51 protein-coding genes (2 of these 51 cut by a window edge) are annotated in these 57,319 nt (G+C 68.1%); 26 read left to right on the forward strand and 25 right to left on the reverse strand.

All coding sequences use genetic code 11. The annotated features are described in order from the left end of the window. The 4 genes in view from ACFY0P_RS03725 to ACFY0P_RS03740 are tightly spaced (at most 48 nt apart) and all read right to left on the reverse strand, a layout consistent with a single transcriptional unit that may run on beyond the window. On the reverse strand, positions 1-557 hold the 5' portion of the coding sequence (locus ACFY0P_RS03725) for a succinate dehydrogenase/fumarate reductase iron-sulfur subunit (protein ID WP_388906911.1). It extends 220 nt beyond the left edge of the window; 557 of the gene's 777 nt are visible here — the first part of the coding sequence; its start codon is at positions 555-557; its stop codon lies off the left edge, out of view. After that, positions 554-2,485 carry a fumarate reductase/succinate dehydrogenase flavoprotein subunit gene (locus ACFY0P_RS03730; RefSeq protein WP_388906913.1) on the reverse strand — a complete coding sequence of 644 codons (1,932 nt, stop codon included), beginning with the start codon at positions 2,483-2,485 and terminating at the stop codon, positions 554-556. The genes ACFY0P_RS03725 and ACFY0P_RS03730 overlap by 4 nt, the downstream gene beginning before the upstream one ends. Before the next feature lie 14 nt (positions 2,486-2,499). Continuing rightward, on the reverse strand, positions 2,500-3,321 hold the full coding sequence (locus ACFY0P_RS03735) for a hypothetical protein (RefSeq protein ID WP_388906916.1): 822 nt from the start codon (positions 3,319-3,321) through the stop codon (positions 2,500-2,502). 48 nt (positions 3,322-3,369) lie between these two features. Then, positions 3,370-3,660 (reverse strand): hypothetical protein, encoded by a 291-nt coding sequence (locus ACFY0P_RS03740; RefSeq protein ID WP_189267731.1) that lies wholly within the window; start codon positions 3,658-3,660, stop codon positions 3,370-3,372. 342 nt (positions 3,661-4,002) lie between these two features. Here ACFY0P_RS03740 and ACFY0P_RS03745 point away from each other — a divergent pair, with 342 nt between their 5' ends. The 7 genes from ACFY0P_RS03745 (at position 4,003) to ACFY0P_RS03775 (ending at position 15,294) form a co-directional block, all read left to right on the forward strand. Further along, on the forward strand, positions 4,003-6,261 hold the full coding sequence (locus tag ACFY0P_RS03745; RefSeq protein WP_388906919.1) for an ABC transporter family substrate-binding protein: 2,259 nt from the start codon (positions 4,003-4,005) through the stop codon (positions 6,259-6,261). Between the two features lie 246 nt (positions 6,262-6,507). Next, entirely contained in the window at positions 6,508-8,415 is a 1,908-nt protein-coding gene (gene typA / locus ACFY0P_RS03750; protein ID WP_388906922.1) for a translational GTPase TypA, read from the forward strand. Between the two features lie 645 nt (positions 8,416-9,060). Then, positions 9,061-10,101, forward strand: a complete 1,041-nt coding sequence (locus ACFY0P_RS03755) for an ABC transporter permease (RefSeq protein WP_388906924.1) — start codon at positions 9,061-9,063, stop codon at positions 10,099-10,101. Positions 10,102-10,202: 101 nt separating this feature from the next. After that, positions 10,203-12,005, forward strand: a complete 1,803-nt coding sequence (locus ACFY0P_RS03760; protein ID WP_388906926.1) for an ABC transporter substrate-binding protein — start codon at positions 10,203-10,205, stop codon at positions 12,003-12,005. 106 nt (positions 12,006-12,111) lie between these two features. Continuing rightward, positions 12,112-13,089: an ABC transporter permease gene (locus tag ACFY0P_RS03765; protein ID WP_388906929.1), complete on the forward strand. Its 978-nt coding sequence runs from the start codon at positions 12,112-12,114 to the stop codon at positions 13,087-13,089. 20 nt (positions 13,090-13,109) lie between these two features. Continuing rightward, positions 13,110-14,171, forward strand: a complete 1,062-nt coding sequence (locus ACFY0P_RS03770) for an ABC transporter ATP-binding protein (RefSeq protein ID WP_388906931.1) — start codon at positions 13,110-13,112, stop codon at positions 14,169-14,171. Positions 14,172-14,184: 13 nt separating this feature from the next. After that, positions 14,185-15,294: an ABC transporter ATP-binding protein gene (locus ACFY0P_RS03775; RefSeq protein ID WP_388906934.1), complete on the forward strand. Its 1,110-nt coding sequence runs from the start codon at positions 14,185-14,187 to the stop codon at positions 15,292-15,294. Positions 15,295-15,321: 27 nt separating this feature from the next. On the opposite strand, the gene ACFY0P_RS03780 is transcribed toward ACFY0P_RS03775, so the two are convergent. Then, the gene (locus ACFY0P_RS03780) at positions 15,322-16,062 is read right to left on the reverse strand and encodes a class I SAM-dependent methyltransferase (protein WP_388906936.1); all 741 of its coding nucleotides are present in this window, start codon (positions 16,060-16,062) and stop codon (positions 15,322-15,324) included. An 84-nt stretch (positions 16,063-16,146) separates the two neighbouring features. Between ACFY0P_RS03780 and ACFY0P_RS03785 the strand changes: the two genes are divergently transcribed. Continuing rightward, a complete protein-coding gene (locus tag ACFY0P_RS03785; protein ID WP_388906939.1) occupies positions 16,147-16,536 on the forward strand; it encodes a VOC family protein in 390 nt (129 codons plus the stop codon). Here the strand turns inward: ACFY0P_RS03785 and ACFY0P_RS03790 are convergent. Next, complete coding sequence (locus tag ACFY0P_RS03790) at positions 16,527-16,727, reverse strand: DUF397 domain-containing protein (RefSeq protein ID WP_388906941.1); 201 nt, start codon at positions 16,725-16,727, stop codon at positions 16,527-16,529. The two genes, ACFY0P_RS03785 and ACFY0P_RS03790, sit on opposite strands and share 10 nt — an antisense overlap. After that, entirely contained in the window at positions 16,724-17,575 is an 852-nt protein-coding gene (locus ACFY0P_RS03795) for a helix-turn-helix domain-containing protein (protein ID WP_388906943.1), read from the reverse strand. Before ACFY0P_RS03795 ends, ACFY0P_RS03790 begins: the two co-directional genes overlap by 4 nt. Before the next feature lie 198 nt (positions 17,576-17,773). On the opposite strand from ACFY0P_RS03795, the gene ACFY0P_RS03800 reads away from it, so the two are divergent. The 3 genes from ACFY0P_RS03800 (at position 17,774) to ACFY0P_RS03810 (ending at position 20,439) form a co-directional block, all read left to right on the forward strand. Beyond that, a complete protein-coding gene (locus tag ACFY0P_RS03800; RefSeq protein WP_388906946.1) occupies positions 17,774-18,181 on the forward strand; it encodes an ATP-binding protein in 408 nt (135 codons plus the stop codon). Next, positions 18,181-19,077, forward strand: a complete 897-nt coding sequence (locus ACFY0P_RS03805) for a hypothetical protein (protein ID WP_388906949.1) — start codon at positions 18,181-18,183, stop codon at positions 19,075-19,077. Before ACFY0P_RS03800 ends, ACFY0P_RS03805 begins: the two co-directional genes overlap by 1 nt. Positions 19,078-19,188: 111 nt before the next feature. Continuing rightward, on the forward strand, positions 19,189-20,439 hold the full coding sequence (locus ACFY0P_RS03810) for an MFS transporter (RefSeq protein ID WP_388906951.1): 1,251 nt from the start codon (positions 19,189-19,191) through the stop codon (positions 20,437-20,439). Positions 20,440-20,665: 226 nt separating this feature from the next. On the opposite strand, the gene ACFY0P_RS03815 is transcribed toward ACFY0P_RS03810, so the two are convergent. The 10 genes from ACFY0P_RS03815 to ACFY0P_RS03860 all read right to left on the reverse strand — a co-directional run bounded on the left by ACFY0P_RS03815 (position 20,666) and on the right by ACFY0P_RS03860 (position 31,156). Beyond that, positions 20,666-22,450 carry an ABC transporter ATP-binding protein gene (locus ACFY0P_RS03815; RefSeq protein ID WP_388906954.1) on the reverse strand — a complete coding sequence of 595 codons (1,785 nt, stop codon included), beginning with the start codon at positions 22,448-22,450 and terminating at the stop codon, positions 20,666-20,668. Between the two features lie 32 nt (positions 22,451-22,482). Further along, on the reverse strand, positions 22,483-23,439 hold the full coding sequence (locus tag ACFY0P_RS03820) for a JmjC domain-containing protein (protein WP_388906956.1): 957 nt from the start codon (positions 23,437-23,439) through the stop codon (positions 22,483-22,485). 4 nt (positions 23,440-23,443) lie between these two features. Next, a complete protein-coding gene (locus ACFY0P_RS03825; RefSeq protein ID WP_388906958.1) occupies positions 23,444-24,082 on the reverse strand; it encodes a 2OG-Fe(II) oxygenase in 639 nt (212 codons plus the stop codon). Between the two features lie 51 nt (positions 24,083-24,133). Next, complete coding sequence (locus ACFY0P_RS03830) at positions 24,134-25,117, reverse strand: JmjC domain-containing protein (protein ID WP_388907308.1); 984 nt, start codon at positions 25,115-25,117, stop codon at positions 24,134-24,136. Between the two features lie 142 nt (positions 25,118-25,259). Beyond that, positions 25,260-25,910, reverse strand: coding sequence for a nitroreductase family protein (locus ACFY0P_RS03835; RefSeq protein WP_388906961.1), 651 nt, complete (start codon positions 25,908-25,910; stop codon positions 25,260-25,262). Then, positions 25,901-27,508, reverse strand: a complete 1,608-nt coding sequence (locus tag ACFY0P_RS03840) for a hypothetical protein (RefSeq protein ID WP_388906964.1) — start codon at positions 27,506-27,508, stop codon at positions 25,901-25,903. The genes ACFY0P_RS03835 and ACFY0P_RS03840 overlap by 10 nt, the downstream gene beginning before the upstream one ends. A gap of 82 nt (positions 27,509-27,590) precedes the next feature. Beyond that, a complete protein-coding gene (locus ACFY0P_RS03845) occupies positions 27,591-28,238 on the reverse strand; it encodes a TOMM precursor leader peptide-binding protein (protein WP_388906966.1) in 648 nt (215 codons plus the stop codon). Beyond that, positions 28,217-29,578: a YcaO-like family protein gene (locus ACFY0P_RS03850; protein ID WP_388906969.1), complete on the reverse strand. Its 1,362-nt coding sequence runs from the start codon at positions 29,576-29,578 to the stop codon at positions 28,217-28,219. The genes ACFY0P_RS03845 and ACFY0P_RS03850 overlap by 22 nt, the downstream gene beginning before the upstream one ends. 20 nt (positions 29,579-29,598) lie before the next feature. Then, complete coding sequence (locus ACFY0P_RS03855; protein WP_388906971.1) at positions 29,599-29,757, reverse strand: hypothetical protein; 159 nt, start codon at positions 29,755-29,757, stop codon at positions 29,599-29,601. 160 nt (positions 29,758-29,917) lie between these two features. Continuing rightward, positions 29,918-31,156 carry a glycosyltransferase gene (locus ACFY0P_RS03860; RefSeq protein WP_388906973.1) on the reverse strand — a complete coding sequence of 413 codons (1,239 nt, stop codon included), beginning with the start codon at positions 31,154-31,156 and terminating at the stop codon, positions 29,918-29,920. A gap of 418 nt (positions 31,157-31,574) precedes the next feature. Here ACFY0P_RS03860 and ACFY0P_RS03865 point away from each other — a divergent pair, with 418 nt between their 5' ends. Continuing rightward, positions 31,575-31,793, forward strand: coding sequence for a hypothetical protein (locus ACFY0P_RS03865; RefSeq protein WP_388906975.1), 219 nt, complete (start codon positions 31,575-31,577; stop codon positions 31,791-31,793). A 77-nt stretch (positions 31,794-31,870) separates the two neighbouring features. Next, positions 31,871-33,115 carry an FxsB family cyclophane-forming radical SAM/SPASM peptide maturase gene (locus tag ACFY0P_RS03870; RefSeq protein WP_388906977.1) on the forward strand — a complete coding sequence of 415 codons (1,245 nt, stop codon included), beginning with the start codon at positions 31,871-31,873 and terminating at the stop codon, positions 33,113-33,115. A gap of 149 nt (positions 33,116-33,264) precedes the next feature. Here the strand turns inward: ACFY0P_RS03870 and ACFY0P_RS03875 are convergent, their stop codons facing one another. From ACFY0P_RS03875 to ACFY0P_RS03895, 5 genes are all read right to left on the reverse strand, one after another. After that, positions 33,265-34,308, reverse strand: coding sequence for an ABC transporter ATP-binding protein (locus ACFY0P_RS03875; RefSeq protein ID WP_388906980.1), 1,044 nt, complete (start codon positions 34,306-34,308; stop codon positions 33,265-33,267). Between the two features lie 26 nt (positions 34,309-34,334). Beyond that, positions 34,335-35,375: an ABC transporter ATP-binding protein gene (locus ACFY0P_RS03880; protein WP_388906982.1), complete on the reverse strand. Its 1,041-nt coding sequence runs from the start codon at positions 35,373-35,375 to the stop codon at positions 34,335-34,337. Between the two features lie 48 nt (positions 35,376-35,423). Beyond that, a complete protein-coding gene (locus tag ACFY0P_RS03885; RefSeq protein ID WP_388906985.1) occupies positions 35,424-36,404 on the reverse strand; it encodes an ABC transporter permease in 981 nt (326 codons plus the stop codon). A gap of 108 nt (positions 36,405-36,512) precedes the next feature. Then, positions 36,513-38,243, reverse strand: coding sequence for an ABC transporter substrate-binding protein (locus ACFY0P_RS03890; protein ID WP_388906987.1), 1,731 nt, complete (start codon positions 38,241-38,243; stop codon positions 36,513-36,515). Between the two features lie 95 nt (positions 38,244-38,338). Beyond that, complete coding sequence (locus ACFY0P_RS03895) at positions 38,339-39,364, reverse strand: ABC transporter permease (RefSeq protein WP_388906989.1); 1,026 nt, start codon at positions 39,362-39,364, stop codon at positions 38,339-38,341. Between the two features lie 516 nt (positions 39,365-39,880). On the opposite strand from ACFY0P_RS03895, the gene ACFY0P_RS03900 reads away from it, so the two are divergent. Genes ACFY0P_RS03900 through ACFY0P_RS03920 form a run of 5 tightly spaced genes read left to right on the forward strand, consistent with a single transcriptional unit; the run spans position 39,881 to position 45,476 of the window. Then, a complete protein-coding gene (locus ACFY0P_RS03900) occupies positions 39,881-41,512 on the forward strand; it encodes an ABC transporter substrate-binding protein (RefSeq protein WP_388906992.1) in 1,632 nt (543 codons plus the stop codon). A 6-nt stretch (positions 41,513-41,518) separates the two neighbouring features. Next, complete coding sequence (locus ACFY0P_RS03905) at positions 41,519-42,442, forward strand: ABC transporter permease (protein ID WP_388906995.1); 924 nt, start codon at positions 41,519-41,521, stop codon at positions 42,440-42,442. Next, complete coding sequence (locus tag ACFY0P_RS03910) at positions 42,435-43,415, forward strand: ABC transporter permease (RefSeq protein WP_388906997.1); 981 nt, start codon at positions 42,435-42,437, stop codon at positions 43,413-43,415. The genes ACFY0P_RS03905 and ACFY0P_RS03910 overlap by 8 nt, the downstream gene beginning before the upstream one ends. 8 nt (positions 43,416-43,423) lie before the next feature. Then, positions 43,424-44,398: an ABC transporter ATP-binding protein gene (locus tag ACFY0P_RS03915; RefSeq protein ID WP_388906999.1), complete on the forward strand. Its 975-nt coding sequence runs from the start codon at positions 43,424-43,426 to the stop codon at positions 44,396-44,398. A 4-nt stretch (positions 44,399-44,402) separates the two neighbouring features. Next, positions 44,403-45,476 (forward strand): ABC transporter ATP-binding protein, encoded by a 1,074-nt coding sequence (locus ACFY0P_RS03920; protein WP_388907001.1) that lies wholly within the window; start codon positions 44,403-44,405, stop codon positions 45,474-45,476. A gap of 245 nt (positions 45,477-45,721) precedes the next feature. Here ACFY0P_RS03920 and ACFY0P_RS03925 read toward each other — a convergent pair whose 3' ends face one another. Continuing rightward, complete coding sequence (locus ACFY0P_RS03925; RefSeq protein WP_388907003.1) at positions 45,722-47,842, reverse strand: prolyl oligopeptidase family serine peptidase; 2,121 nt, start codon at positions 47,840-47,842, stop codon at positions 45,722-45,724. 201 nt (positions 47,843-48,043) lie between these two features. Between ACFY0P_RS03925 and ACFY0P_RS03930 the strand changes: the two genes are divergently transcribed. The 8 genes from ACFY0P_RS03930 (at position 48,044) to ACFY0P_RS03965 (ending at position 55,704) form a co-directional block, all read left to right on the forward strand. Further along, positions 48,044-48,238 (forward strand): hypothetical protein, encoded by a 195-nt coding sequence (locus tag ACFY0P_RS03930; RefSeq protein ID WP_351711165.1) that lies wholly within the window; start codon positions 48,044-48,046, stop codon positions 48,236-48,238. 70 nt (positions 48,239-48,308) lie between these two features. Next, positions 48,309-49,175: an N-acetyl-1-D-myo-inositol-2-amino-2-deoxy-alpha-D-glucopyranoside deacetylase gene (mshB, locus tag ACFY0P_RS03935; protein WP_388907006.1), complete on the forward strand. Its 867-nt coding sequence runs from the start codon at positions 48,309-48,311 to the stop codon at positions 49,173-49,175. Next, a complete protein-coding gene (locus tag ACFY0P_RS03940) occupies positions 49,172-49,588 on the forward strand; it encodes a DUF6113 family protein (RefSeq protein ID WP_388907009.1) in 417 nt (138 codons plus the stop codon). Before mshB ends, ACFY0P_RS03940 begins: the two co-directional genes overlap by 4 nt. A gap of 156 nt (positions 49,589-49,744) precedes the next feature. Then, the gene (locus ACFY0P_RS03945; protein ID WP_388907012.1) at positions 49,745-52,045 is read left to right on the forward strand and encodes a peptidoglycan binding domain-containing protein; all 2,301 of its coding nucleotides are present in this window, start codon (positions 49,745-49,747) and stop codon (positions 52,043-52,045) included. Positions 52,046-52,182: 137 nt separating this feature from the next. Further along, entirely contained in the window at positions 52,183-53,151 is a 969-nt protein-coding gene (locus ACFY0P_RS03950; protein ID WP_388907014.1) for an ABC transporter ATP-binding protein, read from the forward strand. Next, positions 53,148-53,888 (forward strand): ABC transporter permease, encoded by a 741-nt coding sequence (locus tag ACFY0P_RS03955; protein ID WP_351957986.1) that lies wholly within the window; start codon positions 53,148-53,150, stop codon positions 53,886-53,888. Before ACFY0P_RS03950 ends, ACFY0P_RS03955 begins: the two co-directional genes overlap by 4 nt. 5 nt (positions 53,889-53,893) lie before the next feature. After that, positions 53,894-55,093, forward strand: coding sequence for a sensor histidine kinase (locus tag ACFY0P_RS03960; protein ID WP_388907311.1), 1,200 nt, complete (start codon positions 53,894-53,896; stop codon positions 55,091-55,093). Further along, a complete protein-coding gene (locus ACFY0P_RS03965; protein WP_388907017.1) occupies positions 55,090-55,704 on the forward strand; it encodes a DNA-binding response regulator in 615 nt (204 codons plus the stop codon). Before ACFY0P_RS03960 ends, ACFY0P_RS03965 begins: the two co-directional genes overlap by 4 nt. A gap of 222 nt (positions 55,705-55,926) precedes the next feature. On the opposite strand, the gene ACFY0P_RS03970 is transcribed toward ACFY0P_RS03965, so the two are convergent. Further along, the gene (locus tag ACFY0P_RS03970; RefSeq protein WP_388907019.1) at positions 55,927-56,790 is read right to left on the reverse strand and encodes a transglutaminase-like domain-containing protein; all 864 of its coding nucleotides are present in this window, start codon (positions 56,788-56,790) and stop codon (positions 55,927-55,929) included. A 50-nt stretch (positions 56,791-56,840) separates the two neighbouring features. After that, positions 56,841-57,319, reverse strand: the 3' end of a protein-coding gene (locus tag ACFY0P_RS03975) for a GNAT family N-acetyltransferase (RefSeq protein ID WP_388907021.1). 586 nt of this gene lie beyond the right edge of the window; 479 of the gene's 1,065 nt are visible here — the last part of the coding sequence; the start codon falls outside the window, past its right edge; the stop codon is at positions 56,841-56,843.

The raw sequence follows: 57,319 nt of genomic DNA on the forward strand, positions 1-57,319 counted from the left end.
TCCAGCGGGTGCATGTCCAGTTCGGCGACGCGCATGAGGAAACGCGGGCCCGCGAAGGCCGTCTTGTTCTCCTCGTGGTCGCGTACGACGTGACAGGTGTCCTGACACAGGAAGCACTCGATGCACTTGCGGAACTCCTGGGAGCGGTCCACGTCCTCCTGGAACATCCGGTACTCGCCGGGGCCGACCCCGGCGGGCGGTACGAAGGCCGGGACCTCCCTGGCCTTCTGGTAGTTGAAGCCGACGTCGGTGACCAGGTCGCGGATCACCGGGAAGGCGCGCAGCGGGGTGACCGTGACGGTCTCGTCCTGCTCGAAGACCGACATCCGGGTCATGCACATCAGGCGCGGGCGGCCGTTGATCTCCGCCGAGCACGAACCGCACTTGCCCGCCTTGCAGTTCCAGCGGACGGCCAGGTCGGCGGCCTGGGTGGCCTGGATGCGGTGGATGATGTCGAGGACCACCTCGCCCTCGTTCACCTCGACCTTGAAGTCCTCCAGGCCGCCGCCCTCGACGTCGCCCCGCCACACCCGGAAGTGGGCCGTGTAGCCGCTCATTCGTACAGCTCCTCTTCGGCGAGGTACTTGACCAGCTCCTCCTTCTCGAAGAGGGCGAGCAGGTCGGCTCGGATGGGGTCGGTGGTCTCGCGGGTGAGGTCGATCTGGCCGCGCTCCGGGTCGGCGGCGGCCAGGCCGCCGGTGGGGTCGGCCAGCCGGCACAGCAGGTTGACCGGGCGCCAGCGGCGGTCCATCACCGGATGGTCCTCGCGGGTGTGCCCGCCGCGCGACTCGGTGCGCTCAAGCGCCGCCCGGGCCACGCACTCGCTGACCAGCAGCATGTTCCTGAGGTCCAGGGCGAGGTGCCAGCCGGGGTTGAACTGGCGGTGCCCCTCCACCCCGGCCCGGCGCGCCCGCACCCGCAGCCCGGCGAGCTTCTCCAGGGCCTGCTCCATCTCGCCCTCCCGGCGGATGATGCCGACCAGGTCGTTCATGGACTGCTGGAGCTCCTGGTGGAGGGTGTACGGGTTCTCCGGCGGGCCGGAGTCCGGTTCCTGGCCCTCGGCGGAGAAGGGCCGCAGCGCCTCGGCCGCCGCCGCGTCGATCTGTTCGTCGTCCACCGTCGGGCGCTCGTCGAGGTCGGCCGCGTGATCGGCCGCGTGCCAGCCCGCCCGGCGCCCGAACACCAGCAGGTCGGAGAGCGAGTTGCCGCCGAGCCGGTTGGAGCCGTGCATCCCGCCGGCCACCTCACCGGCCGCGAACAGCCCCGGCACCCCGCGGGCGGCGGCGGTGTCGGAGTCCACCGCGACCCCGCCCATCACGTAGTGGCAGGTCGGCCCGACCTCCATCGCCTCCGCCGTGATGTCGACGTCCGCCAGCTCCTTGAACTGGTGGTACATGGACGGCAGCCGGCGCCGGATGACCTCCGCGGGCATCCGCGTCGACACGTCGAGGAAGACCCCGCCGTGCGGGGAGCCGCGGCCCGCCTTCACCTCGGAGTTGATCGCGCGGGCCACCTCGTCGCGGGGGAGCAGCTCCGGGGGACGCCGGTTGTGGTCCGGGTCCTCGTACCAGCGGTCGCCCTCCTCCTCGGACTCGGCGTACTTCTCCTTGAAGACGTCCGGGATGTAGTCGAACATGAACCGCTTGCCCTCGGAGTTGCGGAGCACCCCGCCGTCGCCGCGCACCGACTCGGTGACCAGGATCCCCTTCACCGACGGCGGCCAGACCATGCCGGTCGGGTGGAACTGCACGAACTCCATGTTGAGCAGCGGCGCCCCGGCCAGCAGGGCGAGGGCGTGGCCGTCGCCGGTGTACTCCCACGAGTTCGACGTCACCTTGAAGGACTTGCCGATGCCCCCGGTCGCGACGACGACGGAGGGCGCTTCGAGGACGAAGAAACGGCCGGTCTCCCGCTCGTAGGCGAAGACGCCCGACACCCGGCTGCCGTCCTTGAGGATCCTGGTGACCGTGCACTCCTGGAAGACCTTGAGCCGGGACTCGTAGTCGCCGGTCTCCTTGTGGTCCTCCTGCTGGAGCGAGACGATCTTCTGCTGCAGGGTCCGGATCAGCTCGAGACCCGTACGGTCGCCGACGTGCGCGAGGCGCGGGTACTCGTGGCCGCCGAAGTTGCGCTGGGAGATCTTCCCGTCCTTCGTGCGGTCGAAGAGGGCGCCCCAGGTCTCCAGCTCCCAGACCCGGTCCGGGGCCTCCTTGGCGTGCAGCTCGGCCATCCGCCACTGGTTGAGGAACTTGCCGCCGCGCAGGGTGTCGCGGAAGTGGACCTGCCAGTTGTCGTGCTCGTTGACGTTGGCCATCGCCGCCGCGATGCCGCCCTCGGCCATCACCGTGTGCGCCTTCCCGAACAGCGACTTGCAGATCACCGCCGTACGGGCGCCCCGCTCGCGCGCCTCGATCGCGGCCCGCAGTCCGGCGCCGCCGGCGCCGACGACCACGACGTCCCACTGCTGCCGTTCCACCGCTGACATCAGAAGCCCCTGTCCTAGAAGAATCGCGGATCGTCGAAGACACCGGACGCGAGCAGGTAGACGTAGAAGTCGGCGAGCGCCACGCTCACCAAGGACGCCCAGGCGAGCAGCATGTGCCGGGCGTTGAGCCGGCCGACCAACTGCCATGCCTTGTAGCGCACGGGGTGTTTGGAGAAGTGCTTGAGCTTGCCGCCGACGATGTGCCGGCAGGAGTGGCAGGACAGCGTGTACGCCCAGATCAGCACGATGTTGACCAGGAAGACGAGGGTGCCCAGGCCCATGTGGCCCCAGTGCTCGTCCGTGTCCCGGAAGGAGAGCACCGTGTCGTAGGTCAGCACGCAGGCGACCAGCAGGGCGAAGTAGAAGAAGTACCGGTGGACGTTCTGCAGGATCAGCGGGAAGCGGGTCTCACCGGTGTACTTCGCGTGTGGCTCGGCCACCGCGCAGGCGGGCGGGGACGCCCAGAAGCTGCGGTAGTACGCCTTGCGGTAGTAGTAGCAGGTCAGGCGGAAGCCCAGCGGGAAGATCAGGATGATGATCGCCGGGGAGATCGCCCACCAGCTGCCGAAGAGGTCGGCGTTCGGGCCGGACGGCATGGTCTTGCAGTTCTCGGCCAGACACGGCGAGTAGAACGGCGAGACGTACGGCGCCGAGTAGTAGTGCGCGTTCGAGAAGGCCCGCCACGTCGAGTAGACGACGAACGCGAACAGACCGGCCGCGGTGACGGCGGGCGCCAGCCACCAGCGGTCGGTCCGCAGGTGCGGGGCGGAGATCGCGGCGCGCGTACCGGTGCGTACGCCGCCGCTGTTCGGATGTGGTTCCGTACCAGTGGCCAAGGGGATGACTCCGGTCGGTTCGGGGGTCGGGCCTGCGGGCGGGCGCTCCTAGGGGGCGTGCCGGTCGCGGGCGCCGAGACCCTCGTCGTCGGTGTCCGTCCACAGGTTGATGTCGTACGGGTCGTCGGAGATGGTCACGAGTTCGGGGCGTTTGCCCGGGGTGCCGGTGTTGGCCGCCTCCCGTAGCAGTGCCACGCTCTCGCGCAGGTGATCGGCGTCGGATCGGACGCGGCGCATCTCCAGTCCGCCGCTCCCGAGCTGCTGCTCCAGGCGGCCGACGGACCGGTTCAGGTCTTCTAGGCAACGCTGGACTGACGTCAGGTCGTCGTGCACGGACATGACGTGACCTCACTTCCGCGGACTTCGTGGTCCAAGGCGGCAACGTTCATGCGCCTGCGAGTGTTGCGCGTCACACCTGCCGATGTGAAGCCATGTGCAGCGATTGGCGGATTGCGCGCCTCCGTCGCACGCCCGCACGCGCTCTGTGTGCGCCGGGAAGAGCACGACATTGAGCCGCACGGGTGGCGTTTGACGGCCCCCGCCGCCGTGTCGTCCCGGGCCGACGGACCCCGTCCATTTCAGTGGGGTCCGTACTTCTGACGTACATGTGATCAACTCCAAAATACCCCCAAATGTGAACAGAACGCACCCGTGGTACCGGGCCACACGGAGGTAGCAGAGATGTCTCACCGCGGAGTCGGCGCCGGGCAGCGCCCCGAAGGGGCGCGGGGCGTTATTGAATGTGCGGCTACCGCCGCGTGGGCGCGACCAGCCACGACGGCGCCGCAGCCGAACGACGGCGGCACCTCCCGGCGCTACCGGCGAAGCCTCGCCTTCCTCGCCGCAGGCGCCCTCGCCGTCCCCCTCCTCGCCGGCTGCGGCTCCGACGACGAGGGGAGCAAGCCGCTGGCCGGGCAGGACATCGTGCCGGTCGCCCGGGACGCGGTCGCCGAGGGCGGCACCCTGAAGATGGCCGTGGACGCCGTACCGGAGACCCTCAACACCTTCCAGGCCGACGCCGACGCGGGCACCACCCGGGTCGCCCAGGCCGTCCTGCCGTCGATGTTCACCATCGACGCCACCGGGAAGCCGGTCCGCAATCCGGACTACCTGGAGTCCGCGAAGGTCATCGAGACCGAGCCCCGGCAGGTGGTCCTCTACAAGCTCAACCAGCAGGCCGTCTGGAGCGACGGCCGGGAGATCGGCGCCGCCGACTTCGCCGCCCAGTGGCGCGCCCTGTCCGGCAAGGACTCCGCCTACTGGACCGCCCGCAACGCCGGCTACGACCGCATCGCCCAGATCGAGCGCGGCGCCAACGACCTCGAGGTCCGGGTCACCTTCGACCGGCCGTACGCCGACTGGAGGTCGCTGTTCTCGCCGCTGTACCCGAAGGACGTCATGGGCACCCCGGACGCCTTCAACGACGGCGCCCGCCGCAAGCTGACCGTCACCGCGGGCCCCTTCCGGGTCGACAAGGTCGACACCGCCAAGAAGGACGTGATCCTCACCCGCAACCCGCGCTGGTGGGGACGTCCGGCCAAGCTCGACGAGATCGACCTGCACGCCGTGGACCGTGCGAAGCGGGCGTCCGCGCTCGCCGCCGGCACGGTCGACGTCGCCGACATCGACGCCTCCGAGGCCGAGCGGATCACCCTCGCCGGCCGGGAGAAGGGCACCGGCCTGCCGTTGCAGGGCTCCGGCAAGACCTCCGCCAAGAAGCTGCGGTCCTGGGCGCTGACCCTCGGCATGGACGAGGAGAAGCTGCCGAAGGGGCCGAAGAAGCTTCGCAGGAGCATCGCCAAGTGGCTGGAGCAGCAGCACGAGCTGCGCGACTTCGCCGTCCGCAAGTCGCTGGAGCCCGCCTACACCCAGCTCGCCCTCAACGGCTCCGAGGGTCCGCTCGCCGACGAGCGGGTGCGCCGGGCCGTCGCCCGCGCCCTCGACCGCCAGGCGCTCGCCAAGCTGGTGCTCACCCCGCTGGGGCTGCCCGCGGTGCCGGTCGGCAGCCACGTCGCCCTGTCCGGGCAGGCCGCCTACACCGACGGCAGCGGCGCGATCGGCGGCCTCGACACCCACGAGGCGCAGGCCCTGCTCGCCGACGCGGGCTGGGTGGCCGGCGGCCCGGTCAAGAACCCGGGGAAGGCCGCCGGCGCGGAGGACGAGAAGAAGGGCGACAAGAAGAAGGACGACGGCGAGCAGGGCGACGAGTCGGACGGCGGGCACGACGGGCAGTACATCGTCGGCGAGGACGACAAGGGCACGGACGACAGGGACACCCGCGACCACCAGAAGGACCACGCCCACGGGGCGCCCGGGGCGTACGCGCCGAAGGGCACGGCGGCACCCAGGGGCGCGGGCGCTCCGGCCGGGCCGCTGGCCAAGGACGGGAAGGCGCTCTCGCTGCGGTTCGTGCTGCCGTCGGGGCCGGGCTCGGAGACGCTCCAGACGGTCGCCGGCCAGATCTCGCAGATGCTGGACAGGGTGGGCATCGCGACCGAGATCCAGAAGGTCTCCGACGACAGCTACTTCAAGGACCACATCGCGGCCGGGCAGTACGACCTCGCCCTGTACTCGTGGCCGTCGTCCGCGTTCCCGGCGACGGACGCGCGGCCGATCTACGCGAAGCCGGTGGTGGCGGCCGACGGGTCGCTGAACGTCGAGCAGAACTACACGCGGGTCGGCACCGACCAGGTCGACCAGCTCTTCGACCAGGCGCTGGGCACGCTGGACGAGGGCGAGGCGGACGGGCTGCTGCGCAAGGCGGACTCCAGGATCTGGGCGTCGGCCGGCTCGCTGCCGCTGTACCAGCGGCCGCAGCTCGTGGGCGTCCGGAAGGACCTGGTGAACGTGGGCGCCTTCGGCTTCCAGACGCCGGTGTACCAGGACATGGGCTTCCTGAAGAAGGGGGCGAAGGTGTCGCCGAGCCCCAGCAAGGGGTAGGGCGGTCCGGTCCGTCGTCGGGTGCGGGTGTGCGGGGGCTGGTCGCGCAGTTCCCCGCGCCCCTTGGTTTCACCGCTGTTCGCCCCTTGATAAGTGCCCTGAGCTGCATATTCGTATCCCCGCGAGCCGCCGGTCGATCGGCCCCGTACCATGGGGTGAGGCCGTGGCGTGTTCAGCCCGGCAGGGTCCGCGTAACACCGACGTACGCGCAGGCCCCTTCCTCACACTCCGGGAGTACGCCGCACTATGGCCACGCGCCACGACATCCGCAATGTCGCCATCGTCGCTCACGTCGACCACGGCAAGACGACCATCGTCGACGGCATGCTGAAGCAGGCCGGCGCGTTCGCAGCGCACCAGCTCGAAGGCGTCGACGACCGCATGATGGACTCCAACGACCTGGAGCGTGAGAAGGGCATCACGATCCTGGCGAAGAACACGGCGGTGAAGTACCACCCCAAGGACGGGGGGGACGTCATCACGATCAACATCATCGACACCCCCGGCCACGCCGACTTCGGCGGCGAGGTGGAGCGCGGTCTGTCGATGGTCGACGGTGTCGTGCTGCTCGTCGACGCCTCCGAGGGCCCGCTGCCGCAGACCCGGTTCGTGCTGCGCAAGGCGCTCCAGCAGCGCCTGCCCGTCATCCTGTGCATCAACAAGACGGACCGGCCCGACTCCCGCATCGACGAGGTCGTCAACGAGACGTACGACCTCTTCCTCGACCTGGACGCGGACGAGGAGCAGATCGAGTTCCCGATCGTGTACGCCTGTGGCCGCGACGGCATCGCCTCGCTGACCAAGCCGGAGAACGGCACCGTCCCGGCCGACTCCACCAGCCTGGAGCCGTTCTTCTCCACGATCCTGGAGCACATCCCGGCCCCGACCTACGACGAGGCCGCCCCGCTCCAGGCGCACGTCACCAACCTGGACGCGGACAACTTCCTCGGCCGAATCGCGCTGCTCCGGGTCGAGCAGGGCGAGCTCCGGAAGGGCCAGACCGTCACGTGGATCAAGCGCGACGGCACGATGTCCAACGTGCGCATCACCGAGCTGCTGATGACCGAGGCGCTGACCCGCAAGCCCGCGGAGAAGGCCGGTCCCGGTGACATCTGCGCCGTCGCCGGTATCCCGGACATCATGATCGGTGAGACCCTCGCGGACACCGAGAACCCGATCCCGCTGCCGCTGATCACGGTGGACGAGCCCGCGATCTCCATGACCATCGGCACCAACACCTCGCCGCTGGTCGGCCGTGGCGGCACCGGCAAGGGCGCCGACAACAAGGCGGCCGTCAAGGACCGCAAGGTCACCGCCCGCCAGGTCAAGGACCGCCTCGACCGCGAACTGATCGGTAACGTCAGCCTCCGGGTCCTGGACACCGAGCGCCCCGACGCCTGGGAGGTGCAGGGCCGCGGTGAGCTGGCGCTGGCCATCCTGGTCGAGCAGATGCGCCGTGAGGGCTTCGAGCTGACCATCGGCAAGCCTCAGGTGGTCACCAAGGACGTCGACGGCAAGACGTACGAGCCCGTCGAGCGCATGACGATCGACGTGCCCGAGGAGCACATGGGCGCGGTCACCCAGCTCATGGGCGTCCGCAAGGGCCGTATGGACAACATGTCGAACCACGGGTCCGGCTGGGTCCGCATGGAGTTCGTGGTGCCGTCGCGCGGTCTGATCGGCTTCCGGACCGAGTTCCTGACCCAGACCCGTGGCACCGGCATCGGTCACTCGATCCACGAGGGCTTCGAGCCCTGGTTCGGCACCCTGCAGACCCGTAACAACGGCTCGCTGGTCGCCGACCGCGCCGGAGCCGTCACCGCCTTCGCGATGACGAACCTCCAGGAGCGCGGCGTGCTGTTCACGGACCCCGGCACCGAGGTGTACGAGGGCATGATCGTCGGTGAGAACTCCCGCTCCGACGACATGGACGTCAACATCACCAAGGAGAAGAAGCTCACCAACATGCGGTCTTCGTCGGCCGACTCGTTCGAGGCGATCGTGCCGCCGCGCAAGCTGTCGCTGGAGCAGTCGCTGGAGTTCTGCCGTGACGACGAGTGCGTCGAGGTGACCCCGGAGGCCGTTCGCATCCGCAAGGTGAACCTGGACGCCCGCGAGCGGGCCCGTGCCGCCAGCCGCGCCAAGCACGGCTGATCGCGCCTGATCGCAGGACGCCTGAGCCCGGGTGCCCCCATGATGGGGGTGCCCGGGTTTTTTGCAACCCGTTTTCGAGTGGGCGGGACTCGGCCAATCTCCGACCTGTGTCCGAAATGCGGAGATCCTCGCCCGATAGCCATGTAACAAGTCCGTTTCGCGGCCTTCTCCCGGCGAACGCTTTGTCCATTTTTCGGAAGAACTACGCGTCAGCTGTGACTGAATTGAGATTTAAAGACAGTGGTCGGCACCTGACTCATGGCAGATAGTTAGCCGCGTAGCGCTCGGGTCAATGGGTCTCGCGCTGTGGGGACAGCGCCCGACTCACGAGCATCAGGGGGTGTCTGACCCTCCGTCAGGGGTGTCGGAGGGTATGGACGGAAACCTCCTGTTGGTGAACACGTGAAGTCATGAGGAGGAACTCCCATGCGTGGTGTCGCGAACACCAGGTGGGTCGCACTCGCGCCATCAGGTCATTCCTGCGTCAACAACTGTTCGTCCGGCGACCGATTCTGAGGATCAGTCCGGCCCTAAAGCGCGGCCGTACGACTACGCGCGTCCGACTGCGGTTTCCCGCTGCTTCGCCGTGCGCTCCTTGGGCTACCCGGAAGCCCCCCACACCCACACCTGTGAAACGGACGAACAGTGACCAGTCCTATCGACATCGAGGACGGCGGAACTTCGCCCTTCGTCGAGGGCGAACCGGTGCCCCCGGCGAAGCCCGGAGCGGACACGCTCGAAGGCCGGTCCCCCGGCCAGCTGATGTGGATTCGCTTCAAGCGCGACCGCACGGGCGTCGTCTGCGCGATCATCGTGATCGCCTACTTCGTGATCTCCCTGGCGGCCCCGCTCCTGACGAAGCTCTCCGGCACCAACCCGTACACGCTGTACGGCCAGGATCCCACCTATGCGGACAAGCCGGTCCTGGACGAATTCGGGCTTCCGCTCGGCTACTTGGGCGGTGTCTCGGGCGACCACTGGTTCGGCGTCGAGCCGCAGTACGGCCGTGACCTGTACGCCATGCTGCTGTACGGCATGCGGACCTCGCTTTTCATGGCGCTCGGCATCACCGTCCTGGTCATGGTCACGGGCATCGTCATCGGCCTGGTCGGCGGTTACTTCGGCGGCCGTACGGACTACTGGCTCGGCCGCGTCACGGACTTCTTCCTGTCCTTCCCGCAGCAGCTGTTCTTCATCGCCTTCATGCCGGTGGTGACCTCGTTCTTCGTCGATCCCCGCGAGGAGACGCCCACCTACTTCCGGGCCCTGGCCATCCTCATCGTGCTGTGGCTGCTGGGCTGGATGGGCATGGCGCGCATCGTCCGCTCCACCGTACTGTCCCTGCGGGAACGGGAGTTCGTCGAGGCGGCCCGGGTCTCCGGGGCCTCGCCCTGGCGGATCGTCAGCAAGGAGATCCTGCCGAACGTCGTGACGCCGATCCTCGTGCAGTTCACGTACCAGCTCCCCAGCACCATCCTCAGCATCGCCTTCCTCTCGTTCGCCGGTGTTGGGTTCGTCGAGCCCACCCCGGACTGGGGACGCCTCTTCGCGGCCGGCGCCCAATACGCCGAGCAGGACCCCGCGTTCATGTTCTTCCCTGGCGTCGCACTGGTGATCTTCGTCCTGAGCTTCAACCTCCTCGGAGACTCCGTTCGGGACGCGTTCGACCCCAAGTCCGGGCGATAGGACGTCCCTTGGGTGGGGGTGGCTGCCGCCCCCCGTCGGTCTCACGGCCGGCGCCCGGCAGCACTCAGGGATCACAACCGATAAATAGGTGGATTCGCCACATGATGTCTCATCGCTCACTGCTGTCCCGCAGAGCGCGCACCCTGGTGGTCGCCGTCGCGGCCGGCTCCCTCGCGCTCACCGCCTGCTCCAAGAACGAGGGCGGGAAGTCCGGCACCGACTCCAAGAAGGACCAGAAGGAGGCCTCCGTCCAGTCCAAGGCGGTCACCTACCTCGGCGCGGCCGACTCCACCGGCCCCGCCAAGGACGTGACCGGGGCCAAGAGCGGCGGCACGATCCAGATCTACCAGGAGACGCCGCTGACCCACCTGGACCCCGGCCAGATCTACGTCTCCGACGCCGGCCAGATCGCCAACCTGCTCTTCCGTCGGCTGACCCAGTTCCAGGAGGACGACAAGGGCAACGTCTCGGTCGTCGGCGACCTCGCCACCGACTCCGGGAAGTCCTCCGACGGTGGTAAGACCTGGACCTACACCCTGAAGGACGGGGTCAAGGACCAGAACGGCAACGTGATCACCTCCGCCGACGTCCGGCACAGCGTCGAGCGGCTGTACGCGAAGTTCATCTTCGACGGTCCGACCTATCTGCAGACCTGGCTGAGCGGCGCCGACTACCGCAAGGCGCTGCCCGACGGTGGCTTCGGCTCCAAGCACCTGCCGGCCTCGGTTCTGGACACCCCAGACGACAAGACGGTCGTCTTCCACTTCGACACCCCGCGCCCCGACCTGCCGCAGACCCTCGCCATGGCGGGCTACGGCATCGTGCCGACCAAGACCGACACCAAGGCCAACTACGACAAGGCTCCGGTGTCCACCGGCCCGTACAAGATCGCCTCGTCGAAGTCCGGCAAGTCCCTCGTCCTGGTCAAGAATACCAACTGGGACCCGAAGACCGACTCCGTGCGCCACCAGTACGTGGACGGCTTCAACTTCGCCTTCGGCATCACCGAGTCCACCCAGACCAAGCGGCTCATCGCCGACCAGGGCGACTCCAAGGACGCCATCCAGTTCACCGGCAGCGTCGACGCCACCCAGATCCAGGACGTCGTCAAGAACACCGAGACGTACAAGCGGACCATCAAGGGCTACCAGCCGTACGTCATGACCCTCACCTTCAACCTGGACCGGGTCAAGGACAAGAAGGTCCGCGACGCCATCACCTACGCGGTCAACTCCAAGTCCCTGATCGCCGGCGAGGGCGGTGCATACGGCGGTGACGTCGCCCCCAACCTGTTCGCGCCGACCCTGCCCGGCTACGAGGCGACGTACGACCCCTACGGCCGTCTGAAGACCCCGCAGGGCAACATCGCCAAGGCCGAGGAGATCCTCAAGAGCGTCCCCGCCTCCGAGAAGAAGGTCGTCTTCGCCTACGCCAACACCGAGGCGGGCCAGCGCCGCAAGGTCGCCATCGAGGATGCCCTCACCAAGGTCGGCTTCGACGTCGTCTCCAAAGAGGTCGACGGGGCCAGCTACTACGAGCAGATCGGCAAGCTCGACAACCCGTACGACATGTACATCACCGGCTGGGGCCAGGACTGGCCGTCGCCGGGCACGGTCGTCACGCCGATCTACGACGGTGACCAGGTCGCCGACGGCTCCTCGAACTACTCGCACATCAACGACCCCAAGGTCCAGGAGCTGATCAAGAAGGCCCTCACCGAGCAGCCGACCGAGGCCGCGAAGACCTGGCGCGAGGCGCACCACTACATCCTGGAGAAGGTCAACCCGTCCGCCCCGCTCTGGTACACCAAGCAGCTCCAGCTGTTCGGCTCCAACATCGGCGGCGCCCGCTACAGCACCGTCTCCAGCTACATCGACGTCACCCGGCTCTACCTGAAGTCGTAGGCAACGGCTTCGGTGCCGCGGAGGCGCACCCCCCGGTGTGCCTCCGCGGCCCTGCGCGAACCCTCCAACCGTCCTTGCCGTCCTTGCAGAGAGCAGCCAGGCCGTCATGATCCAGTTCATCGTCCGGCGCACGGTGGGCGCCGCCGTCACCCTGTTCCTCATCGGCGCGGCCACGTTCTTCCTCTTCGTGGCCGCCCCCTCCGACTACGCCTCCCTCGCCTGCGGCAAGGACTGCACACCGGCCCGCCTGGCGGACATCCGCGAGGCGCTGGGCCTCAACCTGCCGCTGGCCCAGCAGTTCTGGGACTTCATGTCCGGCATCGTGATGGGCCGGGACTTCCCGACCGGCCACTGCTCGGCCCCGTGCCTGGGCGTGTCGTTCTACTCGGGCGACATGGTCTGGAGCACCATCATGGACCGCTTCCCGCTCACCCTGACGCTGACCGTCGGCGGCGCGGTCGTCTTCCTGATCGTGGGCGTCGGCGCGGGCATGATCGCTGCCTATCGCCGGGGCACGTACATCGACAAGTTCGCCACCGGCGCCTCGATGGTGCTCAGCTCCTTCCAGATCTACTTCCTCGGCCCGATCGTCCTGACCGTCCTCGTCTACAGCACCGGCTGGATGGAGGACCCCAAGTACGTTCCGATCACCCAGGATCCGGTCGGCTGGTTCGTCGGCATGTCGATCCCGGTGTGCGTGATGGCGACCATCTTCACCGCCCAGTACACCCGTATGGCCCGCTCCTCGATGATCGAGCAGCTCGCCGAGGACAGCATCCGCACTGCCAAGGCCAAGGGCATGTCCCGCAGCTACGTCTTCTTCCGCTACGCCTGGCGGGGTTCGCTCATCCCGATCGTCACCGTCTTCAGCATCGACCTCAGCGCCCTGCTCGGCGGTGCCGTCGTCACCGAACTGACCTTTTCCCTCCAGGGGATCGGCCGGCTCGCGGTGGACGGTGCGGTCAACAAGGACCTGCCGCTGACGATGGGCGTGATGCTCTTCGGCGCCTTCTTCATCCTGATCATCAACATCTTCACCGACATCACGTACGCGTGGATCGACCCGCGCATCCGCCTCTCTTAGGACCCTTAGGAAGCGACACCGTGACCACAGTGACCAAACCAGAGGGCGCACCGGCGGCGAACGCGCCGGACGGCTTCCTCTCGGTCCGCGATCTCCAGGTGACGTTCTCCACGGAGGACGGTCCCGTGACGGCGGTCGACGGGCTCTCCTTCGACCTGATGCGCGGCAGGACCCTCGGTATCGTCGGCGAGTCCGGCTCCGGCAAGTCCGTCACCAACCTGACGATCCTCGGCCTGCACAACCCGCAGTTCACGAAGATCGACGGCGAGATCGTGCTCGACGGCAAGGAGTTGATCACCGCCACCGAGAACGAGATGGAGCAGTTGCGCGGCAACCGTGCCGCGATGATCTTCCAGGATCCGCTGACCGCATTGTCCCCGTTCTACACGGTGGGCCGGCAGATCGCCGAGCCCTATATGAAGCACAAGCGGGTCTCGAAACGGGCGGCGTGGGAGCGTGCGGTCGAGATGCTGGCGAAGGTCGGCATCCCCAACCCCAGGGAACGGGCGAAGGACTACCCCCACCAGTTCTCCGGAGGCATGCGTCAGCGCGCCATGATCGCGATGGCACTGATCTGCGACCCTGACCTGCTGATCGCCGACGAACCGACGACGGCCCTTGACGTGACGGTCCAGGCGCAGATCCTGGATCTGCTGAAAGACCTGCAACAGGAGTTCGGCTCCGGCATCATTTTCATCACCCATGACTTGGGGGTGATCGCTGACATAGCCGACGACATCATGGTGATGTACGCGGGGAGCGCGGTGGAGCGCGGCACGGTCCAGGAGGTTATGCGCACACCGCAGCACCCGTACACCTGGGGCCTGCTGAACTCGATGCCGAGACTGGACTCCGACCTCTCGACTCCCCTGAACCCGATCCCGGGCACGCCGCCGTCGCTCCTGCACCCTCCCTCCGGCTGCCGTTTCCATCCCCGCTGCACCTTCCAGGACCGGGTCGGCGGCACCCGCTGCGTCACCGAACGCCCGCTGCTGGGCCTCGACCGCGCCTCGGCCTGCCATCTCACGGCGGACCAGAAGCAGACCATCTTCATCGAAGAGATCAAGCCCCGACTGGGCTAGGAGACGACACGCCATGACCCAGGACACGATCCTTCCCGCCCCGCGCGAGGTCGCCGTCGGAGAACCGCTGCTGGAAGTCTCCGGACTGACCAAGTACTTCCCGGTCAAGGGCGGCTTTCCGATCCGGAGGACGGTCGGGCACGTCCAGGCCGTGGACGGCATCGACCTGACCGTGCGGGTGGGGGAGAGCTTTGGACTGGTCGGCGAGTCGGGCTGCGGCAAGTCGACCACGGGCCGCCTCATTACCCGCCTCCTGGAGCCGACCAGCGGTTCGATTGCGTACCGCGGCAAGGACATCAGCCGTGCCTCGCGAAGGCAACTGGCGCCGATCCGCTCCGAGATCCAGATGATCTTCCAGGACCCGTACTCGTCGCTGAACCCCCGCCAGACGGTCGGCAAGATCATCTCGGGTCCCATGGAGATCAACGGGATAGAACCGGAGGGCGGCCGCGAGAAGCGCGTACGGGAACTGCTGGAGATCGTCGGCCTGAACCCGGAGCACTTCAACCGCTTCCCGCACGAGTTCTCCGGCGGCCAGCGCCAGCGCATCGGCGTGGCCCGCGCCTTGGCCCTGGAACCGAAGCTGATCGTCGCCGACGAACCGGTCTCAGCCCTGGACGTCTCCATCCAGGCCCAGGTGGTCAACCTCCTGCAGCAGGTCCAGAAGGAACTGGGCATCGCCTTCCTCTTCATCGCCCATGACCTCGCGATCGTGCGGCACTTCTCGCAGCGGGTCGCGGTCATGTACCTCGGCAAGATCATCGAGGTGGGCGACCGGGACGCGATCTACAGCCGCCCCCGTCACCCGTACACCCACGCTCTGCTCTCGGCGGTACCGGAGGTCAACCTCACGGACGACCCGGACGCGGTCGGCCGCGAGCGCATCCGCCTGGCCGGCGACGTCCCGTCCCCGATCAACCCGCCCTCCGGCTGCCGCTTCCGCACGCGCTGCTGGAAGGCCCAGGACAAGTGCGCGACGGAGGAACCCCCGCTGGTCCGGATCTCCGGCAACCGCGAGGGCCACCTCACGGCCTGCCACTTCCCGGAGGACCCGACGACGGAGGCCCGGGACGAGGACATCGTGCTGGATCCGGCGCTGGCGGCGCTGGAGGAGGAGGGATAGGACGGCGCCTGCGCGAAGAGGAGCGGCTCAGGCGCGCCGGGCGACCGTGATGATCTCGGGGCTGCCGGGGGAGAGCGGCCCGCGCGTCCAGTCGCCGTACTGCTCGACGACCTCCAGGCCGGCGTCGGCGAGGAAGACGGAGAGGGCGCCCCGGCCGAGGAAGCGCAGGGTGGACCGGCACACCTGGGGCTGGGGCCAGGGCGCGCCCTCGTACGTCTCCGTGAAGGTCACCCGCTCCCCGACCGGGGCACCGTCGACCTCGTGCCAGACGCGGACCTCACCGCCGTCCGGGTCGGTGGCGTGGTGCACGCGGTCCGGCGTCCAGGTCTCCCAGGCGCGTGCCGTGGGGTTACGGGTCTCGAAGACGAACCGGCCGGTGAGGGAGAGGGCGGCGCGCACGGCGGTCAGCGCGGCCCGCAGGTCGTCGTCGCCGAGCAGCTCCTGGAAAGCGTGACCTGTCATCACGACGAGCTCGAAGTCGTGGCCCTCCCATCGGCGGGCCCGCAGATCACCGAGCACCCACTCCACGCCGGGTTCGGCCCGACGCGCCTGTACGAGCATCGCCGCGGCCGGCTCGAGCCCCGTCAGCGACCCACCGTGCCCCGCGGCCCGCGCCTCGCGCAGCAACCGTCCAGTCCCGCAGCCGACATCGAGCACCGACCCGGCGGACATCACCAGGTCCAGGTAGAAGTCGTCACCCGGCCCCCACGGGTTGAGGCTGTCGTAGAGCGCGGCGAGCGAGAGATCCGCGTACGAATGATCGACCACCGCGGCAGTGTGCCACATGATGTTGAACGCAGGGTCAGGAACGGCTCTCTTCTTGAGCTTCTATCAACTTCCGTTGGACTGAGGATGCTTCATCACGTAGAGCTGTGGGTGCCGGACCTGGACCGGGCGACGGGGTCCTGGGGCTGGCTGCTGGGAAGCCTGGGCTGGACGCCGTACCAGAACTGGCCCGACGGGCGGAGCTGGCGGCTGGGGGAGACGTACGTCGTGGTCGAGCGATCCCCCGCGATGCGGCGCGGCGACGCCGGGCACGACCGTATGCGGCCGGGCCTCAACCACCTGGCGTTCTACGCACCGGACCGGGCGACGGCCGACGCGCTCACGGAAGCGGCTCCGGCACACGGGTGGACGCTGCTGTTCCCGGACCGCCATCCGTACGCCGGGGGCCCGGACCACTACGCGGCGTACCTGGAGAACGAGGACGGCTTCGAGGCGGAGCTGGTGGCTCAGGAATGAGGGTCCTGCAGGGCACTGACGAAGGCGGCGAAGCTGTGGGGGCGGAAGGTGAGGGTGGCTCTGGTGGGGGCTTTGGAGTCGCGGACGGATATGCGGGTGCGGCGGGGGGCTACCTCGACGCAGTTGTTGCCGTCGCCGCTTCCCGAGTAGGACGACCTGCGCCATTTGTCAGGGGCCACGGTGTGCCTCACAGCTCTTTCGTCATTTTGTGGATGAAGTCGCGCGACCGCTCGGGGCCGAGGGACGCCGACTCCACCTTACGGAAGAGCGTTCGAAACGCACCGAGTTGGGCCTCGGAGTCGATGAACCCCGCGCCCTGTGGTGCATCGCGCACCGCTGTGTCCAGCTTGGGCACGGCACCGCCCGCGTACATCATGGCGTTCGTCGCTCCGGCGAAGCCGTCCAGGTCGAACGGGATGACCCGTACGGTGATGTGCTCCTCCTCGGAGAACTCCAGGAGACGGTCGAGCTGAGCGCGTGTGGCGGCGCGGTCGCAGACCCTGATGCGCAGGGCCGCCTCGTGGACCACAGCCTCGTAGGGAACGCGGGCCGGCTCCTCCAAGACCGCCTTGCGTTCCATGCGGTGGCGGACGCGGAGCTCAAGATCGCTCGTCGGGAGTTCGGGCACCCGGTAGGAGAAGATGGCGCGGGCGTAGTCCTCCGTCTGGAACAGGCCGGGGATGTGCAGGAACTCCACGTCGAGCCGATACGAGGAGTGGTACTCCAACTCGGCGAGGTCCAGGAACGACGTCGGCAGTAGACCCCGGTACTCCTCCCACCACCCTCGGGTCCGGTCCGTCGCCACTGCTACCAGCGCCTCGATCAACCCCGTGTCCGTGCAGGAGTAATGGGCGGCGAGTCGCCGTACGCGCTCCTCGCTCACGCCTGCTGTACCGAACTCGATCTGGCTGATCTGGGCAGAGTCCGTCCCGAGCAGCGCGGCGGCCTCCAGTCCTTTGAGCCCTGCGGCCTCGCGAAGTTTGCGCAGTTCGGAACCCAGGCGCGCCTGGCGTGCAGTGGGTTGTTTCCTGCGCGTCATGTCTTCCTCCTCGCCAGGAACTGCCGTGAGGCAGAACCTCGTTCGAGGGGAAGATTACGGCAGCGACTTGCGCCGTCCCAAATTGTGACTCTACCGTCGGTGACACAACGGACACGCTGTGGAAGTGCACCGCATCTTTGTCGTGCGGCGATGCCACCGTGCGTGAAATCCCCTTCAGCTGACCGGAGTTGCTGACGCATGCCCGAGACCTGGGACTACACGCTCTACGTTCCCAACGATCCCAGAGCGGTGACGATCTCCCGCCGCACCCTGCGCCTGATCTTGACCATGCACGGACTGATCGGCCTGGTGGACACGGCGGAACTGCTCGCCGCGGAGCTGGTCTCCAATGCCGTACGGCACACGAAGGGGCCGGCGGCGTTGAGGGTGCGGCGTTCCCCGGAGGGCGTCGTGTGGATCGGGGCGTGGGATGCGGATCCCGTGCCTCCGGAGCCGCCGGGGTCGTTGGAGGCGGTGACGGAGCTTGAAGAGGCGGGTCGCGGGTTGGGGCTGGTGGTGGCGTGTGCCGACTGCTGGGGCTGGCAGCCGTCCGCCCGGTTCGGGGAGCGGGGCAAGTACGTGTGGTGTGAGTTGGGGGTGGTGTGATGGTGGGGTCGTCGCATGAGGCGTTGCACCGGATCTTCCAGAAGGATCCGGGGTTGCTGACACATGCGTTGCAGCGGGTGCTGGGGGTGCCGTTTCCGGAGACGCGGGAGTTCGCCGCGATGAACGTGGACCTGACGGAGATCGAGCCGGTCGAGCGTCGGGTGGACACGTTGCTCCGGGCGGAGACGGACGAGGGGACGTATCTCCTGGTCGTCGAGTCGCAGGGGGAGGTGGACGGCCGCAAGCGAGGGAGCTGGCCGTACTACCTGTCGTATCTGTATGAGAAGTACCGGTGTGAGCCGGTGCTCATCGTGATCACGCAGAACAGCGCGACCGCGCGGTGGGCGGCGCAGCCGATCCGGCTCGGCTTGCGGGGGTGGGAGTCGCTGACGGTGCGGCCGCTGGTGCTGGGGCCGGAGAACGTGCCGGTGATCGCGGATGAGCGGGAGGCGGTGCGGGACGTACCCCTTGCGGTGCTTTCGGCCATGACGCACGGGCGGGGCCGGCACGCTGCGGCCATACTGGAATCGCTGGCAGCCGCCCTGAAGACCATCGATCGCGACAGTGCCGCGGTGTTCGTGCAGTTCGTCGACTCGTGCCTGGTCGATCCCCAGGCGAAGCAGATGTGGAGGGACCTGATGACGGCGATGCAGTACTTCTGGCGGCACCCGCTGGCGGAGCAGGTGCGCGAGGAAGGCCGTGAGGAAGGCCGGGAGCAGGGGCGGATCCAGCAGTGCGCCGAGATGGTGCTGCGGGTCCTGGAATGGCGCGGCATTCCGGTGAGCGACTCCGTTCGAGAGCAGGTCGACGCCTGCACGGAACTGGATCAGCTGGAGCTCTTGGCCCAGCGGGCGGTGCACGTCGCGGACGCCGCGGAGCTGTTCGCCGAGTCCTGAACGGCGGGGCTCGGGCGCGGGTCGGGGGAGCCCGAGCCGTGATCCGTACTTGGCGGGAAGAGTGCGTGACGGTGACCGGCCCGAGGCGGCAAGGGCGTAGGGTGCCCGTCCATGTCTGCCGCTGAGCACCCCCCTTCCCTGCTGCGCAACACCGGTTTCGTGCGCCTCGCGTGCGCCCGGGTCATCTCCGTCCTCGGCAACGGGTTCGCCCGGATCGCGCTGGCCTTCGCTGTGCTCTCGCTGCCCGGCGCGACCGCGGGCGACCTCTCGCTCGTCGTCGCCTGCCAGGCGGTCCCGCAACTCGCGCTGGTCCTGGTGGGCGGGGTGATCGCGGACCGGGTCTCCCGGTCCGCGCTGATGGCCGTGGCGGACGTGCTGGGCGCCCTGTCGTACGGCGGGCTCGCGGCCATGGTGCTCAGCGGCCATGCCCCCGTCGCCGCGCTGTGCGCGCTCGCCGTCACCGCGGGCACCGCGACCGCTCTCTTCTCGCCGGCGATGGACGGGGTCATCCCGCGGCTGGTGCCGTCCGAGGCCCTCCAGCGAGCCAACGGTCTGTTGCGGGTCGGCACCAACACCTCCCTCCTGCTGGGGCTGGCCCTGTCCGGCGTGACGGTCGCGTGGGTCGGCGCGGGCTGGGCGCTGGCCATCAACGGCCTTTCTTTCGTGGTCAGCGCCGCACTCACCGCCTCCCTGCGGCTGCCGCGACGGCAACGGAAGTCCGCGTCGGGCTGGGCGGACCTGCGCGAGGGCTGGCACGAGTTCGCCTCCCGGCAGTGGCTGTGGGTGGTCGTCGTGCAGTTCTCCCTGGTGGTGGCGGCCATGAACGCCAACGCGGGCGTCCTGGGTCCGCTGGCCGCGAGGGCCCACTTCGGCGGGGCCCGCGCCTGGTCGCTGGTGGTGGCCGCACAGGCGCTGGGGGCCGTGGCGGGCGCCGGGATCGCGGCCCGTGCGCGCGTCACCCGGCCGATCCTGGCGGCGGTGCTGTTCACCCTCCCGGCTGCCCTGCCGCCGGCCCTCCTCGGGGTCGGAGCACCGCTGTGGGCTGTCGCTGCGGGCGCCTTCACCGCCGGCGTCAGCCTGGACTTCTTCGGCGTGCTGTGGGCCACAACCATGCAGCGCGAGGTCCCCGAGGAAGCGCTGTCCCGGGTCAGCTCCTACGACTGGTTCGGCTCGCTCACCCTCGCTCCGCTCGGCCTCGCGCTGGCAGGACCCGCCGCCGACGCCTTCGGCACCGACCGGATGCTGATCGCCTGCGCCGTCCTGATCGTCGCGGCCACCCTCGCCGCGCTCCTGTCTCCCGGGGTGCGGTCGCTGCGGGCACCGCACCTCCCTGAGGACAGTGGCGCGCTTGTACGGTCGTAAGCCCGTGAGAAGAGCCCGTACCCGGGGGGCCCGCCTCTGCCGCGCCTTGCGGCAACGCGTGTGGAAGCGGCGGCCGGACGCCACGGGACAAGGGTGTCCTACAGCGCATCGGGAGAGATTGACAAGCGAATCGTTGACCCCCGCATGTCTGTCACCCGACGTTGGACGCAGGACCGGGAACGGCTCTTCAAGGGAACCTCGGTCAATTCTCTGGCGACACGGGTGCTCACTGCACGGGCCGGGTGGTGAATCCATGTCCCGCCCGCAACTCACCGTCGGTGTAGCCATGTTGTGAATGCACGAATTCCTGGTAGACATTGTTTCGAGTCAACAGGTCCTCGTGGGTGCCGATACCGGCGATCCGGCCCTCGTCCAACACGACGATCCGGTCGGCATCGCGCACGCTGGAGATCCGCTGGGCGACCAGCAGAACCGTTGCCGCGCTCACCACCGGTGCCAGCGCCGCGCGCAGCCGTACGTCGGTGGCGTGGTCTAGGGCCGAAAAGCAGTCGTCGAAGAGATAGATCACCGGTTTGAGAACCAGGGCCCTGGCAATCGCAAGCCGTTGTCGCTGGCCGCCCGAGAGATTGACACCGCCCTGGGCCACGGGAGCGTCGAGTCCCTCGGGGAGAGACGCGACGAAGGCGCGTGCCTGTGCGGTCTCCAGCGCGTCCCACAACTCGTCGTCGGTGGCCTCCGGCAGACCGTGGCGAAGGTTCGACGCAACGGTGCCGCTGAACAGATGAGGCTTCTGGGGAACGTAGCCGATGCTGCCGACCATCGTCACTGGGTCAAGGCGGCGTACGTCGACGCCGTCGACACGGACCGCTCCGGCCGTGACGTCGAAGAGCCGCGGAATCAAACCGAGCAGGGTGGACTTGCCGCTGCCGGTGGCTCCGATCACCGCAGTGACGGTCCCGGGCTCGGCGGTGAGGTCGATATCGCGCAGCACTGCCTCCTGGGCCCCCGGATAACGGAACTCGACGCCGAGGAACTGCAACCGGCCGCGTGGCCGGACCGGACGAGTCGGAGCCACGGGTGGGGCGACGGAAGCTTCGGTGGTCAGAACCTCTCGTACGCGCCTCGCACTGACTTCGGCTCGCGGGAGCATCATGACCATCAAGGTGGCGGTGATGACGCCGATGAGCATGTACGAGGCGTAGGACAGGAAAGCCGCCAGCGCACCCACTTCGATGGCGCCGCTGTCCGCCCGATACGCGGCTACCCACACCACGGCGATGCCGGCCAGATTTCCAACCAGGGTCACGCAGGGGAACAGCCGGGCAGACAGCTGCGCGGACATTTCGTAAGCGTCCGTGAGGGCTTTGTTGGCATCGGCGAACCGGCGTCGCTCATGTCCGTCCTGCCGAAAGGCGCGTACCACGCGGACGCCGGTGATCTGCTCGCGCAGTATGTGGTGCACCTGGTCGAGATGATCCTGCACAGTACGGAAGAGCGGCATCATACGGTGGACGGTCGGCACGATGACGATCCCCAGGACCGGGACGACGGCCAGCAGAGGGACGGAGAGCGGGACGTCCAGCCTGAGAGCCAGCACCAGGCTGCCGCCGCAGATGCCGCACGGGAGGACGACATTGCGGACGAGCCCCTGGCAGATGAGCTGCACCTGCCGTACGTCCACAACGGTACGGGTGACGAGTGAGGAGATGCCGAACCGGTCCATCTCCGGCGAGGATAGGGACTGCACCCGGGCGAAGACATTGGCGCGCAGGTCCCGGCCGACCCCTGCCGTCAGGCGGGCACTGCAGTACATACCAGCCGCCGTGCTCACCGCGTCCACGAAGGCAAGTCCGAGCATTACCAGGCCGGACGCCATGATGCGGTGCACATTGCCCCGCGCAATGCCTTCGTCGATCAATTTCGCGTGCCAATAGGGCAGTAGAAGAGTCGCGGCGGATTCCAACAGTGCGAAGACGGTCGAGATCCCGATCAACGTCCGATACCTTGCCAGGACTCCTCCGAGGAGCCCGAACAGGGAGATCCCGGTCATGCGTCTGTTCGCCGGAGAGGCGGAACCCGTGGTCACTCGGACGAGAAGGAGAACGAAGGGCGTTCCTGCGGGGTTCGCCTCTCGGCGTCGATCAGGTGTCGCAGAAGCACCGGATCGTCCAGGGTGGTCACGACGGCGTCACGGAACTCGCCCAGCCACTTGTCCTGTTCGCTCCCCTGGCCGAACAAGGGCAGGTCCCTGCGGATCGCCGGATGCGTGCTGACGAGGTGTTTGACGAAGCGGTCCAGCAGACTGACCCCCGACGGGAGCCTTGTACTGAAGCTCAGATGAACGGACGGGCCCTCCGAGGCATGCACTTGGTGCCACCAGCCTCGAGGTACATAGAGCATGTCGCCCTTTGAGAGGACTCCGGACCACGACTCCCCGTCGGCGGCGGGCTCGGAAGGTTCGCTCAGACCGTGCACAGGATGCGGAGCAGTACTGGGGTACAGGGTCCACTTCTTGTGACCCTCAGCCTGTACGACGAAGACTTCGTGATCGTCCCAGTGCAGAATCGACTGGGCGCGGATGTTCGTCTGATTCATGTACAGGTTGACCTGCGTGACCGAGTGAAAGCTCTCCTCCAACAGGCCGGTGAGCCGTCTCAGCGGCGCGTGGTAGTAGTCGAAACAGTCGATGACCAGGGTGCCTTCGTCGGACAGCACGCGCGGCAGCTTCTCCGCGCTGAACCGGTAGGGATTGCCGCGAGGCGCGATCTGCGGGGCAGGCTCGATGTAGCGCGACGCGTTGAGCAGCCCGTCGCTTCCCTTGACACGCATACGGTGCATGTCGAACCGGGTGGATGCCAGCACCTCGTTCAACAGTGACCAGCTGAAGAGGCTGGCGAACCTGTGCGCGTCGCCGTGGATAAGCAGGGGTTGCTTGCCGAGGTACTCGCCCACGAACGCCTCGACACCCACCGGGTCGATGAGGGCGGCAAGCCCCTTGTCGGCATCGACGGTCGCCGTGCTGGTTGTCCGGGACTGCATGGATTCACCTCTCCTGATGGGGTATCTGCGTGCTTTGGATGCGCTGGAAGAAGCCAGTCACGGACGCCCGCACGTTCGATCCCGCGCTGATGTCCACCTTTTTGATGCAGTGATGGACACCGGACTTGATGACGACTAGCCGGTTCGGCCTCGGACCGACGTAGGCGCCCGTTCCGTTGTCCGAGCCGACAAGAAGCTCGCCGCCCCAGTCGACTTGCCACTCCGGATGCACATAGAGAACGAAGGAGCCGCTACGTCCCGCCGTGTCCTCATGCCAGGAAAGTCCGGAGCCTACTGGGTAGATATAGGGAGTGGCCGACATGAATTCCCAGTCGAATCCCTCCAGGCCCACCCACGGAGCAAGGTCGTCCCGGCACCGCAGCAACGCCTCGATCACCAGGTCGATCGGCCTGTCCGTGGGGAAGGTAAGCCGGAGATCGGGTGGTTCGGGATGGCCATACAGAACTCCGGTGCCGCAGAGTGGATTTCCGTCGGTGAGTTTGAACGCGCGGCGCCATACACCGCTCTGCACGAAGGACATCGTCTCCGTGGCGAATGCACCCCAGACCTGTCGCAGGGTTTCGGGTGGCAGGAAGTCGTCGAAGACGGCGAAGGATTTTTCGTCGCCCGATATCAGATTCACCGCGCTGTCTCTCCTCGAATACGGGGACCGCAGAAAATACGGGCAGAGGGGTCAGGTCCCCTCACCGGCAGCCGAGACATCGGGAAAGCCGAATTCGGGCCGCTCGCCCGGAAAGCGGCTGATTACGTCGCCCAACCGTTCCAACAGTCCTGGTTCGTCAAGCCCGGCCCGGACCGCCTCACGGAGATCCGTATACCATTGCGTCTCCGTCGATTCCCCTGCTCGCAAGGGAAGGTTTCGGCGGGCTACGGGCATGGTGGAGACCAGGTACCGGACGAAATTGACCAGGATCAGTCCGGCCCACGGCGGTCGGCAACTGAAGCTGAGATGCATGGACGGCATCTCCGGCCGGGGACTGACGCTGTGCCACCAACCTCGCGGGACGTACAACAGGTCCCCGGCTGTCAGTTCACCCTCCCAGAACACCGCACCGGCATCCGGACGCGGTGGAGTCGTGCGCCGCGTGACGGGATGGTCCAGCGTCGGCGCGAAGAGCTTCCAGGATTTCGCGCCCTCCACCTGGAGCACCCAGACTTCGTGGTCGTCCCAGTGCAGGTCCAGCTTGGGGGCCGCCCCGACGAGATTGGCGTACAGGTTCACGCAGACCGGAGCAGACAGGTACTGCTCGCACCGGCCGGCCAGAGCCCGCAGCGGCGGGTGCAGTTCCTCGAACTCGTCGATGGTCAACGTGGCGCCCTTCAGCAGCGACTCGGTCAGACCGATGGCGCTGAAACGCAACGGGGTGCCGGTGTTCCCCCGGAGCTGAGGGATCGGCTCTGTGTACTCGCTCCGCGCCACCGCGGTGCCACTGCGCATGACGGTGACGCGCTTGTCCTCGATGCGCATCCCGGGCAGCAGAATGTTGAGAGCATCCCAGCTGCACAGTGAAGAAACGCGCGCCGGATCCCCCCGGACGAGGAGCGGTTGCCTTCCCAGGTGCCTGGTCGTGAACTCGGCTTCGTCGACGGGGTCGATCAGGGCGGCCAGACCGCGATCCGGATTGCAGTCTATGGAGCCAGAAGTGACCGAACGCATCACAGGTTGTCGCCACCCTTCGACCACGCTCGTCCAAACAGGTTCCTGAGCCACCTGACCGGCGTGGCTTGCTGCGGTCCGCCAGGTCGGCGATCGCGGGCTTTTGGATCGCCGAGCAACTGCCCGGCCGGCGCGCTGCCGGTCACGTTGCCTCCAGGGGGAAGCCCAGAGCAAGGGTGAACAGATGCCGTACACCGGGTGGGAGATCCTCGGTGTACTCATTGCTCGATGCTCCGAAGGGCACCGCTCCGAGACCCAGGGTGCGCGCACCGAGCCAGGCGGCATACCCCAGCGCACTGGCCTCCACGAGCGACGAACGGTACGTCCCGGGCAGAGCCGACTCCTGCGGACCCGATATGAGCAGGATGCCCGGTGCGTCGGCGTAACGGTCCGGAAGGCGCTTCAGCCAAGCCGGAGCGAGCCGGTGTTGCAGTCGCCCGGAGACGCTGTCCCGCGTGTAGAGCCCGGGGGCGCCACCCGACACCTGGAATGCGGCGACCCGAGGCACGAGCAGCGAGCGTGCGAAGAGGCCCCGTGGCCAGTGTTGAAGGTGAAAGTCCGCGGCGATGTCCAGCAGTTCCGTGATATCCGCCAAGGGCAGGGGTCTCGGCGCGTACTCCCGGACCGATCTGCGCCCGGCCGCAGCCTCGGCCAGCCTGCGCCCCGTCGCCGCAGGGTCGTGGTCGGAGCGCGCGGTGACCACGACGTCGACCGAGACCCCGGTGGTTCCCTGGCCCGAACGGAGCACCTCGGCGACGGTCTTCGATATCTCTTCGGATGGAATCAGTGGCATGGCGCCGTCCTCCGGCTCCTGAGGCCGATGATGCCGGCAATGAATTCGTAGCCGACATCGAGACCGAGAAGGGTGGCGACCTCGTCGTCCCACTCCGGGGAGATCTCGATCTCGATCCCCAGGGCATCGCACATCGCGGCGATTTGGGTCGTTGCGCAGCCCGCGTCCAGGAGACTCAGCCGGTACGAGAAGAACTCTCCATACTTCTGGGCAAGCCGCGCCTGCTGTGCCACGAGTATCACGACGGCATCGAATGTCCCGTGCGCCAGACCGGTGTGTCCGACGAGTTCCGCGACGGGGACGGGATCGGGATGCTGAAGAATCAGTTCGTGCTCGAAGTCGGCATACCGGAATACCGTGCCGCAGACGCCGAAGTCGACCTGCTCCGTCACGCACAGCAGGGAGGTGGAGCCGAAATTTCCGCCGGACGGGGTGTGCCGGTCGCGTCGCTCCAACCCTGCGCCGCCCTGGAAACCGGCGCTTCGGTTGAGTATGAGCGAGATCTCGTCCTCACCGATTCGCATCGGACCGGCGCTTGTTGCCCGGTCCGGCCCTGCGGGGAGCGGCATCTCACGGGTCGCCGGTAGCGGTATCCGCGGATGTGTCCTGAATGGTGCCCTCCTGTCGGTGGCACCCTTGAGCTTCGTCGCCTGAGCGCGTGAGAGCTTCTTGCCACGTGCCAGATGGGGGGCCGGGGCGGACATGGCCCAGTCGTAGGCGTCGAACATGTTCGGTGCCGGGCCCCCGATGACGCCGGAACCGCAGTCCCTGCAGTCCGGGTAGGGCACGACCAGAAAGGACTCGGTCGTGCGTCGCGGCTCGGCCGAGACCACGGTCACGGTCCGGGGCACGGCAGCCTTGGCCGACTTGAGAAGGACTGCGACGATCTCCGACGCAGCGAGCCCTGCCAGAATGTCCGAGCTGAATTCCTGGCCCGGACCATCGTCGGTACGCCGGTCCCAGCCGGCCTCGGCCCGGCTCCTGCCCACACATGCGGCGCAGGCACTCGTACCAGCGTCCAGAACCGGCCCGATCTCGAATGTGTCACCTGAACAGGCGACCCGGAGCAGCGGCAGTCCCAGCGGTACACAGTGCCTTTCCGCTTCGCCGAGTGCTGACGAGCCGTCGTCGACGATGACGGCGAGAACACTGACCGAGTCACCGAAGGCCGCGTACGCCTGGACTATCTCCGAAGGGTCACCGACTTGGCAGACGCCTGTCCCCAGGTATCGGAGATCCTCGTGGATCGCCTCGGTCACGGCTCCCTTGCCGATGAGAACGACAGCGGCCCGCGCCAACCGGCTCGTGATCTCGGCAGACCCCGAGTATCCGCCGATCTCGCTCAGCATGCGGGAGAAATAGACGGCGACGTCGTCAGGCGTCGCGTCGGGAGCCGACCCGGCATCTTCCAGAAGGTCACGCGCTTCCAGTAGAGCCAGGATGGCATCCATCTGCCGGGTCGTGATCGTGTCTTCGTCGTCGCACAGACGGTACGGGTCGTTTCCCTTCGTCAGCTCTCCCAGGATGAGCGGCAGGATGTCCCTTGCGGCCTTTCCTCTGAGGGAGTGCTTCTGCTGACCGCCGACGATGATCAGCATTCCGTCGGTGTACGTGACGACCAGTCCACGACGCAGTCTCCGTGGCCGCGAGTGAACCCGCTTCTCTACGGGTGTGGTGGTGCTAGCCATGGGATCTCCCCGTAGCTTCGACGGTGTCGGGCGTGGCGGACAGGGTCGGCGCATGGCATCGAGGACAGCCGTGGCAGCCTGTGACGGGATCGCTGCGCAGGTGCGTGGTGGTCTGGTCGATGGTCACCACCCCCGTGGATCCGGTGTCAACGTTGTGGCGTGTGATCGACTGACAGGCGACCGCCGCGGCGATCCTGACGTGATGGGGCAGCAACCCGCCAGGACCGATGTCGTCGTCCTGTTCATAGGCGGAATGTAGGGCGTGCGTCGTCGGCCAGGTTCTATCGTGCTGAACCCGGCGACTGTAGTAACAGTGCCAGCACGCAGCTTGGGATCCAGGCGTCACTTGGGGGCCGACCTTGATGGTGCCCTCCTCCTGGGCGATGAGGATCCAGGGAACTCCGGTGGCGTACGCGATGTCGTCGACCTCGGCGCACAGGCTCCGAGAGACACGCCAGAGCGCTACGACGATGAAGTCGACGTCGGTTTCCGTGATCTCCCGCCTGAGCCGGGAGACGGTGTCCAGTTGTCTGCCCGGGAAACGGCTGTTGATCCTTTCCACCACGGCCTCGCCGAACGGCCCCCGCGAGAGATGGACCGGACTGACGGGCGAGCCAGTTACGCGAACGGCTGTGGCCATGAGTTGAGGCCCTCCTCCGCCATGGACGTGTAACCCATGAGGCGAGGTGCCTCATACAGGCGCGCGTGCCCCTTGAACTGCACCAGAGGATCAAGGCTCATGGGCTGGAGGTCCGGGATGACCACGCAGACGGCGGTCAGCCCGACCGCTGCGAGTTCCTTCGTCGTACGCTCCACTACAATCGGTCGCATCTCTTTGGCCGCGAAGGTGTTCATCATGACGTTGAGCGCTTCGTGCGGGTCCTGAGGCAACTCGGCCGAACTGTCGGAGTAGCTGTCGGATCCGGTCAGGAAGTCAAAAGCGTGGGAATTCTCCGCCAAGGCCATGAACACAGCCCCGTCCTCGATTTCCCGGTATGCGCTGTATGGCTTCCTGGGATCACCTTCGGCCGCCTGGATGACAGCACGAATACTGACGGCCTCGCACACCGCCTTGGCGACTGCCTCCCGCATGTTCCAGCCCGTACCGGCGCCTACCGCCGTGGCGACCTGCGTGTCATAGGGAGCACGGACCAGGCAGTACGCGGTCGGGATACGAAGATCGGACGTCGCGTCAAAGACCTGGATATCGAGGAAGTGGCGCCGACCCCACTCCACGATGCGCGCGGTCATGTCGTTGTAATCAGCGGTACGCACGCGCGGCAGTGTCAGCGCCTGCAGCCAGAGCAGAGAGATGATGTCCCGCTCCACGACCTCCCGAATTCCGCCGACCACGGCCTCCTCGGAGGATGTGTGGACGGCGTAGCCGGTGGATATCGGGCTCGTGAATCGCTCGGCCGGTGTTCGGTCCAAAAGCCCGAGGCAGACCATCGCGGTGGGAACCCAGACCGGTTCCCCGTTGATCAGGTCCTTACCGCGTGACCATCTGATGCTGGCAGATGGGTCGAAATTCGTGGCTCTGGAACCGGCTGCGGCGAGTTCTTTCGCGGAGCACTTCGGGATTCGCCAGGGTTCTACGCACCGGCCCTCCAATTCCTCCGCTGTCGCCCATATCGTGTCCCCGATCGGGTGGTCAGAAATGACGTACCGCTCGGCACCTTCAGCGATGGCGATCAGACGGGCGAGCTCCGTGCTGCCGACGTCGGCACGCCCGCCGCAAACGGTGTGCCCCTTTCCGCTTCCGCCGATCCCCGGTTTGCCGCTCCCTACCGATGCCGCGTAGATTTCAAAGGGAAGAGGGTCTCTCCAGTCGCTTCCGCCACGCACCGCGTACACGACTCCGTACGGAGAAACCAGTTCATCCAGTGCCGCATAATTGGTTCCCTGCATAGTTGGACCCGTTGCCTCGCCTTCGAGTCGATAGGCTCGTACAGCCAGCTCGGTGACCGTGCAACCGGTCACCGAGCCGACCTGGCGCTCAATTACATCGTGACCTTGGAACAGTTCCAGGAGATCAGGCAGCCGTCACTATTGGCGCAGCTGCTGTCTCTGACGCATTCCGGACCCATGAGAGCGAACAACTCGTCCTCTTCGAGCGGGTCGGCGATCAGATCGAGCTCCTGGACTATTTCATTGTCCATGAATTACTCCTTTCACTGGTTAGGTTGTTGCCGGTGCGGTGCTACATGCTGGCAGTCCCCAATGGTGCGCGCAAGAGGGCCTTTCATGATCGACTTCACGTCGAACTGGAGCGGCAGTAAAGGAGTTGACGACGACTCCTCTTTGTGATCTCGCGTATCTTTAGAAGCGATGCATCTCGTTCTGCAGCTTTGCTTCTGCTATGCGCCTCCGTGTGGTCGTCTGTCGCATTTCGGCAACATCGGTCCGGATATGGATGCAGCCTGAGTGTGTCACTTCCTCCACTTCGTCTGCCGCACTGTGTGGGCCGGCGGCGGAACGGAGTTCGGCACTTAGGTCTTGCGCCGCATCTGTCAGCCGAGCATCGCCCGCCACTTCTTCTAAAAATTCCGGTAGCGCTGGTTCGGGCAGCTTGCGGGCGAGCCCCGCTCTTATGCAGGCCTCCGCGAGCAAAGGCTGTTCGGCTCCGGCTGGGCTGACGACAAGTGGCCGACCGTGCAGAAGTGCCCCGAGAACGGGGGCAGATGTAGCACTGGTGAGAACGAGCGATGCCTGCTCGACCAAAGGTCTCATCCAGGGCAGCCGGACCGTAACGAGGTCCGCGTGAGGGGCTGGGGCCGGGTTCTCGGATCGCCCCAGCTCCACTACTGCCTGGAACGGGCTTCCGGCAAAAAGGGAGTTGAGGTGAGGCCAGATGTCGTTGGCCTGAAACCGCCTGCCCAGATGCACGTACACCAACGGTTTGCCGCGTCGCGCGATGACTCCGTCCAGCTGCGCTTTCACGGAGTCGTCAGGTTCTGGTTCCCAGAAACAAGGACCGACATGGCGTACGACGTCCGGCAGTTCGGACCCGGGATACTCGAGCGCCGGATGGCCCCTCAGCAGATAGCGGTCCCCCAGGAGGGATCTCGCGGCTTCGCTTTCGGGGCCGCGGGACAGTCCCGCCTGCTCGCGAAGATCCTGGTACAGGCGTGTCATGTCATGCAGCCGCGACCTTCGCAGGGCGGGCAGCTCCGGCTCGTCGGCCGCTCCCGACGCGTACGGCCACAGATATGCCGCGAGACCGAGAACCACGGTGGGGACACCTGACCGTTCCGCGGCCAGCAGGGCTCCGTGGCCGAACACGGAGGTGAGGACCACGTCGGCCCGGAAACTGCGAAGGGTGTCGAGGATCAGGGCGTACTGGTCGTACTGTCTGCGCACCCAACCGCTGGCCGAGAACGCCGCCGCATGCCTGTCCTCGACGAGCGTCACGGGCACTCCGGCCAGCACGGCCGGCGCTGCCGCGCTCCGGCGACCCAGGAGACGGACCTCATGGCCGCGCCGTTTCAGTTCTTTTCCGACCGATATGACGGGGTAGAGGAAGCCGGGGTCGCTGAGCGGACACATGAGTACTTTCACGCCTATTCCTCGTTCCGTTCGGGCCGACCGGTTTATTGCGGAGGAGTTTCCGCACTCTAGCTTCGACGGAAGGGGGTGCGACAGGTGAGCGCGCACATCGCCTCGAGAAGAGCGCAGCGTCCTCATGGCAACCGGCGTGGGGCACTCACGATATGCGCTTGCATCCTGGAAGATGTCTGGCAGGGACCCGTTTAAATCACCTCAAGCGGGTGCCAACCGGGGGGAGGGGGGCAAGCTCCTCTTTTCGGGGCCTGGCCGTTGGTGTGAAGAATTTAGGCTGGACATCGCACTCCGTCGCATGCCATGATTCTTTTGCATTGGGGTGGCGCCTTGTCATTTCCCTCTGTTCTCTCCTTCTTGTTCGGGGCTTCCCGTTACTCGCAATACCCTTTGATCAATTCATTGTGAAGGGGTGTCTATGCGCAACAAGAACAGGCTGACACTGATACAGCAGGTGGGGGCGACCGCGGCTGTCGCTGCCCTCGTCGCGCCGGGTGCTGCAGTTGCTTCGGCTCAGCAATCCACCCGTCCCGAGGCGTCCTCCGTGGTGGAGGCGAAAAGCGCTCTTGGCCTCGTGCTCGAGCGAGTTGCCCAGCAGGGAGACACCGTGTCTCCTCTGCAGAACCACAACAAGTAGCGACACTGGGCATCGCCGGAAGCGGCTGAGGCGTATCCGGCCTCGGCCGCATTCGGGCCAGGAGGAGGAGAAGCCCGGTGAAGGGTCCCGCACGCGAGGTCGCCCGGCGTGAGGACGCGTGGCCGACGCGAGCCGTGGTGGACGTGGCGCTGGCCGATGATGCGTGGCAGCCGTTGCCTTTTGCCGTGTTCATCATCAAGCTGCACGGTAGATGTAACCTCGCCTGTGACTACTGCTATATGTACGAGATGGCGGATCAGAGCTGGCGAGACCGCCCCGTTGCCATGACTCGAAGAGTGGTCGACAAAGCTGCGGAGTCCATTTCTGACCATCTGAAAGCACATGCAGAATTGCTGCCCGCAGCGATTATCAAGCTGCATGGAGGAGAGGCTCTGCTGGCGGGTGCAGAGGGAGTTGACTACGCCGCGACAGCTTTTCGTTCCGCCGTACCCGAGGGCTGCGACGCGCAGATTGCGTTGACGACGAACGGCATCCTGCTCGATGACAGGGAAATGCTGGAGGTCATCGAACGACAGGGTATTCATGTGAGTGTCAGTCTCGACGGAGGAAAGGACGCTCACGACCGGCATCGTACGTACGCCAATGGCCGGGGAAGCCATGAAGCCGTCATGCGCGGACTCGAATCCATGCGGCAGTCACCGGCCGCCGGTCTGCTGCGCCTCGTCCTGTGCACGATCGATGTGGAGAACGATCCCCTCGACGTCTATGAGTCACTCGTCGATGTCGGAGCTCCGTTGATTGACTTCGAACTGCCCCTGGGCAACTGGACGGAGCGGCCACCGGCCCTTCCGGCGGGCAACAGAGGCACCCCGTACGCGGACTGGCTCATCCCCATCTTCGATCGCTGGTACCACACCGTACCTGTCCCCGTGGGTATCCGGATCTTCGAGAACATCATGGCCCTGGTTCTCGGTGGCCACAGCGAGACCGAGGGGTTCGGTCTTACGCCGGCACAGATCGTGACCGTGGACACGGACGGCTCCATACAGCTCGCGGACACCCTGAGGTCGGCGTTCGACGGGGCACCGGGAACGGGCCTCGACGTCTTCACCGGTTCCTTCGAGCAGGCGCTGCTGCATCCTGGCGTGGTGGCACGCCAACTGGGCCTGCGCGGCCTGTCCCCGCAGTGCCAGCGCTGCTCGTTGGTGGAGATCTGCGGTGGCGGCGAATACGTCCATCGATACCGGGCCGACTCAGGATTCCTGAATCCCTCCGTGTACTGCCGAGACCTGCAGAAGCTGATCACGCATATCAGAGATCGTGTCCATCTGGATCTCGCGACGGCCGTTGATGCTCGGTGAGTACGTCCGTGAACCCATGGAACACATGAGAAGGGCCCGCACCTGGGGAGGTGCGGGCCCTTGCTCCCCTGGAGCGGACGTTCAGGGGCTCGGGTCAATGGGCCGGTGAAAGTCCGTTCCGCAGGCGGCGGCTGACGGAAAGGGGTGTGTCAGGCCGCGGCCTCGGGGTCCTTGGAGAGACGCGGGGCGGGAATCGTGTCCCGCACCTCAGGGTAGTGGCACGCGGTGAGGTGGCCGGGCTTGTTGCCGTCGGCCTGGACCAGCGGCGGCGCCTCCGTCGCGCACTTCTCCGTCGCCTTCCAGCAGCGGGTGCGGAAGCGGCAGCCGGAGGGCGGGTTGATCGGGGACGGGACGTCACCCACCAGGCGGATCCGCTCGCGCGGCTCCACGTCCACCGTCGCCTCGGGTACGGCGGACAGCAGGGCCCGCGTGTAGGGGTGGCGCGGGTTCTCGTACAGGTCCTCGCGGTCGGCGATCTCCACGATCTTACCGAGGTACATGACCGCGACCCGCTGCGAGAAGTGCCGCACGATCGCGAGGTCGTGGGCGATGAAGACGAAGGCGATGCCCAGTTCCTGCTGGACCTTCTGCAGAAGGTTCACGACCTGCGCCTGGATGGAGACGTCGAGCGCCGAGACCGGTTCGTCGGCGACGATCAGCTTCGGTTCCAGGGCCAGGGCGCGGGCCACGCCGATGCGCTGGCGCTGGCCGCCGGAGAACTCGTGCGGGAAGCGGTTGAAGTGCTCCGGGTTCAGGCCGACGATCTCCAGGAGCTCGCGGACCCGCTTCTCCCGACCGCCGGCCGGATTGATGTCGTTGATCTCCATCGGACCCGCGACGATCTTGCCGACCGTCTGGCGGGGGTTCAGCGAGGCGTACGGGTCCTGGAAGATCATCTGGATCTCGGACCGGATCGGCGCCAGCTGCCTGCGGTTGGCGTGCGTGATGTCCTGGCCGCGGTAGGTGATCTTGCCGCCGGTCGGCTCCAGCAGGCGGGTGATCAGGCGTCCGGTCGTCGACTTGCCGCAGCCGGACTCGCCGACCAGGCCCAGGCTCTCGCCCTCGGCGACCTGGAAGTCGAGGCCGTCCACGGCCTGCACCGCGCCGACGGTCCGCTTGATCGGGAAGCCGCCCTTGATCGGGAAGTGCTTGGTCAGCCCGGAGACGTCCAGGAGGGGGTTGGTGTTGCTCATGGTCGTGAAGTCCCGTCTCGTGTCCGTCAGTTGTGGCCGGCGGTGGCCGCGTAGTCGGCGAAGAGCTCGTCTCGCCGGCTCAGTTCCAGGTGGCAGGCGGAGCCCCGGCCCTCGACCAGTTCGAGCACCGGCTGCACGCTGGAGCACTTGCCGCCCGGGACCTTCTCCACGAACGCGCAGCGCGGGTGGAAACGGCAGCCCGACGGCGGGTTGAGCAGCGAGGGCGGAGAGCCGGGAATCGGCGACAACGGCACGTCGACCGGCCCGTCCAGAGCCGGCATGGAGTTGAGCAGGCCGAGGGTGTACGGGTGCTGCGGAGAGCCCAGGACCTCCTTCTTGGTGCCCCGCTCCACGCACCGGCCGCCGTACATCACCAGCACGTCGTCCGCGATGTCGGCGATGACACCGAGGTCGTGGGTGATGAAGATGATCGCGGTGCCGAACTCCTGCTGGAGGTCCTTGAGGAGGTCCATGATCTGGGCCTGGACCGTCACGTCGAGCGCGGTGGTGGGCTCGTCGGCGATGAGGAGTTCGGGGTCGCAGACCAGGGCCATGGCGATCATGGCGCGCTGGCGCATACCGCCGGAGAACTGGTGCGGGTAGTCGTCCACCCGGACGTCCGGCTGCGGGATGCCGACACGCTTCAGCATCTCGATCGCCCGCGCCCGCGACTCCCTCTTGGAAGCGCCGGTGTGCTTGCGGTACACCTCGGAGATCTGGGTGCCGATGGTGTGGTACGGCGACAGCGAGGCCAGCGCGTCCTGGAAGATCATCGACATCTTGTTGCCGCGCAGCTTCTCCAGCGTCCGCTCGGAGGCCGTGAGCAACTCCTCGCCGTCGAGCAGGATCTCGCCGTCGATCGCCGTACGGTCACGGTCGTGGAGACCCAGGATCGTCAGGTTGGTGACGGACTTGCCGGAGCCCGACTCGCCCACGATGCCGAGCGTCTTGCCCTTGGCGAGGTCGAAGCTGAGCCCGTCGACGGCCTTGACGATGCCGTCCTCGGTGGAGAAGTGGACTTTGAGGTCCTTGACGGAGAGGAACGGCTGCTGATCGGTGCTCGTCACGGGGACGCTCCTGGGGGTGATGCGGGGGGTAGGGGTTACGGGCGGAGGTCAGGCGAGCCGGATCCGCGGGTCGATGAAAGCGTAGGCGGCGTCGACGATGATGTTGAAGAACACGATCGCCGCCGCGGACAGCACCGTGACGCCGAGCAGCATCGGCAGGTCGCTCTGGTTGACGGAGGTCACCGCGAGGCGGCCGATGCCCTGGAGGCTGAAGACCTGCTCGGTGATGATCGCGCCGCCGATCAGCGTGCCCAGGTCGATGCCGAACAGGGTGACGATCGGACCCATCGCGCCGCGCCAGGCGAAGCGCAGGAACACGTTGGCACCGGAGAGGCCCTTGGCGCGGGCGGTGCGGACGTAGTCCTCGCTGAGCTGCTCGACCAGCTGGGAGCGGGCCATACGGGTGTAGTTGGCGGTGAAGATGATCGACAGCACGATCCACGGCAGCAGCAGGCCCGAGAACCACTGGACGGGGTTGTCGGTCAGTGCCGTGTACGAGGGCTGGTCGAGGATGCCCGTCTTGAAGGTCAGGAAGTACAGCGCGATGTAGCCGACGAAGTAGATCTGGAGCGAGGAGCCGAGCAGCGACGCCGAGCTCGCGAACTTGTCCAGGAACTTGCCCTGCTTGAGCGCGGCGATCATGCCGGTGCCGACACCGAAGGTCAGGAAGATGACGGCCGAGCCGAAGGCGAGCGAGAGGGTCAGCGGCAGCCGGTCCATGATCGTGCCGAAGACGGGCTCGTTGTTGGCGAAGGAGTAGCCGAGGCACGGCGCGTTGCAGTGCCCGAAGCCCGTGTAGTCACGCCCGACGAAGATGCCCTTGAGCCAGGACCAGTACTGGACCGGGATCGGATGGTCGATGCCCAGGTTGTGCCGGATCTGCGCGAGCGAGGCCGGCGTGCAGTTCTTGCCGCAGGACATCATGGCCGGGTCACGCGGGACGGCGTAGAAGAGCCAGAACGTGATGGCGCTGATGATCAGCAGAATGACCAGCGCGCCGATCGTACGGCGGACAAGGAAGCGGAACATGGGGTCAGGACTTTCCGGACGGGGCGCCGTTGCCGGGGCGTGAGGGGTGTGGAGCCGGTGGTGGGGGCGGCCCGGGGTAGGGGCCGCCCCCTTTGGTGCCGGTGGCGCCTACGCCTTGACGTAGAGCCTGGTGAGCGCGATGCCGGTGTTTCCGGCGTCGTAGACGAAGCCACCGACCTTCGAACCGTGCATCCAGTTGCGGATGGCGTGGTAGTCCGGGACGCAGGCCGCGAGCTCCATGACCTGCTTGTCGATGGCGCCCCAGGCCTTGTTGGCCTCGTCCGCGTCGGTGATCAGGGAGGCGGCCGCGATGGCCTTGTCGACGCTGGCGTTCTTCAGCTGGGCGTAGTTGCTGCGGCCGTCACCGATGTTCTCGCCGTCCCAGCAGGGGTAGAAGACCGAGTAACCACCCGGCCAGTCCGGGCTCCAGCCGGCCGCGAACAGGTCGTAGGTGTTGTCGATCTTGCCGATCTGGGTGTAGAAGGTCGACTTGTCGAGCTGCTTGTTGACGACCGTGAAGCCGGCGGCCTCCAGCGCGTTCTTGATCGCGACGGCCTGCTTCACCGCGTTGTCCGACGTCTGGTAGGCGATGACCAGCTTCTGCCCGAGCTTGCCGGCCTCCTTGAGGAGGGCCTTGGCCTTGGCCGGGTCGCCGCCGGGCTTCGTCTTCTTGCCGTAGAGGTCGAAGTCCGTGTAACCGGGCGTCACCGGGCTGAAGATCGTGGTGGCGATCTCGCTGGTCGACGCACCGCCGCGGATGGTCTGCAGCTGCTGGTTCGGCCAGGCGTAGTTGATGGCCTGGCGGACCTTGACGTCCGTGATCCGGGTGGTGTTGATCGGCCAGTAGTAGGTGACCGTGTCGACCGCGGTGAGCACCCGCTGCTTGAGCTTCGCGTTGGTGAGGACCGTGGCGATCCGCTCCGGGGCGACCTCGTTGAAGATCGACATCGTGTACTGGTCGTTGCCCTTGTCCGCGATGTAGCGGTCGGTCGAGGCCAGCAGTTCGAAGCCGAACTGGAAGAGGTACTTGTCCGGGTAGGCGTTGCGGATCGGGTCCGTCGCCGCGTCCCAGTGCTCGTTGCGGGTGTACGTCAGGGACTTGCCGACGTCGCGGGCGGAGATCTTGTACGGGCCGCAGGAGAACGGCTGCTTGTCGTACTTCTCCTTGGTGTCCTTCGACTTCTTCACGAAGGAGTACGCGCGCTCGGCGAGCGTGAAGTTGAAGTCACCACGGGCCTGGTTGAGGCGGAAGGTGATGGTCCGGCCGTCGATCTCGATGGAGTCGAGGTGCTTGCCCTCGTAGGGGCCCTTGTACTTGTCACCGCCCACCAGGAACTGCTGGACGTAGCGCGGGCCCTCGGTCACGAAGGAGGCGAAGAGGCGCTCGAAGGTGTGGCGGACGTCGTCCATGGAGAGGTCGGAGCCGTCCTCCCACTTGATGCCGTCCTTGATCGTGAACGACCAGGTCTTGCCGCCGTCCTTGGCCGTGCCCGCGTCCGTGGCCACGTCGCCGACCAGGGTGGCGCCGCCCTTGGAATCGAGCTTGTAGCCGGTCAGGCCGCGCATGATCGGCGTGGTGATGAGGATCTCGGTGGAGACGTAGATCTGCGCCGGGTCCAGGTGGTCCATGTCGAACTGGTCGAGCCCGTAGATCGTCCCGCCCTTGACAGCGCCGGCGACCTCGGGGGCCGGGCCCGTCGAGTCGGCCTTCGTACCGACCGCGATCTTGCTCTGCTTGGCCTTGCTGACCGAGGGGATCTTGTTGTCCGACGACTTGCTGCCGCCGCCACAGGCGGTCAGCACCGTGCTCGACGCGGCCACCACGCCGGTAGCGATCATGAAGTTTCTACGGGAAAAAGACACAGCAACCCTGCCTTATGGGTGGGACGGGACCAGCCGGACGACGATGACCGGACCGGCAGATGAGAGATGGGTCAGCGCTTGGACTTCGGGTCGAGCGCGTCACGAGCCGAGTCGCCGAGCAGGTTGAACGCCAGGACGAAGATCACCATGGCCAGGCCCGGGAAGAGCATGAACGTGAAGTCCTGGGTGTAGAACTGGGCGCCTCGCTGGATCATGACCCCCCAGTCGGGGGTCGGGTCGATCATGCCGACACCGAGGAAGGCGAAGCCCGCCTCCGCGGTCACATAGGCCGGGAGCATGAGCGTGGACTGGATGAGGATCGGCGTCCACAGGTTCGGCAGCAGTTCCTTGAACACGATGCGCGCCGGTGACGCCCCGGTCACCTTGGCGGCCTCGACGAACTCCCGCTCACGCAGGCCGAGTACCTGGCCGCGCAGCAGACGGGCGATCGACGCCCAGCCGAAGAAGGACATCATGAAGATGAGCGCGACGGCCCGCAGCCAGGTCGGGATGTTGTCGTCGGCGGCGACGAAGAGGCCGAACACCACCGGCATGAAGGCGATGATGAACAGCGTCGAGGGGATCGACAGCACGATGTCGATGATCCGGCCGACCAGGTAGTCCGTCTTGCCGCCGAGGTAGCCCGCGGTCACACCGACCACGACACCGACGACGGTGGTGATCAGGGTGGCGGCCAGGGCGATACCCAACGAGGTCCGGATGCCGTAGATCAGGAAGGTGAAGACGTCGCGGCCCAGCTGTGGCTCGATGCCGAACCAGAACTGCGAGCTCATGCCGCCGTTCGGGCCCGCCGGGTACGAGAAGGGGTCCAGCAGGCTCGGGTCCTGGCTCGCGTACGTCGTGTACGGATCCTTCCCGTACAGCTTGGATATCAGCGGCGCGGCCAGCGCGATCACGAAGAAGAAGATCACGATGATCGCCGATATGACGCCCGTACGGTCGCGTTTGAAGCGGCGCCACGCGAGCTGTCCCGGGGACCTGCTCTCGCCGGCCTTCGAGTCGGGAGAAGTGATCGACTTCTCGGCGCTCTCGTCGGACACCTCGAGCGGGGCCGCGGATGGAGTTGGGGGGGTCATGGTGCTCCTGGCCCAAGGGAGGGTCTGATGACTCCGCAGGGCACACTCCCCTACGGGCTACGCCGGACTTTTTCAACGCAATTCATTCAAGGTCAATAAATTCTCGGGCGACTTGGGTTTCTCTTTACTTTCTTTGCCTGGCCTTGACCGTTCCGTAGCTACGCGGGTAGCGCCTCGTAATCGCACCGTGCTTTAGATCGGGCGAATTGGACGAAACGGGCAATGAGTTCGTTATGCGGACGCGTGGGTGCCGAAATGCGTACATCGGCGGGTCGCAATCCAACGTTTCGGCATCGTTACGCGGAGATCCATTGCGCCGCCCACGCAAGATCCTCAAGGGGCTCCCGGAGGGGCGCCTGCAATCGGGTGACGTGTCCCTCTAAAGGTCGTCATGGGGTCCTCGATGGCCGTCCGTTCGGGGCAGTGGGTGAGCGATATCAACCTATTTGGTCGATATTGACCGATAGCGGATCATCCACGGATCGAACGGATCACTCTTCACGGAGGAGGCACGCCATGCGTTCAGCCACGCACGCCCGAGGGGCGGCCTGCGCGGTCGTGGTGGCGCTCGCCGCCACGGCCTGCGGGGGCGGCGGCGGCAGTGGGGGCGGCGGAGGCGAGAGCGGCGTGCTCAGCTCCTCCTGGGGCGACCCGCAGAACCCCCTGGAGCCGGCCAACACCAACGAGGTCCAGGGCGGCAAGGTCCTGGACATGATCTTCCGGGGCCTGAAGAAGTACGACCCGAAGACCGGCAAGGCGACGGACATGCTCGCCCAGAAGATCGACACGAGCGACTCGCAGAACTTCACGATCACGCTCAAGGACGGCTGGACGTTCAGCAACGGCGAGAAGGTGACCGCCAAGTCCTTCGTCGACGCCTGGAACTACGGGGCGAGCCTCAAGAACAACCAGAAGAACGCCTACTTCTTCGGCTACATCCAGGGCTACGACAAGGTCCACCCGGCCAGTGGCTCGCAGAGCGCCGACACGCTCACCGGCCTGAAGGTCGTCGACGACAAGACCTTCACCGTCCAGCTCAACCAGAAGTTCTCCAGCTTCCCCGACACCCTCGGCTACGCGGCCTTCGCCCCGCTGCCGCAGACCTTCTTCACCGACCACGCCGGCTGGCTGGCGCAACCGGTCGGCGACGGGCCGTACCGCATCGAGTCCTACACCAAGGGCTCGCAGATGTCCCTGAAGAAGTGGGACGGCTACCCCGGTGCCGACAAGGCGCAGAACGGCGGAGTGACCCTCAAGGTCTACACGGACAGCGACACCGCCTACACCGACCTCATCGCCGGCAACCTCGACCTCGTCGACGACGTTCCCGCGTCACAGCTGAAGAACGTCAAGAGCGATCTCGGTGACCGCTACATCAACACTCCGGCCGGCATCATCCAGACGCTCGCCTTCCCCTACTACGACAGCGCCTGGAACAAGAGCGGATCGGAGAAGGTCCGCACCGGCCTCTCCATGGCGATCAACCGGAAGCAGATCACCGACACCATCTTCCAGAACACCCGCACCCCGGCCACCGACTGGACCTCGCCGGTGCTCGGCGCGGACGGCGGCTTCAAGGAAGGGCTGTGCGGGAGCGCCTGCGACTACAACCCCGCCGAGGCCAAACGGCTGATCCAGCAGGGCGGGGGGCTGCCCGGCGGCCAGCTCAAGATCACGTACAACGCCGACACCGGCTCGCACAGGATGTGGGTGGACGCCGTGTGCAACTCCATCAACAACGCGCTGGGCAACGACAAGGCCTGCGTCGGGAATCCGATCGGTACCTTCGCCGACTTCCGCAACCAGATCGGCCAGCACAAGATGACCGGGCCGTTCCGGGCGGGCTGGCAGATGGACTACCCGCTCATCCAGAACTTCCTCCAGCCCCTCTACTACACCAACGCCTCCTCCAACGACGGCAAGTGGTCCAACCCGGACTTCGACAGACTCGTCGACCAGGCGAACGCCCAGACCGACCCCGCCAAGGCCGTGTCCACCTTCCAGCAGGCCGAGGAGGTCGTACGCGACAACATGGCCGCCATCCCGCTCTGGTACCAGAACGGCAGCGCCGGCTACTCGGAGCGGCTGTCGAACGTCGCCCTCAACCCGTTCAGCGTCCCCGTCTACAACGAGATCAAGGTCAGCTGAACCGGCATGGGGCGCTACGTCGTCCGGCGGCTGCTCCAGATGATCCCGGTGTTCGTCGGGGCCACGCTGCTGATCTTCCTCATGGTCAATGTCATGGGCGACCCGATCGCGGGGCTGTGCGGTGAGCGGGCCTGCGATCCGGCGACCGCCGCCCAGCTGAAGAAGGAGTTCGGACTCGACAAGCCGGTGTGGCAGCAATACCTCACCTATATGGGGAACGTCTTCACCGGCGACTTCGGTACGGCGTTCAACGGGCAGCCGGTCACCGAGCTCATGTCCACCGCGTTCCCCGTCACCATCCGGCTGACGATCGTGGCCATCGTCTTCGAGATCGTCATCGGCATCACCCTGGGGGTGGTGACCGGACTGCGGCGCGGGCGACCCGTCGACACCGGAGTGCTGCTGGCCACCCTGGTCGTCATCTCCGTACCGACCTTCGTCACCGGTCTGCTGCTCCAGCTGCTCCTGGGAGTGGAGTGGGGCTGGATCAAACCCTCCGTCTCCCCGGAGGCCACCTTCGGCGAGCTGATCGTGCCGGGGCTGGTCCTCGCCTCCGTCTCGCTCGCCTACGTCACCCGGCTGACCCGTACCTCCATCGCCGAGAACAAGCGGAGCGACTACGTCCGTACGGCCGTCGCCAAAGGGCTGCCCAGGCGCCGGGTCGTCGCACGGCACCTGCTGCGCAACTCGCTCATCCCCGTCGTCACCTTCATCGGCACCGACATCGGCGCGCTGATGGGCGGCGCGATCGTCACCGAGCGGATCTTCAACATCCACGGCGTCGGCTACCAGCTCTACCAGGGCATCCTCCGGCAGAACACCCAGACGGTGGTGGGGTTCGTGACCGTGCTGGTCCTGGTGTTCCTGGTGGCCAACCTCCTGGTGGACCTGCTCTACGCCGTACTCGACCCGAGGATCCGCTATGCCTGAGCAGCCGTTCGACCAGGACCGGGCCATCGCCGGGACGGGCATGGGCGGGGCGATGGACCTCGCGACGACCGAGGCCGAGACGCTGGAGAGGACTCCGGGCGGGCCGCTCGGCACCGGCCCGGCGGCCAGGCCCCGCTCCCTCTGGTCCGACGCCTGGCGGGACCTGCGCCGCAACCCCGTCTTCATCGTCTCCGCCCTCGTCATCCTCTTCCTCGTCGTCATCTCCCTGTGGCCGTCCCTGATCGCCTCCGGCTCCCCCCTCAAGTGCGACCTCGCCAAGGCCCAGGAGGGCTCCCAGCCGGGCGCTCCCTTCGGCTACGACGGCCAGGGCTGCAACGTCTACACGCGGACCGTCTACGGCGCCCGTACGTCCGTCACGGTGGGCGTCTGCGCCACGCTCGGGGTCGCGCTGCTCGGGTCGGTGCTCGGCGGGCTCGCCGGGTTCTTCGGCGGCCTCTGGGACTCGGTGCTGTCCCGGATCACCGACGTCTTCTTCGCGATCCCGGTCGTCCTCGGCGGTCTCGTCCTCCTCTCGGTGGTGACGAGCAATACGGTCTGGCCGGTCATCGGGTTCATGGTGCTGCTCGGCTGGCCCCAGATCTCCCGGATCGCCCGCGGCTCGGTGATCACCGCCAAGCAGAACGACTACGTCCAGGCCGCCCGCGCGCTCGGCGCCTCCAACTCCCGGATCCTGCTGCGGCACATCGCACCCAACGCGGTGGCCCCCGTGATCGTCGTCGCGACCATCGCGCTCGGCACCTACATCGCCCTGGAGGCGACCCTGTCCTACCTCGGCGTCGGCCTGAAGCCGCCCAGCGTCTCCTGGGGCATCGACATCTCCGCCGCCTCGCCCTACATCCGCAACGCCCCGCACGCGCTGCTGTGGCCCTCCGGGGCCCTCGCGCTCACCGTCCTGGCCTTCATCATGCTCGGCGACGCGGTGCGCGACGCCCTCGACCCGAAGCTGAGGTGAGCGCCGCCGTGCTGCTCGAAGTGCGCGATCTGCACGTGGAGTTCCGGACCAGAGACGGGGTCGCGAAGGCGGTCAACGGCGTCTCGTACGCCGTCGACGAGGGGGAGACGCTGGCCGTGCTGGGGGAGTCGGGGTCGGGGAAGTCGGTGACCGCCCAGGCCGTGATGGGGATCCTCGACACACCGCCCGGGCGGATCGGCGGGGGCGAGATCCTCTTCCGGGGGCGGGATCTGCTGCGGCTGAAGGAGGAGGAGAGAAGGAAGGTCCGGGGCGCCGAGATGGCGATGATCTTCCAGGACGCGCTGTCGGCGCTCAACCCGGTGCTGAGCGTGGGCGACCAGCTCGGCGAGATGTTCGTCGTGCACCGGGGGATGTCGAGGAAGGACGCGCGGGCCAAGGCGGTCGAGCTGATGGACCGGGTGCGGATCCCGGCCGCCGCCCAGCGGGTGCGGGACTATCCGCACCAGTTCTCCGGGGGCATGCGCCAGCGCATCATGATCGCCATGGCGCTGGCCCTGGAACCGGCGCTCATCATCGCCGACGAGCCGACGACCGCCCTGGACGTGACCGTGCAGGCCCAGGTCATGGACCTGCTGGCGGAGCTGCAGCGCGAGTACCACATGGGGCTGATCCTGATCACCCACGACCTGGGGGTGGTCGCGGACGTCGCCGACCGGATCGCCGTCATGTACGCGGGGCGGATCGTCGAGTCCGCGCCCGTGCACGACATCTACAAGGCGCCGGCCCACCCCTACACGCGCGGGCTCCTCGACTCCATCCCGCGCCTCGACCAGAAGGGGCACGAGCTCTATGCCATCAAGGGCCTGCCGCCCAACCTGATGAACATCCCTCCGGGGTGCGCCTTCAACCCGCGCTGCCCGATGGCCCAGGACGTGTGCCGTACCGACGAGCCACCGCTGTACGAGGTGGATCAACACCGGGGCAGTGCCTGTCACTTCTGGAGGGAGTGCCTCAATGGTTGACAGGGTGGTTGAGCCGATCCTGGAAGTGAGTGGACTGGTCAAGTACTACCCCCTGACCCAGGGCATCTTGATCAAGAAGCAGATCGGTGCCGTCAAGGCCGTTGACGGTGTTGACTTCGTGCTCAACAAAGGAGAGACGCTCGGCATCGTCGGGGAGTCCGGCTGCGGCAAGTCAACGGTCGCCAAGATGCTGGTCAACCTTGAGCGGCCGACGGCAGGGTTGATCAAGTACAAGGGCGAGGACATCACCAAGCTGAGCGGGCGGGCGCTGAAGGCCGTTCGCCGCAACATCCAGATGGTCTTCCAGGACCCGTACACCTCCCTCAACCCCAGGATGACCGTCGGCGACATCATCGGGGAGCCGTACGAGATCCATCCCGAGGCGGCTCCCAAGGGCGACCGGCGCAGGCGGGTCCAGGAGCTGCTGGACGTCGTGGGGCTCAACCCCGAGTACATCAACCGCTACCCGCACCAGTTCTCCGGCGGTCAGCGGCAGCGCATCGGCATCGCACGGGGGCTGGCGCTCCGCCCCGAGGTGATCGTCGCCGACGAACCGGTGTCCGCGCTCGACGTCTCCGTACAGGCCCAGGTGATCAACCTGCTCGACCGGCTCCAGAACGACTTCGAGCTGTCGTACGTCTTCATCGCCCACGACCTGTCCATCGTGCGGCACATCTCGGACCGGGTCGGGGTGATGTACCTCGGGCGGATCGTGGAGATCGGCAGGGACGAGGAGATCTACGACCACCCGACCCACCCCTACACCCAGGCCCTGCTCTCCGCGGTGCCGGTACCGGATCCGGAGGCGCGGGAGCGCCGGGAGCGGATCATCCTGAGCGGGGACGTCCCGTCGCCGACGAACATTCCGTCGGGGTGCCGGTTCCGCACGAGGTGCTGGAAGGCCCAGGAGCGGTGTGCGGTGGAGGTGCCGTTGCTCGCGGTGCCCGCCGCTTTTCGGCTCGCGTCGGGGCCGGCGGCGCACGACTCGGCCTGCCATTTCGCGGAGGAGAAGCGGGTGGTGCCGCCGGAGGAGCCGGCCGGGGAAGCGCCGGACGATCTTGGTAACGGGGGTGCATAGCGGGGCGTATGCGGGTCAATCGCGTTAACACGCAGGCAACTTCGGCGACCCGGTCCCGATATACGGACGGGGCACTCTAATTTGCGTACGGCCGTGCGGGTGCCGTAAACGGGCCGGAGCGCGCCATGTCGCTCCGGCCCGTTGCCTCTTTCTGTGCCTAGACCGGCGCCGCTCTCGCGGACCTGGCTGGTGCTTCGTCGTGGTTCCTCAATTGATGGTTGCGGTGCTCTGTGGGGAGAACCCGCTCAGCCCAGCCCGAGAGCGCGCCGGAGAAAGTCCAGCTGGAGCAGCAACAGGTTCTCCGCCACCTGTTCCTGTGGGGTCATGTGCGTGACGCCCGACAGGGGCAGGACCTCGTGCGGGCGGCCCGCGGCCAGCAGGGCGCTGGACAGGCGCAGGGAGTGGGCCACGACCACGTTGTCGTCCGCCAGGCCGTGGATGATCATCATCGGGCGGTGGGGTTCGGCGGCGTCGACCAGGCCCGCGTCGTCGATCACCGAGTTGCGGCGGTAGACCTCCGGCTGCTCGCCGGGGTGGCCGAGGTAGCGCTCCTGGTAGTGGGTGTCGTACAGGCGCAGGTCGGTCACCGGGGCGCCGACCACCGCCGCGTGGAAGACGTCCGGGCGGCGCAGGGCCGCCAGGGCGGCGAGGTAGCCGCCGAACGACCAGCCGCGGATCGCCACCTTGGTCAGGTCGAGGGGGAAGTCGGCGGCGAGCGCCTGGAGGGCGTCGACCTGGTCCTGGAGGGCGATCGCCGCGACGTCGTCCTTGATGGACTTCTCCCAGGCGGGGGAGCGGCCCGGGGTGCCCCGGCCGTCGGCGACGATCACCGCGAAGCCCTGGTCGGCGAACCACTGGGAGGTCAGGTGGGCGTTGTGCGCGGCGGCCACCCGCTGACCGTGCGGACCTCCGTAGGGGTCGAGCAGAACCGGAAGGGGAGTGTCCCCGTGGTAGTCCCGTGGCATAAGCACGGCGCACGGAATTCGGCGTGCGCCCCCCTCGGTGAGCGTCACGCGCGGGGACAAACCGGGGTCTTCGGCGTATGACGTGACAGTCGCCAGGTGCTTCCCGTCCTGCAGTACCTGGGTGCGGGTGCCCGGGCTGTCCAGGGTGGCGGAGACCAGTACGGTCACGCCCCCGGCGCGCACCGCCGTGTGCACGCCGGGCTCCTGCGACACGCGCTCCACGCCGAGCTCGTTCACGCGGTAGACGTGTACCTCGCCGGTCTCGGGGGACTCGGCCTCCTCGCCGGCGGACGCGGAAACCAGCACGTCGTCGGCGGTCACGTCGAGAACCGCACGGATGTGCAACTGGGGTCCCGTGAGGGGTCGTTCACCGACCGCGAGCACCCGGGCGCCGCCCTCGTCGGCGATCCGGACCAGCTGTCCTGAGGGGCTCCAGCAGGGCACTCCACCGAACAGTTCAAGCCATGTTGGATCTTCGTCGGCGTGCACCATCCGGGTCGCCCCCGACCCCGGGTCCACGGCCAGGAACAGTTGGCTGCGCTGGTCGCGCGCCTGTACGAGCAGCAGCGGGGCACTCGCCTCTGACCAGTGCACATGCGCCAAGTACGGATAGCGCACCCGGTCCCAGGAGACTTCCGTGCGCTCCCCGTCGAGGCCGTGGACGAACAGGCGTACGTCGGCGTTCGCGGTGCCCGCCGCCGGGTAGGCGACATGATGTGGCTCACGCTCCGGGTGGGCGGGGTCGGCGATCCACCACTGCTGCACCGGCGTGTCGTCCACGCGCGCCACGAGCAGTCGGTCGGACTCCGGCGACCACCAGAAGCCGCGCGAACGCCCCATCTCCTCGGCCGCGATGAACTCGGCCAAACCGTAGGTGACCTGTTCCGACTCAGGCTCCGCGAGCGCCCGGTCGCCCTCGCCCTCGGCGCCCACCACGCGCAGGGCGCCCTCCGCGACGTACGCGACATGGCGGCCGTCGGGGGACGGGCGTGGGTCGATCACCGGCCCGGGGACGGTGAGTTCACGTGCCGTGCCGGCCCTGAGCTCGGCCGTGAAAAGCCGTCCTGACAAGGCGAAAGACGCCAACTCCAGGGCCGCGTCCGCGGCGTAGCCGACGATGCCGGCACCGCCCTCGCGGCTGCGTTCGCGACGGGCTCGCTCCTGGGGCGAGAGGTGCTCCTCGGCGCCGCCGAGCAGGGTGCGGGGGTCTGCCGCGAGGCGCTCCTCGCCGCCCGGCAGATCGAGAATCCAGAGGGAGTTGGCGCGGTCCGTGCCGGAACCGGAGCGCAGAAACGCCACGCGGGAGCCGTCGGGGGCCACGGTGAACGCGCGCGGCGCGCCGAGCGTGAAACGCTGGGTGCGGGCGTGCCGTCGGGGGAATGAGACAGCCTCGGTCGTCATACCCCGACCATATTGGCCATGCGCCCCCTTGTGCGGCCATGCGCCGAGCGATGCGCGAGCACGCATAGTTATGATCACTACCGCTGAGTGGGTATGAACCTGCTGGCATGCGCATGGATTTGCTGTACCGATCTACACCTGATCTACAACCCCCATAGTCCGAACCCCCCGCATCCCTGGGATCTTTGGAGGTGAGCCGCCGTGGCACTCTCGATTTCGGCGGTGGTGCTGCTGGCGATCATCGTCTTCCTGCTGATCAGGAAGTCAGGTCTGAAGGGCGGCCACGCGGTTGTCTGCATCCTGCTCGGCTTCTATCTCGCCTCCTCGACCATCGCTCCGACGATCAGCGATCTGACGACGAACGTCGCCAGCATGATCGGCAGCATCAAGTTCTGACGCCGGTCGGTTTTCGCACGGCCGACCCGGGCTGCGCGGCACTGTCGGTGTCGTTTCGTAGGGTGGGCACATGACGGAACTGCCCTCCCGGCGTCTGTTGCTCGTGCACGCGCACCCGGACGACGAGTCGATCAACAACGGCGCCACCATGGCCCGCTATGCCGCCCAGGGCGCCCATGTGACGCTGGTCACCTGCACCCTGGGCGAGGGTGGCGAGGTCATCCCGCCCGGGCTGCGGCATCTCAGCGGTCCCGCGCTGGGCGAGTACCGGCTGGGGGAGCTCGCCGCGGCCATGCGCGAGGTCGGCGTGGCCGACTTCCGGCTGCTCGGCGGCCCCGGCCGCTACCGCGACTCCGGAATGATGGGCATGCCCGACAACGACGCGCCCGACTGCTTCTGGCAGGCCGACGTCGACGAGGCCGCCGGACACCTGGCCGAGGTCGTCCTGGAGACCCGCCCCCAGGTCCTCGTCACCTACGACGACAACGGCGGGTACGGCCACCCGGACCACATCCAGGCCCACCGCGTCGCCATGAGAGCCGTCGAACTGGCCGCCGGGGCCGGCCACCGCATCCCCAAGGTCTACTGGAACCGCGTCCCGCGCACGGTCGCCGAGGCCGCCTTCGCCAGGCTCCGGGACGACCTGCCGGGGCTGCCCTTCGCCAAGTCCGCCGCCGTCGACGACGTACCGGGCGTGGTCGACGACCGCCGGGTGACCACCGAGATCGACGGCACCTCGTACGCCGGTGCGAAGTCCGCCGCGATGGCCGCCCACGCCACTCAGGTCGAGGTGGCACCGCACGGTGCCCGTTACTTCGCGCTCTCCAACGAGCTGGCCCAGCCCGTGTTCACCACGGAGTACTACGAGTTGGTGGGCGGCGAGCCGGGCGCGGCACGCGAGACCGATCTCTTCGCAGGCCTCGGGGAGGCGTCATGAGTTCCGGCGGACGCGGGTCAATGCTTGCGCAACCGTTGCAGGCGCCCTCGGCGGGGCGGGTCGTGGCCCTCGTCGGGCTGGTCCTGCTCGGGGTCGTGGTCGGCGCCGCGGGCGCCCTCGTCCAGGCCGGCTGGTTCCCGGGCGGGCTGCTGCTCGCCCTGGCCGGGGCCGCCGGGCTCTTCCTCGGCGGGGCCCGGGCCATGGCGAGCCGCTCCGGAGCCGTCGCGCCCGCGTTCGGCTGGGTCGTCGCCGTCATCTTCCTCACCGCCAGCAGGCCGGAGGGCGACTTCCTGTTCGGCGCGGGAGGCGGCTCGTACCTCTTCCTGCTCGGCGGCATGGCTTTGGCTGTGATCTGCGCCACAATAGGTTTGGGGCGGCAACCTGAGGCGGGCGGCGCCCGACTTGGCAAGTGACGTACCACTTCGCCGTGGGGCGCCCGTGCGAGTCCGGTGTGGGTTTCCCCAGCGGTCATGGGATAAGCGTCAGAAGTGGCCAGTATGGTGGTGCGCGCCGCCGAGCCGTCCCAGCGAGGTCGTCATGGGCGGTGGAGCCAACCGGGAGAACCTGCCTTGAGTCGTGAAACTGACACTCCGTCCTCCGGGCCCGACGGGCGCGGCGGATCCGCATACCCCTCGGGCACGCCGCCGTACGGGACCCCCATGGCTTCCGACGACGGTATGGACGCGGCCCGTTCGGCCGCGCAGCCGGAGGAACGCAAGACCGAGACCACGCTGACGACCCGGATCCGGATCAACATCCCCGGCTCCCGGCCGATTCCGCCCGTGGTCGTCCGTACTCCTGTCGCGGACGTCGAGGGCGGCACGGCCGTCGCGGGCGGCGAGAGCGGTACGGGCTCGGAGACGGGCACGCACGCCCGTCCGGCGGGTGCCGCCACGCCCACCGGCAACGCCGAGCCGCCCGCCGCCGAACCGGCGCCCGCGCCCACCACCGACTGGTTCGCGCCACGCAAGTCCGGCCCCGCCAAGGGCGGACAGCGCGCCGGCGCCACCAACGGGGCAGGTACACCCGGCGGTTCGCCCACTGCCTCACCGAACGCTCCGGCTGCGGCGCGTCCGAACGGAGGCGCCGCACCCCGCTCCGGCGCCGCGAACGGCGGCCGTCCCGGCGGTGTCGTCGGCTCCATGAGCGTGCCGGGCGCGTCCCGGCACGGCGCGACCAACGGCGCGGGGCTGCCCGCCGGCGCGACCGGCGGCCCGGTGGCCCCCGGCCACGGTGGCGGCACCGGCTCCTTCGACGTGACCGAGGCGCTCGCCGCGGGCCCGCTCGGCGGCTCCCGGGGCGGCGCGACGGGCGGCGACGCCCGCCGCGACGACCTGCCGTACTTCTCCGACAACGGCGCCCAGGGCGGCCCCGGCACGCCCGGCGGCGGCCCGGCGGGTCCCGGCGGCCCCAGCGGCTTCAACGGGCCTGGCGGCCCCGGCGGTCTCGGCGGCCCGCAGGGCCCGGCGGGTCCCACCGGCGGCCCGGTCACCGGCGACGGCCCGTTCGTCCCGCCGGTCAACGGCGGCGAGCCCTTCGCCGCGCCGAACGGTCCCGCAGGCTCCGGCGGCGGCCCCGCCGGCCCTGGCGGTCCTCGCGCCCGTGGCGCCCAGGCCCGGCCCGGCGTGCGCACCGCCCCGGGCGGCCCCGGCCTTCCCGGCGGCGGTCTGAGCGACGACACGGCGATCCTCACCCCGCAGAAGCCCGCCCCCGAACCGGGTACGCCCGGCTACGGCTCCCCGGCCGACAACGTCTCCGGGCACACCGTCACCAGCGGCATCCCGGTCGTGCCGCCGGGCGCCAACTCCCCGTTCGGGCCGGGCACGCCCACCGACGGGCCGCTGCCGCACACGCCCCCGAAACTGCCCGAGCCGGTCTCGCCGCCCCCGGCCGAGGCCAAGGGCAAGGGCAAGGCGAAGGCCAAGAAGAAGCGCGGCAAGCTGCCGCTGCTCGGCGGTGTCGTGGTGGTCGCCGGCCTCGGCGTCTACGGCGCCGGGCTGCTCATGAACCACTCCGACGTCCCCAAGGGCACCACCGTGCTCGGCGTCGACATCGGCGGCGGCACCCGCGACGACGCCGTCAAGAAGCTCAACGACGCGTTCGGCAAGAACACGACCAAGCCGCTGAAGCTGTCGGTCGACGGCAAGACCGTCTCGCTGCAGCCGGACCAGGCGGGCCTGCAGTTCGACATCCAGTCGACGGTCGAGGCGGCCGCCAAGAGCGACTACAACCCGATCTCCGTGATCGGTTCCCTGTTCGGCCAGAAGCGGGTCGTCGACCCCGCCATGCCGGTCGACGAGGAGAAGCTCCAGGCCGCCCTCAAGGACCTCGGCGGCAGCTCCGGCTCGGTCACCAACGGCACGATCAAGTTCACCTCCGGCAAGGCCGTCGCCGTCTACGGCAAGCCGGGCAAGGGCATCGACGCGGCCGCCTCCACGAAGGCGGTCGAGCAGGCGTACGAGACGATGGTGGAGACCGGCACCTCCTCGGCGGTGACTGTCCCGACCACCACCGTGCAGCCGTCGGTCTCCAACGCCGAGGTCGACCGCGAGATGAAGGCGTTCGCGGAGCCGGCGATGTCGAACAAGGCCTACGTGCAGACGGACGCGGCGCACAGCATCCCGTTCGGCCCCGTGTCACTGCCGAAGATCCTCGGCTTCAAGGCAGTGGACGGCAAGTTGGTGGAGACGTACAACCTGGAGGCTCTCAAGCAGGCGTACGGCAGCACCTTCGACGGCGTGCTGATCACCCGGGGCACCGGCCAGAAGACGGCCGTCACGCCGCAGGACGTGGCCTCGGCGCTGCGTAAGGCCTTGGTCGGCAAGACGGCGGCGGAGCGCATCGGAGTCATCGACACCAACCCGAACTGACGCTTCACGAAGGGGGCGCCCAGCGCTCGCCGGGCGCCCCCTTCACGCATGTCAGGCGCTGCTCATGACATCTGTCATGCGGCTCTCCGGACGCCCGACACTGCCTCCGGCCGGGGGCGCGCCGCCAGCATGGACGTATGACGACGACAGCGGCGACGACGGCTACCGGGACCCCGGTGGTGGTCGGGTTCGACCAAGTGAGCAAGACCTACGGGAACGTGCGGGCCGTCGACGGGCTCTCGCTGCGGCTGCACCCGGGGGAGACCGTGGCCCTGCTCGGGCCCAACGGCGCGGGCAAGTCGACCACGCTCGACCTGCTGCTCGGCCTCAAGCAGGCCGACGCCGGCACGGTCAGCGTCTTCGGCCTGAGCCCCCGGGAGGCCATCGTGGCCGGACGCGTGGGCGCGATGCTGCAGAGCGGCGGCCTGATGGACGAGGTCACCGTCCGCGAACTGGTCAAACTCGCCTGCGATCTGCACCCCAAGCCCTACAAGGTCACCGACGTCCTCGCCCGCGCGGGCATCTCGCAGATCGCCGACCGCAAGGTCAACAAGCTCTCCGGCGGCCAGTCCCAGCGCGTCCGCTTCGCTCTCGCGACCGCCGGTGACAGCGACCTGATCGTCCTGGACGAGCCGACCACCGGCATGGACGTCTCCGCCCGGCAGGCCTTCTGGGCCACCATGCGCGAACAGGCCGAACAGGGCCGTACCGTCCTGTTCGCCACCCACTACCTCGAAGAGGCCGACGCCATCGCCGACCGGGTGCTGGTGCTGCACCGGGGACGGCTGCTGGCCGACGGCACGGCCGCCGAGATCAAGGCGAAGGCGGGCGCCCGGCGGATCTCCTTCGACCTGGAGGGCGAGATCGACGAGGCGCCGTTGCGGGCGCTGCCCTTCCTCACGGCCGTCACTGTGTCAAAAAGCGGCTCCGCCGCGGGCAGCGGCCAGACGATCCGCATGCAGTCGTCCGACGCCGACGCCACCGTCCACGCCCTGTACGGCCTCGGCGTCTACCCCCGCAACCTCGAAGTCGCCGGGCTCGGCCTGGAGCAGGCGTTCGTCGCCATCACGGAGGCCGAAGAGGCCAAGGAGGCCACGCAGTTGTGAACGCCCTGATCAAGCTGGAGCTCGCCCGCGCACTGCGCAACCGCAAGTTCCTGTTCTTCTCGGTGATCTACCCCTCGATCATCTTCCTGCTGGTCGCGAGCCAGGGCGGCACCGGCGACACCGTCGACAACTCCGGCCTGTCCGTCGCCGCCTACGTCATGGTCTCCATGGCCTCCTTCGGCGCCCTCACCGCCGTCCTGATGGGCAACAGCGAACGCATCGCCAAGGAACGCGAGAGCGGCTGGGTACGGCAGCTGCGGCTGACCACCCTGCCCGGCCGCGGCTACGTCCTCGCCAAGACCGCCAGCGCCGCCGTGGTGAGCCTGCCGTCCATCGTGGTCGTCTTCCTGGTCGCCGCGTCCGTGAAGCACGTGCGCCTCGACGCCTGGCAGTGGTTCGCGCTCACCGGCGCGATCTGGGCCGGCAGCCTGGTCTTCGCCGCGCTCGGCGTCGCCATCGGGTATCTGGCGAGCGGCGACGCGGTCCGCCCGATCACCATGATCACCTACTTCGGCCTGTCGATCCTCGGCGGCCTGTGGTGGCCGTCCTCCTCCTTCCCGACCTGGCTCCAGGACATCGCGAAGTGGCTGCCCACGCACGCGTACGCTGCACTGGGACGGGCCATCGAGCAGAGCCAGGCCCCGCACGCCCAGGACATCGCCATCCTCGTCGTCTTCTTCGCCCTCTTCGTCGGCGGCGCGGCCTGGCTGTACCGGAAGGACACGCTGAAGGCGTGAGCACGATGACGGAAGACCTGCGGTCCGAGGACGAGGCACGGGCGGACCGGCTGGTGCGGATCGGCCAGCCACCCCGCAACCGGAGCGAGGCGATGCGCAAGCTGGTGTGGGTCCTGCCCTGGCTGGTCTTCCTGGCCTCCCCGGCCCAGGACCTGGCCTCCGGCCGCCACACCACCGGGGCCACGGCGGCCGGCTGGGCGGGCCTGACGGCGTTCGTCGGGATCTACCTGACCATCGTCTTCCGCTCCATGGGCCGGCCCTTCCGCGGCGGCATCGTCACCGCCGCGATCGTCGTGGAGGGGGCGCTGGCGGTCACCCTGGCCTTCAGTCTCGGGGGCTCCTGGTTCGGCCTGTTCGTGTACGTCTCCGTGATGTGCGGAGTGACCTTCCCGCTGCGGGTCGCCTACTGGGCGATCCCGCTGACCACCGCCGCCATGATGCTGGCGGGCTGGTACGTCCACGACATGGACGAGGCCTGGGGCCTCTTCCTCGTGGTGCTCCTGGTCGGCTTCTCCATGACCGGTATCCGGCAGCTCGTCGCCACCACCATCGAGTTGCGCAAGGCCCGCGCCACCGTCGCCCAACTGGCCGCCAACGAGGAGCGGTTGCGTCTCGCCCGTGACCTGCACGACCTGCTGGGCCACTCTCTTTCGCTGATCACGCTGAAGAGTGAGCTGGCCGGCCGGATGCTTCCCGACCACCCCGACAAGGCGGCCCAGCAGGTCTCCGACATCGAACAGGTCAGCCGCCAGGCCCTGGTGGACGTCCGCGAGGCGGTCACCGGCTACCGGCGGCCCCGGCTCGCGGCCGAACTGGCCGGTGCCCAGGTCGCCCTGACCGCCGCCGCGGTCACCGCCGAGGTCCCGGCCGACCCCGACCTCGCCGGCGTACCCGACGACGGCGAGGCGGCCCTCGCCTGGGCGCTGCGCGAGGCGATCACCAACGTCGTACGGCACAGCGGCGCGAGCTCCTGCACGGTGGAGCTGCTGCGCCGCCAGACCCTGGACGGTCCGGTCCTCGAACTCGCCGTCGAGGACAACGGTTCGGGCGGCTCCGGCAAGGGCCCCGGCAACGGGCTCGCCGGGCTCACCGAGCGTCTGGAGAAGGCGGGCGGCACGCTGGAGGCGGGCCGTGTGAAGCGGGGTTTCCGGCTGGTCGCCCGGGTCCCGCTGGGCTCCGGCATGGCCGTAGGATCCGGGGCATGAGCAGTACGATCAAGGTCCTCCTCGCCGAGGACCAGTCGATGGTCCGCGAGGCGCTGGCCGCCCTGCTGGGCCTGGAGGACGACATCGAGGTCGTCGCTCAAGTCGCCCGCGGCGACGAGGTGCTGGCCGCGGCGGAGGCCAACGACATCGATGTGGCCCTGCTCGACATCGAGATGCCGGGCTGCACGGGCATCGAGGCGGCGGCCCTGCTCCACAAGGCGCTGCCGGCGGTGAAACTGGTCGTCCTCACGACCTTCGGCCGTCCCGGCTACCTGCGCAGTGCGATGGAGGCGGGCGCCGACGCGTTCCTCGTCAAGGACGCCCCCGCCGCCCAGCTCGCCGAGGCCGTCCGCAAGGTCCTCGCCGGCGAACGCGTCATCGACCCCACGCTCGCCGCGGCCGCCCTCGCCGAGGGCGCCAACCCCCTGACCGACCGCGAGCGCGAGGTCCTCCGCGCGGCGGCCGACGGCTCGACCAACGCGGAGTTGGCGGCGGCGCTGCACCTCTCCCAGGGGACGGTACGCAACTACCTCTCGACGGCGATCCAGAAGCTGGCGGTCCGCAACAGGGCGGAAGCGGTGCGGATCGCGCGGGAGAAGGGCTGGCTGTAGGGGGCCTGCTCCCGGTGAGTTCGGCACCGCCGGACCGCACCGCGGTGGCTGAGCGCCGTCGCGGCGGGTCGAGGGGGACCGGCGGGGTGACGGTGGCCGGCCGACAGAGGGGGGCTGGTGGGTTGATGACGGTCGGCTGATCTGGAGTGGAAGGTCAGGGGACGGTGCCGATCGGCCGCCCACGCACCGCACCCCCTACGGCGAAGGGGCCCGCAAACCCCCTCAGTTGAGCCGGGCCCGCGCCGCCCGCGCCTCGCCCCGCACCTTCTCCGCCGCCCCCTCGTCGACCACGTCGATCAACCCGGCGTACCGCTCCAACTCCTCGGCCCCGTCCACGAAGTCACCCCGCTCCACCAGCAACCGGGCGCGCTCGTACCGAAGCCGCGCCGGATGCGACGGCATCAGCAGGGACAGGTCCACCCCCCACAGCCCCACGTCCGACCGTTCCGGGCGGGCCGCGGCCCACGCCCGCACGTTGTTCAGGATCCGCCGTACGACGTCCAGGGCATCGGCCGGCTCCAGCATCGCCGGCTCCAGCGGTACCCCCGCCGCCCCCACCACCAGCAGCTCCGCGTCCGCGCCGGTCAGCACCCGCCCGCCGTCGAACGGATCGGCCAGCACCTGCTCCTCGGCCGCCCCGAACCCGACCACGAAGTGGCCCGGCAGCGCGACCCCGTACACCGGCGCCCCGGCCCGCCGGGTGACCTCCAGCCACACCACGGACAGCAGGATCGGCAGCCCGCGCCGGCGCCGCAGCACCTCGTGCAGCAGCGAGGACTCCAGCCGCTGGTAGTCCGCGGCGGCGCCCCGGAAACCGAACCGTTCGCCAAGGACCCGGTGCGCCGCGGCGGCCCAGGCGTGCGGCCCGCCCGGCCGGTACGGCAGCTGCCCGGCCAGCCGGTCCAGTTCCATCTGCGCCGCGTCGATCCCGGCCTCGTCCAGCGAGCCGTCGGCCGCCGCGCCCAGCAGCAGGCACAGCGTCGCCAGATCGGGTCGCTCGGACCGCGCCTCCGCGGCGAACCGCCGCCGTACCTCGGCGGCCCGCTCCGGCGACGGCGGACGTGGTGGTGGCTGACCGGAAGCCATAGCTGTCTCGTGCCCCTTCGGAATGATCGGTACCGCCTCGGCTGCCGGATTCAGGAGCCGTCCGCCCCCGGCGCCCGGTAGTGGTGGTACGCGTGATGTGCGGCGAAGCCCAGCCGCCCGTACAGCGCCCGCGCCCCCGCGTTGTCCGTCTCCACCTGCAGCCAGGCCGCCGACGCGCCCTCCTCCAGCGCGCGGCGCGCCAGCGCGGCCATGACCTCGGTCGCCAGCCCCCGCCGCCGTAGCCCCGGATCCACCTCGACGGCGGCGAACCCGGCCCACCGGCCGTCCACCACCAGCCGCCCGATCGCCGCCGGGGCCTCTCCCTCGGCCCCCGGCACCGTCGCGAACCACACCGAAGGCCCTCCCCCCAGCACCTGCAGCGCGACCTCGCTCACGCCCTTGCGCTGGTACCGCGCCAGCCAGTCCTCGCCGGCCGCCCGCGAGAGCAGCACCCCGGCCCCCTCCGCCCGGTCCGCCACCGGAGCCGGCTCCCCGGTCCACAGCTCGGCGCTCACCTCACGCAGCCACC

The sequence above is a fragment of the Streptomyces sp. NPDC001714 genome (assembly GCF_042892755.1).
GTDB lineage: Bacteria > Actinomycetota > Actinomycetes > Streptomycetales > Streptomycetaceae > Streptomyces.

What these genes read in the sequence shown, in the direction of transcription:
- ACFY0P_RS03730 (WP_388906913.1), bottom strand. Translation starts at nt 2,485, where the DNA reads ATGTCAGCGGTGGAACGGCAGCAGTGGGACGTCGTGGTCGTCGGCGCC.
- ACFY0P_RS03740 (WP_189267731.1), bottom strand. Translation starts at nt 3,660, where the DNA reads ATGTCCGTGCACGACGACCTGACGTCAGTCCAGCGTTGCCTAGAAGAC.
- ACFY0P_RS03745 (WP_388906919.1), top strand. Translation starts at nt 4,003, where the DNA reads ATGTCTCACCGCGGAGTCGGCGCCGGGCAGCGCCCCGAAGGGGCGCGG.
- typA (WP_388906922.1), top strand. Translation starts at nt 6,508, where the DNA reads ATGGCCACGCGCCACGACATCCGCAATGTCGCCATCGTCGCTCACGTC.
- ACFY0P_RS03760 (WP_388906926.1), top strand. Translation starts at nt 10,203, where the DNA reads ATGATGTCTCATCGCTCACTGCTGTCCCGCAGAGCGCGCACCCTGGTG.
- ACFY0P_RS03765 (WP_388906929.1), top strand. Translation starts at nt 12,112, where the DNA reads ATGATCCAGTTCATCGTCCGGCGCACGGTGGGCGCCGCCGTCACCCTG.
- ACFY0P_RS03775 (WP_388906934.1), top strand. Translation starts at nt 14,185, where the DNA reads ATGACCCAGGACACGATCCTTCCCGCCCCGCGCGAGGTCGCCGTCGGA.
- ACFY0P_RS03785 (WP_388906939.1), top strand. Translation starts at nt 16,147, where the DNA reads ATGCTTCATCACGTAGAGCTGTGGGTGCCGGACCTGGACCGGGCGACG.
- ACFY0P_RS03795 (WP_388906943.1), bottom strand. Translation starts at nt 17,575, where the DNA reads ATGACGCGCAGGAAACAACCCACTGCACGCCAGGCGCGCCTGGGTTCC.
- ACFY0P_RS03800 (WP_388906946.1), top strand. Translation starts at nt 17,774, where the DNA reads ATGCCCGAGACCTGGGACTACACGCTCTACGTTCCCAACGATCCCAGA.
- ACFY0P_RS03805 (WP_388906949.1), top strand. Translation starts at nt 18,181, where the DNA reads ATGGTGGGGTCGTCGCATGAGGCGTTGCACCGGATCTTCCAGAAGGAT.
- ACFY0P_RS03810 (WP_388906951.1), top strand. Translation starts at nt 19,189, where the DNA reads ATGTCTGCCGCTGAGCACCCCCCTTCCCTGCTGCGCAACACCGGTTTC.
- ACFY0P_RS03815 (WP_388906954.1), bottom strand. Translation starts at nt 22,450, where the DNA reads ATGACCGGGATCTCCCTGTTCGGGCTCCTCGGAGGAGTCCTGGCAAGG.
- ACFY0P_RS03820 (WP_388906956.1), bottom strand. Translation starts at nt 23,439, where the DNA reads ATGCAGTCCCGGACAACCAGCACGGCGACCGTCGATGCCGACAAGGGG.
- ACFY0P_RS03830 (WP_388907308.1), bottom strand. Translation starts at nt 25,117, where the DNA reads ATGCGTTCGGTCACTTCTGGCTCCATAGACTGCAATCCGGATCGCGGT.
- ACFY0P_RS03835 (WP_388906961.1), bottom strand. Translation starts at nt 25,910, where the DNA reads ATGCCACTGATTCCATCCGAAGAGATATCGAAGACCGTCGCCGAGGTG.
- ACFY0P_RS03840 (WP_388906964.1), bottom strand. Translation starts at nt 27,508, where the DNA reads ATGCTGATCATCGTCGGCGGTCAGCAGAAGCACTCCCTCAGAGGAAAG.
- ACFY0P_RS03845 (WP_388906966.1), bottom strand. Translation starts at nt 28,238, where the DNA reads ATGGCCACAGCCGTTCGCGTAACTGGCTCGCCCGTCAGTCCGGTCCAT.
- ACFY0P_RS03855 (WP_388906971.1), bottom strand. Translation starts at nt 29,757, where the DNA reads ATGGACAATGAAATAGTCCAGGAGCTCGATCTGATCGCCGACCCGCTC.
- ACFY0P_RS03865 (WP_388906975.1), top strand. Translation starts at nt 31,575, where the DNA reads ATGCGCAACAAGAACAGGCTGACACTGATACAGCAGGTGGGGGCGACC.
- ACFY0P_RS03875 (WP_388906980.1), bottom strand. Translation starts at nt 34,308, where the DNA reads ATGAGCAACACCAACCCCCTCCTGGACGTCTCCGGGCTGACCAAGCAC.
- ACFY0P_RS03885 (WP_388906985.1), bottom strand. Translation starts at nt 36,404, where the DNA reads ATGTTCCGCTTCCTTGTCCGCCGTACGATCGGCGCGCTGGTCATTCTG.
- ACFY0P_RS03890 (WP_388906987.1), bottom strand. Translation starts at nt 38,243, where the DNA reads ATGATCGCTACCGGCGTGGTGGCCGCGTCGAGCACGGTGCTGACCGCC.
- ACFY0P_RS03895 (WP_388906989.1), bottom strand. Translation starts at nt 39,364, where the DNA reads ATGACCCCCCCAACTCCATCCGCGGCCCCGCTCGAGGTGTCCGACGAG.
- ACFY0P_RS03900 (WP_388906992.1), top strand. Translation starts at nt 39,881, where the DNA reads ATGCGTTCAGCCACGCACGCCCGAGGGGCGGCCTGCGCGGTCGTGGTG.
- ACFY0P_RS03905 (WP_388906995.1), top strand. Translation starts at nt 41,519, where the DNA reads ATGGGGCGCTACGTCGTCCGGCGGCTGCTCCAGATGATCCCGGTGTTC.
- ACFY0P_RS03910 (WP_388906997.1), top strand. Translation starts at nt 42,435, where the DNA reads ATGCCTGAGCAGCCGTTCGACCAGGACCGGGCCATCGCCGGGACGGGC.
- ACFY0P_RS03925 (WP_388907003.1), bottom strand. Translation starts at nt 47,842, where the DNA reads ATGACGACCGAGGCTGTCTCATTCCCCCGACGGCACGCCCGCACCCAG.
- mshB (WP_388907006.1), top strand. Translation starts at nt 48,309, where the DNA reads ATGACGGAACTGCCCTCCCGGCGTCTGTTGCTCGTGCACGCGCACCCG.
- ACFY0P_RS03940 (WP_388907009.1), top strand. Translation starts at nt 49,172, where the DNA reads ATGAGTTCCGGCGGACGCGGGTCAATGCTTGCGCAACCGTTGCAGGCG.
- ACFY0P_RS03950 (WP_388907014.1), top strand. Translation starts at nt 52,183, where the DNA reads ATGACGACGACAGCGGCGACGACGGCTACCGGGACCCCGGTGGTGGTC.
- ACFY0P_RS03960 (WP_388907311.1), top strand. Translation starts at nt 53,894, where the DNA reads ATGACGGAAGACCTGCGGTCCGAGGACGAGGCACGGGCGGACCGGCTG.
- ACFY0P_RS03965 (WP_388907017.1), top strand. Translation starts at nt 55,090, where the DNA reads ATGAGCAGTACGATCAAGGTCCTCCTCGCCGAGGACCAGTCGATGGTC.
- ACFY0P_RS03970 (WP_388907019.1), bottom strand. Translation starts at nt 56,790, where the DNA reads ATGGCTTCCGGTCAGCCACCACCACGTCCGCCGTCGCCGGAGCGGGCC.